Source organism: Humitalea rosea (genome assembly GCF_003253705.1).
Classification (GTDB): Bacteria; Pseudomonadota; Alphaproteobacteria; order Acetobacterales; family Acetobacteraceae; genus Humitalea; species Humitalea rosea.
In genome coordinates, this window is the sequence record NZ_QKYU01000010.1 from 1 (window position 1) to 54,082 (window position 54,082).

Annotated in this window: 57 protein-coding genes and 1 tRNA gene (1 of these 58 cut by a window edge); 22 read left to right on the forward strand and 36 right to left on the reverse strand. The window is 69.8% G+C overall.

What is annotated here, in order from left to right:
- The first annotated feature begins 75 nt into the window (after positions 1-75).
- Positions 76-1,020 (forward strand): polysaccharide deacetylase family protein, encoded by a 945-nt coding sequence (locus tag C8P66_RS09820; RefSeq protein ID WP_111398083.1) that lies wholly within the window; start codon positions 76-78, stop codon positions 1,018-1,020.
- A 6-nt stretch (positions 1,021-1,026) separates the two neighbouring features.
- On the opposite strand, the gene C8P66_RS09825 is transcribed toward C8P66_RS09820, so the two are convergent.
- From C8P66_RS09825 to ccmC, 10 genes are all read right to left on the reverse strand, one after another.
- Positions 1,027-2,313, reverse strand: coding sequence for an amidase (locus C8P66_RS09825; RefSeq protein WP_111398084.1), 1,287 nt, complete (start codon positions 2,311-2,313; stop codon positions 1,027-1,029).
- 12 nt (positions 2,314-2,325) lie between these two features.
- Complete coding sequence (locus C8P66_RS09830) at positions 2,326-3,876, reverse strand: amidase (RefSeq protein ID WP_111398085.1); 1,551 nt, start codon at positions 3,874-3,876, stop codon at positions 2,326-2,328.
- A 4-nt stretch (positions 3,877-3,880) separates the two neighbouring features.
- Positions 3,881-4,936 carry an AbrB family transcriptional regulator gene (locus C8P66_RS09835; RefSeq protein ID WP_111398086.1) on the reverse strand — a complete coding sequence of 352 codons (1,056 nt, stop codon included), beginning with the start codon at positions 4,934-4,936 and terminating at the stop codon, positions 3,881-3,883.
- Between the two features lie 156 nt (positions 4,937-5,092).
- Positions 5,093-5,887 carry a c-type cytochrome biogenesis protein CcmI gene (gene ccmI / locus C8P66_RS09840; protein ID WP_111398087.1) on the reverse strand — a complete coding sequence of 265 codons (795 nt, stop codon included), beginning with the start codon at positions 5,885-5,887 and terminating at the stop codon, positions 5,093-5,095.
- Positions 5,887-6,345: a cytochrome c-type biogenesis protein gene (locus tag C8P66_RS09845; RefSeq protein ID WP_111398088.1), complete on the reverse strand. Its 459-nt coding sequence runs from the start codon at positions 6,343-6,345 to the stop codon at positions 5,887-5,889. Before C8P66_RS09845 ends, ccmI begins: the two co-directional genes overlap by 1 nt.
- Positions 6,342-6,926: a DsbE family thiol:disulfide interchange protein gene (locus C8P66_RS09850; protein WP_111398089.1), complete on the reverse strand. Its 585-nt coding sequence runs from the start codon at positions 6,924-6,926 to the stop codon at positions 6,342-6,344. The genes C8P66_RS09845 and C8P66_RS09850 overlap by 4 nt, the downstream gene beginning before the upstream one ends.
- Entirely contained in the window at positions 6,923-8,890 is a 1,968-nt protein-coding gene (locus C8P66_RS09855; RefSeq protein ID WP_111398090.1) for a heme lyase CcmF/NrfE family subunit, read from the reverse strand. The genes C8P66_RS09850 and C8P66_RS09855 overlap by 4 nt, the downstream gene beginning before the upstream one ends.
- Entirely contained in the window at positions 8,887-9,450 is a 564-nt protein-coding gene (gene ccmE, locus C8P66_RS09860; RefSeq protein WP_111398091.1) for a cytochrome c maturation protein CcmE, read from the reverse strand. The genes C8P66_RS09855 and ccmE overlap by 4 nt, the downstream gene beginning before the upstream one ends.
- Positions 9,447-9,590: a hypothetical protein gene (locus C8P66_RS23830; protein ID WP_158537186.1), complete on the reverse strand. Its 144-nt coding sequence runs from the start codon at positions 9,588-9,590 to the stop codon at positions 9,447-9,449. The genes ccmE and C8P66_RS23830 overlap by 4 nt, the downstream gene beginning before the upstream one ends.
- Complete coding sequence (ccmC, locus tag C8P66_RS09865) at positions 9,587-10,381, reverse strand: heme ABC transporter permease CcmC (RefSeq protein WP_111398092.1); 795 nt, start codon at positions 10,379-10,381, stop codon at positions 9,587-9,589. Before ccmC ends, C8P66_RS23830 begins: the two co-directional genes overlap by 4 nt.
- 90 nt (positions 10,382-10,471) lie before the next feature.
- Between ccmC and C8P66_RS09870 the strand changes: the two genes are divergently transcribed.
- From C8P66_RS09870 to C8P66_RS09895, 6 genes are all read left to right on the forward strand, one after another.
- Positions 10,472-10,762, forward strand: coding sequence for a YciI family protein (locus tag C8P66_RS09870; RefSeq protein WP_111398093.1), 291 nt, complete (start codon positions 10,472-10,474; stop codon positions 10,760-10,762).
- 2 nt (positions 10,763-10,764) lie between these two features.
- A complete protein-coding gene (locus C8P66_RS09875; protein WP_111398094.1) occupies positions 10,765-11,172 on the forward strand; it encodes an EVE domain-containing protein in 408 nt (135 codons plus the stop codon).
- A complete protein-coding gene (locus tag C8P66_RS09880) occupies positions 11,169-11,519 on the forward strand; it encodes a Rieske (2Fe-2S) protein (RefSeq protein ID WP_111398095.1) in 351 nt (116 codons plus the stop codon). The genes C8P66_RS09875 and C8P66_RS09880 overlap by 4 nt, the downstream gene beginning before the upstream one ends.
- 172 nt (positions 11,520-11,691) lie before the next feature.
- Positions 11,692-11,904, forward strand: coding sequence for a ParD-like family protein (locus tag C8P66_RS09885; protein ID WP_111398096.1), 213 nt, complete (start codon positions 11,692-11,694; stop codon positions 11,902-11,904).
- Positions 11,901-12,674, forward strand: a complete 774-nt coding sequence (map, locus tag C8P66_RS09890; protein WP_111398097.1) for a type I methionyl aminopeptidase — start codon at positions 11,901-11,903, stop codon at positions 12,672-12,674. Before C8P66_RS09885 ends, map begins: the two co-directional genes overlap by 4 nt.
- 97 nt (positions 12,675-12,771) lie before the next feature.
- On the forward strand, positions 12,772-13,620 hold the full coding sequence (locus tag C8P66_RS09895; RefSeq protein ID WP_111398098.1) for an SDR family NAD(P)-dependent oxidoreductase: 849 nt from the start codon (positions 12,772-12,774) through the stop codon (positions 13,618-13,620).
- Between the two features lie 150 nt (positions 13,621-13,770).
- Here C8P66_RS09895 and C8P66_RS09900 read toward each other — a convergent pair whose 3' ends face one another.
- The 5 genes from C8P66_RS09900 to C8P66_RS09915 all read right to left on the reverse strand — a co-directional run bounded on the left by C8P66_RS09900 (position 13,771) and on the right by C8P66_RS09915 (position 16,968).
- The gene (locus C8P66_RS09900; RefSeq protein WP_111398099.1) at positions 13,771-14,259 is read right to left on the reverse strand and encodes a CinA family protein; all 489 of its coding nucleotides are present in this window, start codon (positions 14,257-14,259) and stop codon (positions 13,771-13,773) included.
- Positions 14,259-15,464: a M20 aminoacylase family protein gene (locus C8P66_RS09905; protein ID WP_111398100.1), complete on the reverse strand. Its 1,206-nt coding sequence runs from the start codon at positions 15,462-15,464 to the stop codon at positions 14,259-14,261. The genes C8P66_RS09900 and C8P66_RS09905 overlap by 1 nt, the downstream gene beginning before the upstream one ends.
- A gap of 87 nt (positions 15,465-15,551) precedes the next feature.
- The gene (locus tag C8P66_RS23835; protein WP_158537187.1) at positions 15,552-15,701 is read right to left on the reverse strand and encodes a hypothetical protein; all 150 of its coding nucleotides are present in this window, start codon (positions 15,699-15,701) and stop codon (positions 15,552-15,554) included.
- Between the two features lie 31 nt (positions 15,702-15,732).
- On the reverse strand, positions 15,733-16,848 hold the full coding sequence (locus C8P66_RS09910; protein WP_111398101.1) for a BLUF domain-containing protein: 1,116 nt from the start codon (positions 16,846-16,848) through the stop codon (positions 15,733-15,735).
- Positions 16,849-16,892: 44 nt separating this feature from the next.
- Positions 16,893-16,968: transfer RNA gene (locus C8P66_RS09915), tRNA-Glu, on the reverse strand.
- Positions 16,969-17,255: 287 nt separating this feature from the next.
- On the opposite strand from C8P66_RS09915, the gene C8P66_RS09920 reads away from it, so the two are divergent.
- The 3 genes from C8P66_RS09920 to C8P66_RS09930 all read left to right on the forward strand — a co-directional run bounded on the left by C8P66_RS09920 (position 17,256) and on the right by C8P66_RS09930 (position 19,689).
- Positions 17,256-17,660 (forward strand): hypothetical protein, encoded by a 405-nt coding sequence (locus C8P66_RS09920; protein ID WP_111398102.1) that lies wholly within the window; start codon positions 17,256-17,258, stop codon positions 17,658-17,660.
- A 188-nt stretch (positions 17,661-17,848) separates the two neighbouring features.
- Positions 17,849-18,523, forward strand: coding sequence for an ABC transporter ATP-binding protein (locus C8P66_RS09925; protein WP_111398103.1), 675 nt, complete (start codon positions 17,849-17,851; stop codon positions 18,521-18,523).
- Complete coding sequence (locus C8P66_RS09930; protein WP_158537189.1) at positions 18,517-19,689, forward strand: ABC transporter permease; 1,173 nt, start codon at positions 18,517-18,519, stop codon at positions 19,687-19,689. Before C8P66_RS09925 ends, C8P66_RS09930 begins: the two co-directional genes overlap by 7 nt.
- Here the strand turns inward: C8P66_RS09930 and C8P66_RS23520 are convergent.
- Both C8P66_RS23520 and C8P66_RS09935 read right to left on the reverse strand, forming a co-directional pair.
- On the reverse strand, positions 19,643-19,948 hold the full coding sequence (locus C8P66_RS23520) for a YgdI/YgdR family lipoprotein (protein WP_146422794.1): 306 nt from the start codon (positions 19,946-19,948) through the stop codon (positions 19,643-19,645). The genes C8P66_RS09930 and C8P66_RS23520 overlap by 47 nt on opposite strands.
- 37 nt (positions 19,949-19,985) lie before the next feature.
- Entirely contained in the window at positions 19,986-20,393 is a 408-nt protein-coding gene (locus C8P66_RS09935; RefSeq protein ID WP_111398105.1) for a hypothetical protein, read from the reverse strand.
- Between the two features lie 195 nt (positions 20,394-20,588).
- On the opposite strand from C8P66_RS09935, the gene C8P66_RS09940 reads away from it, so the two are divergent.
- From C8P66_RS09940 to C8P66_RS09950, 3 genes are read left to right on the forward strand one after another with little or no spacing between them, the layout of a single operon-like run.
- Positions 20,589-22,052, forward strand: coding sequence for a TolC family protein (locus C8P66_RS09940; protein ID WP_111398106.1), 1,464 nt, complete (start codon positions 20,589-20,591; stop codon positions 22,050-22,052).
- Positions 22,049-24,346, forward strand: a complete 2,298-nt coding sequence (locus tag C8P66_RS09945) for an HlyD family efflux transporter periplasmic adaptor subunit (protein WP_111398107.1) — start codon at positions 22,049-22,051, stop codon at positions 24,344-24,346. Before C8P66_RS09940 ends, C8P66_RS09945 begins: the two co-directional genes overlap by 4 nt.
- Positions 24,347-24,362: 16 nt before the next feature.
- Complete coding sequence (locus C8P66_RS09950) at positions 24,363-25,325, forward strand: LysR substrate-binding domain-containing protein (protein ID WP_111398108.1); 963 nt, start codon at positions 24,363-24,365, stop codon at positions 25,323-25,325.
- A gap of 68 nt (positions 25,326-25,393) precedes the next feature.
- Here C8P66_RS09950 and recJ read toward each other — a convergent pair whose 3' ends face one another.
- The 5 genes from recJ to C8P66_RS09975 all read right to left on the reverse strand — a co-directional run bounded on the left by recJ (position 25,394) and on the right by C8P66_RS09975 (position 31,393).
- Positions 25,394-27,190, reverse strand: a complete 1,797-nt coding sequence (recJ, locus tag C8P66_RS09955) for a single-stranded-DNA-specific exonuclease RecJ (protein WP_111398109.1) — start codon at positions 27,188-27,190, stop codon at positions 25,394-25,396.
- Entirely contained in the window at positions 27,183-28,178 is a 996-nt protein-coding gene (glpX, locus tag C8P66_RS09960; protein ID WP_111398110.1) for a class II fructose-bisphosphatase, read from the reverse strand. Before glpX ends, recJ begins: the two co-directional genes overlap by 8 nt.
- A gap of 13 nt (positions 28,179-28,191) precedes the next feature.
- Positions 28,192-29,484, reverse strand: coding sequence for a homoserine dehydrogenase (locus C8P66_RS09965; protein ID WP_111398111.1), 1,293 nt, complete (start codon positions 29,482-29,484; stop codon positions 28,192-28,194).
- Complete coding sequence (locus tag C8P66_RS09970) at positions 29,481-30,716, reverse strand: LL-diaminopimelate aminotransferase (RefSeq protein WP_111398112.1); 1,236 nt, start codon at positions 30,714-30,716, stop codon at positions 29,481-29,483. Before C8P66_RS09970 ends, C8P66_RS09965 begins: the two co-directional genes overlap by 4 nt.
- Positions 30,717-30,895: 179 nt before the next feature.
- On the reverse strand, positions 30,896-31,393 hold the full coding sequence (locus C8P66_RS09975) for a hypothetical protein (protein WP_146422796.1): 498 nt from the start codon (positions 31,391-31,393) through the stop codon (positions 30,896-30,898).
- Positions 31,394-31,561: 168 nt separating this feature from the next.
- Between C8P66_RS09975 and C8P66_RS09980 the strand changes: the two genes are divergently transcribed.
- The 3 genes from C8P66_RS09980 (at position 31,562) to C8P66_RS09990 (ending at position 36,392) form a co-directional block, all read left to right on the forward strand.
- Positions 31,562-33,382, forward strand: coding sequence for a PHA/PHB synthase family protein (locus C8P66_RS09980; protein ID WP_111398114.1), 1,821 nt, complete (start codon positions 31,562-31,564; stop codon positions 33,380-33,382).
- A gap of 96 nt (positions 33,383-33,478) precedes the next feature.
- Positions 33,479-35,284, forward strand: a complete 1,806-nt coding sequence (gene lepA, locus C8P66_RS09985) for a translation elongation factor 4 (RefSeq protein ID WP_111398115.1) — start codon at positions 33,479-33,481, stop codon at positions 35,282-35,284.
- Positions 35,285-35,423: 139 nt separating this feature from the next.
- Positions 35,424-36,392: a tripartite tricarboxylate transporter substrate-binding protein gene (locus C8P66_RS09990; protein ID WP_111398116.1), complete on the forward strand. Its 969-nt coding sequence runs from the start codon at positions 35,424-35,426 to the stop codon at positions 36,390-36,392.
- Between the two features lie 30 nt (positions 36,393-36,422).
- On the opposite strand, the gene xdhB is transcribed toward C8P66_RS09990, so the two are convergent.
- The 4 genes from xdhB to C8P66_RS10010 are packed head-to-tail and all read right to left on the reverse strand — an operon-like array spanning position 36,423 to position 40,819.
- A complete protein-coding gene (xdhB, locus tag C8P66_RS09995; protein ID WP_111398117.1) occupies positions 36,423-38,693 on the reverse strand; it encodes a xanthine dehydrogenase molybdopterin binding subunit in 2,271 nt (756 codons plus the stop codon).
- Positions 38,693-40,093, reverse strand: a complete 1,401-nt coding sequence (locus C8P66_RS10000; RefSeq protein WP_111398118.1) for an FAD binding domain-containing protein — start codon at positions 40,091-40,093, stop codon at positions 38,693-38,695. The genes xdhB and C8P66_RS10000 overlap by 1 nt, the downstream gene beginning before the upstream one ends.
- Positions 40,094-40,146: 53 nt before the next feature.
- Positions 40,147-40,548, reverse strand: a complete 402-nt coding sequence (locus C8P66_RS10005; RefSeq protein ID WP_146422798.1) for a hypothetical protein — start codon at positions 40,546-40,548, stop codon at positions 40,147-40,149.
- A gap of 4 nt (positions 40,549-40,552) precedes the next feature.
- Positions 40,553-40,819, reverse strand: a complete 267-nt coding sequence (locus tag C8P66_RS10010) for a hypothetical protein (RefSeq protein WP_111398120.1) — start codon at positions 40,817-40,819, stop codon at positions 40,553-40,555.
- Positions 40,820-40,967: 148 nt separating this feature from the next.
- Here C8P66_RS10010 and C8P66_RS10015 point away from each other — a divergent pair, with 148 nt between their 5' ends.
- Positions 40,968-41,366, forward strand: a complete 399-nt coding sequence (locus C8P66_RS10015; RefSeq protein WP_158537190.1) for a PRC-barrel domain-containing protein — start codon at positions 40,968-40,970, stop codon at positions 41,364-41,366.
- Positions 41,367-41,421: 55 nt separating this feature from the next.
- On the opposite strand, the gene C8P66_RS10020 is transcribed toward C8P66_RS10015, so the two are convergent.
- The 5 genes from C8P66_RS10020 to C8P66_RS10035 all read right to left on the reverse strand — a co-directional run bounded on the left by C8P66_RS10020 (position 41,422) and on the right by C8P66_RS10035 (position 44,902).
- Entirely contained in the window at positions 41,422-41,616 is a 195-nt protein-coding gene (locus tag C8P66_RS10020; protein WP_111398122.1) for a hypothetical protein, read from the reverse strand.
- 29 nt (positions 41,617-41,645) lie between these two features.
- On the reverse strand, positions 41,646-43,301 hold the full coding sequence (locus C8P66_RS10025) for a sensor histidine kinase (RefSeq protein WP_245903422.1): 1,656 nt from the start codon (positions 43,299-43,301) through the stop codon (positions 41,646-41,648).
- A gap of 85 nt (positions 43,302-43,386) precedes the next feature.
- The gene (locus C8P66_RS23990; RefSeq protein WP_170141569.1) at positions 43,387-43,533 is read right to left on the reverse strand and encodes a hypothetical protein; all 147 of its coding nucleotides are present in this window, start codon (positions 43,531-43,533) and stop codon (positions 43,387-43,389) included.
- Between the two features lie 56 nt (positions 43,534-43,589).
- Entirely contained in the window at positions 43,590-44,273 is a 684-nt protein-coding gene (locus tag C8P66_RS10030) for a sigma-70 family RNA polymerase sigma factor (protein WP_342768011.1), read from the reverse strand.
- Positions 44,274-44,431: 158 nt separating this feature from the next.
- Positions 44,432-44,902, reverse strand: a complete 471-nt coding sequence (locus C8P66_RS10035; protein ID WP_245903402.1) for a sigma-70 family RNA polymerase sigma factor — start codon at positions 44,900-44,902, stop codon at positions 44,432-44,434.
- Between the two features lie 185 nt (positions 44,903-45,087).
- On the opposite strand from C8P66_RS10035, the gene C8P66_RS10040 reads away from it, so the two are divergent.
- From C8P66_RS10040 to C8P66_RS10055, 4 genes are all read left to right on the forward strand, one after another.
- Entirely contained in the window at positions 45,088-45,816 is a 729-nt protein-coding gene (locus tag C8P66_RS10040) for a response regulator (RefSeq protein WP_111398125.1), read from the forward strand.
- Positions 45,817-45,904: 88 nt separating this feature from the next.
- The gene (locus tag C8P66_RS10045; RefSeq protein WP_111398126.1) at positions 45,905-46,069 is read left to right on the forward strand and encodes a DUF1328 domain-containing protein; all 165 of its coding nucleotides are present in this window, start codon (positions 45,905-45,907) and stop codon (positions 46,067-46,069) included.
- A 55-nt stretch (positions 46,070-46,124) separates the two neighbouring features.
- Positions 46,125-46,733 (forward strand): hypothetical protein, encoded by a 609-nt coding sequence (locus tag C8P66_RS10050; protein WP_158537192.1) that lies wholly within the window; start codon positions 46,125-46,127, stop codon positions 46,731-46,733.
- Positions 46,730-48,577, forward strand: coding sequence for an ABC transporter ATP-binding protein/permease (locus tag C8P66_RS10055; RefSeq protein WP_111398128.1), 1,848 nt, complete (start codon positions 46,730-46,732; stop codon positions 48,575-48,577). The genes C8P66_RS10050 and C8P66_RS10055 overlap by 4 nt, the downstream gene beginning before the upstream one ends.
- Before the next feature lie 139 nt (positions 48,578-48,716).
- On the opposite strand, the gene C8P66_RS10060 is transcribed toward C8P66_RS10055, so the two are convergent.
- Together C8P66_RS10060 and C8P66_RS10065 are read right to left on the reverse strand one after the other, a co-directional pair.
- Positions 48,717-49,469: a metallophosphoesterase family protein gene (locus C8P66_RS10060; RefSeq protein WP_111398129.1), complete on the reverse strand. Its 753-nt coding sequence runs from the start codon at positions 49,467-49,469 to the stop codon at positions 48,717-48,719.
- On the reverse strand, positions 49,466-50,284 hold the full coding sequence (locus C8P66_RS10065; protein ID WP_158537193.1) for a diacylglycerol/lipid kinase family protein: 819 nt from the start codon (positions 50,282-50,284) through the stop codon (positions 49,466-49,468). Before C8P66_RS10065 ends, C8P66_RS10060 begins: the two co-directional genes overlap by 4 nt.
- Before the next feature lie 155 nt (positions 50,285-50,439).
- Between C8P66_RS10065 and C8P66_RS10070 the strand changes: the two genes are divergently transcribed.
- A complete protein-coding gene (locus C8P66_RS10070; protein ID WP_158537194.1) occupies positions 50,440-51,021 on the forward strand; it encodes a fasciclin domain-containing protein in 582 nt (193 codons plus the stop codon).
- A gap of 45 nt (positions 51,022-51,066) precedes the next feature.
- On the opposite strand, the gene C8P66_RS10075 is transcribed toward C8P66_RS10070, so the two are convergent.
- The 3 genes in view from C8P66_RS10075 to C8P66_RS10085 are tightly spaced (at most 4 nt apart) and all read right to left on the reverse strand, a layout consistent with a single transcriptional unit that may run on beyond the window.
- Positions 51,067-52,236, reverse strand: coding sequence for an acyl-CoA dehydrogenase family protein (locus C8P66_RS10075; RefSeq protein ID WP_111398131.1), 1,170 nt, complete (start codon positions 52,234-52,236; stop codon positions 51,067-51,069).
- A gap of 4 nt (positions 52,237-52,240) precedes the next feature.
- Positions 52,241-53,047 (reverse strand): enoyl-CoA hydratase/isomerase family protein, encoded by an 807-nt coding sequence (locus C8P66_RS10080; RefSeq protein ID WP_245903405.1) that lies wholly within the window; start codon positions 53,045-53,047, stop codon positions 52,241-52,243.
- On the reverse strand, positions 53,040-54,082 hold the 3' portion of the coding sequence (locus C8P66_RS10085) for an acyl-CoA dehydrogenase family protein (RefSeq protein WP_111398132.1). It continues 58 nt past the right edge of the window; only the last 1,043 of its 1,101 coding nucleotides appear in the window; the start codon falls outside the window, past its right edge — the gene reads right to left on this strand; the stop codon is at positions 53,040-53,042. The genes C8P66_RS10080 and C8P66_RS10085 overlap by 8 nt, the downstream gene beginning before the upstream one ends.

Here is a 54,082-nt window from a genome sequence, read left to right on the forward strand (position 1 = left end):
GGGAATGACCCCCAAGCGTCTCGCGGCGACCCTCTCCCAGCTACCGACGCGCAACCTTAGCCAGGAGGCGCGGCGATGAGTGGAGGAGTTACAAGCGGGCTGCCCGACGACTACCTGCACTATCCGCTGCGCCGGCAGGGGATGGACCACGACCGCTACCCCTATCGCATTCTGCCGCGCACCGCCCCGGTGACCTGGCCGGGCGGGGCGCGCGTCGCACTCTGGGTCGCGGTGCCGATGGGGCATTTCCCGATGGACATGGCGATGCAGCCCATCCCGGTCCCCGGCGGGATGGAACGCCCCTACCCGAGCTACTGGGACTACACGCAACGCGACTACGGCAACCGCATCGGCATCTACCGCCTGCTGAAGACGCTCGGCGCGCGCGGCCTGAAGGCGACGGCGCTGATGAGCGCCGTGCTCGCGCAGCGCTACCCGGTGCTGATGGATGACATCGCGCAGGCGGAATGGGAGGTCGCGGCGGCCGGGCTCGACATGGGCCACCTGCATCATGAGGGCGTGCCCGAGGCCGCCGAGCGCGCCACGGTGCAGGAGGCGGTCGCGATCCTGCGCGGACGCTTCGGCGCGGCGGTGCGGGGCTGGCATTCGCCGGCCTATTCGGAATCCTCCCGCACCCTGGATCTCGTGGCCGAGGCCGGGCTCGACTACACCACGGGCTGGATCAACGACGACATGCCCTATGCGATGGCGACGGCGGCGGGCGGGATCACCGCGATGCCGCTGCCGCATGACCTGTCCGACCTGCGGATGCTGTTCCAGCAGAACCTCGCGACCGAGGATTTTTGCGCGGCCGTGCTCGCCGCCCACACGGTGCTGGACGCCGAGGCCGAGGCGACCGGCGGGGGCCGCGTCCTGACCCTGGTGCTGACGCCCTGGCTGATGGGCCAGCCGCACCGGATCCGCGCGCTCGGGGTGATGCTGGATGCGCTGCTGGCGCGCGGCTCGCTGTGGCCGGCGACGGGGGCGGAGATCCTGGACGCCTGGCGCGCCCAGGGGTGACGCCGCTCAGCCCGCGTCGATCACCGGCGCCACCGCCGCCGCCACATCCAGCAGCGCCGCGTCGCCGAACCGCGGCCCGACGATCTGCACGCCCACCGGCATCCCATTCGGCCCCTTGATGCAGGGGATGCCGATGCAGGGCACATGCAGCAGCGTCCACATCGAATTGAAGACCGGGTTGCCGGTGTCCTGGCGCCCCACCGGCGCCTCGCCCACCGCCGCCGGGGTCAGCACGGCATCGAGGCCCGGGAACAGCGCGTCGAACAGCTTCCGGCACTCGGCGGCGAGGTCATAGGCCCAGAGCATCTGCTGCGGCGTGATGCCCTTGGCATTCTCCACCCGCTCGTGGAAATCCCGGTGCAGCAGGCCGGGTGCTGCCAGATATTCCTGCAGGAAGCCACCACGCCCCTCGCCATGCAGCACCACGAGCTGCGCCGCGGTGATCTCATCGAAGGGCGCGGGCAGGGTCACCTCCTCCATCGTGACGCCCGCCGCCTCCAGCCGCTTCGCGGCGGTGCCCAGCGCCTCGCAGCACTCCAGCGACGCGACCTGCCAGTTGGGGCCGCGACAGACGCCGATGCGGAGCTGCTTCAGCCCCTTGGTCACCGGGGTCTCCACGCCGAACAGGCGGAACGCTTCGGCCACCAGCCGCAGATCGCCCGGCGCCCGGCCATACCAGCCGATGGTGTCGAGGGTATGCGAATAGCGCTTCGCCCCCTCGCTGTTCACCACCCCATGCGTCGGCTTCATCCCATAGACGCCGCAGAAGGAGGCCGGGCGGATGGTGCTGCCCCCGGTCTGGGTGCCGAAGGCCAGCGGCACCATCCCATCGGCCACCGCCGCCGCCGAGCCCGATGACGAACCGCCCGGCGTGCGGGAGGGATCATGCGGGTTGCGGGTCAGCGCGCGGCGCCCGGCGGCGGCGAATTCCACGGTATCGGTCTTGCCGAAGACCACCGCCCCCTCGCCCCGCGCGATGCCGACGCAGGCCGCGTCCCGGCCCTGCTGCAGCCCGTCATAGATCGGGGAGTTGTGGCTGGTCGGCATGTCGGCGGTGTCGATCATGTCCTTCACGCCGAGCGGCAGCCCGTGCAGCACGCCCTTGGCATAGGCCTTGTCCACCCGTCGCGCGTTGCGGACCGCGAGCAGGGGATCGAGGTAGCTGAACGCCTTGGTCACCGCCTCCCGCTCGGCGCAGCGTTCGAGGCAGGAGTGGGTCAGCGCCTCGGCCGTCAGGCTGCCATCCGCGAGCATCGTGCGGGCCGCGGTTGCGGTGAGTTCCCAGGGTTCCATGGCGGCTCTCTCTCAGGCTTGGATACGGAAGACGCCGGCGGGTTCGGCGTCCTTGGCGGGCATTCGGGGCAAGGCGGCGCCATTGGCGGCGACGACGGCGGCAAGCTCGGCATCCCGCGCGGCGCGGTCCACCGGCACTGGCGCGGGGTCCGGGCCAGTGCCGCCGCGCAGCTCCGGGCGGCGGGCGCGGTCGCCGCGCGCCGCCTCGACCACTCGCGCCGCGCGCAGCAGCCGCGCCTCGGCGAAGTATGGCCCGATGAGTTGCAGGCTCAGCGGCATCCCCGCCGGATCGAAGCCGCAGGGCACCGCCATCGCCGGATGGCCGGAGAGGCTGGCGATGTTCATCGAGGTTTCCCGCGTAAAGGCGATGGTCCCGGCCGGATCGTCGAAGCGCGGCGCCACGCGGAAATTGCCCGGCAGCAGCAGCAGGTCGCAGCGCCTGAACAGCGCATCGATCCGCGCCGCGGCATCCCGGCGCAGGCGCTGGGCGGCGAGGTAATCGGCGGCGCGGACCATACTGCCGCTCGTCATCTTGTCGCGCAGCGCCTGGCCCATCAGCCCGGCACGTTCGCGGAAATCATCCTCGTGGATGCTGTGGGATTCGGCGGTGTTGATGGTGCTGGCGGCGCGGCGGATATCGGCCAGCGGCATCGGCAGCGCCACCTCCACCAGCCGCGCGCCGCGCGATTCCAGCAGCAGCGCCGCGGCCTCCAGCCCGGCGGCGATGTCGGGGTGGACCTCGGCCGCGGGCAGGCCCTGCACCAGGCCGATGGTCAGCCCCGCCACCCCGGCCCCGAGCCCGGCCACATAATCGGGCACGGGCCAATCGGCGCTGCCCGGATCGCCAGGGTCATGGCCCGCGATGGCATTCAGCACGATGGCACTGTCCTCCACCGTCCAGCACAGCGCCCCGGTCACATCCAGCGACCAGCAGTTCGGCAGCGCGCCGGCACGGCTGGTGCGGCCATAGCTCGGCTTCAGCCCCGCCAGCCCGCAGGCTGCGGCCGGCAGGCGGATCGAGCCCCCGGTGTCGGAGCCGAGCGCGAAAGGCGCGATCCCCGCCGCCACCGCCGCCGCGCTGCCGGTCGAGGAGCCGCCGGTGAAGCGGTCCAGATCCCATGGGTTGCGCGCGACGGGATAGGGCAGGTCAAAATGCACAGCCCCGGTGCCGGTGCCGTATTCCCAGGCGTTGAGCTTGCCGAGCAGGATCGCCCCCGCCGCCTCCAGCCGATGGATCACATGGGCGGTGGCCGCCGCCACATGCCCCTGCATCAGCCGCGAGGCGCCGGTGGTGGGCACTCCGGCGACGTGGAAATTATCCTTCACGGCGAAGGCGACGCCATGCAGCGGCCCCCGCACGCGCCCGGCGGCGATCTCCGCCTCCGCCCGCTTCGCCGCCGCCAGCGCGGCCTCCGGCAGGGTGGTGATATAGGCCCGCACCTGCCCGTCGATCGCCGCGATCCGGCCGAGCAGCGCCCGCACATGCGCGACCGGCGACAGGCGGCGCGCGGCGAAACGCCGGCCGGCCTCGGCCGCGGAAAGCAGGCAGATGTCTTCGGTCATTCGGTCATGTCCCGGAGTCGGAGCGGCGGTGGAGCACCCGGAAGAACAGTGGCGTGATCAGCGAGACGAGGAAGATCCGGGTGACATGCAGGATCACCACCAGCGCCACGTCGAAGCCGAGGGTCTTCGCCGTCAGGCTCATCTCCGCCACCCCGCCGGGCGCGGTGCCGAGCAGCATGGTCCCGAGCGACTCGCCCCAGATCAGCCCGAGCAGCATGCCCACCAGGGCGCAGCAGGTCATCAGCGCCACCACATGCAGGATCGCCGCCGGCAGGAAGCGGCGCAGCGACCGCAACGCCTCCCGCCCGAAGCCGGTGCCGAGGCTCGCCCCAAGTGCGACCTGCGCGATCGCGGTCAGCCAGGGCGGCACGCCGGAGAGCGGCACCCCGCTCGCGGTCAGGGTCGCGGTAACCACCAGGGGGCCGAGCAGCCAGCCGACCCTGACCCCCACCCGGACCAGCAGCAGCGCCGCCGCGAGCCCGCCGCAATAGAGCAGCAGCAGGCGCAGCGGCAGGAAGGGCAGCGGCGAGGCGGCCCAGGGGTGCTCGGCATGGAAGCCGAACAGGGCAAAGGCATTGGGCACCAGGATCACGACGAAGCAGATGCGCAGCAACTGCGTCACCGCGACCGGCGCGGCCCGCCCGCCATAGGAATCGGCCAGCAACGCCATATCGGCAACGCCGCCGGGGATGGAGGAGAACCAGGCCGTCGCCATATCCACCCGCCCGACCCGCGCCAGCAGCGGCGCCAGCGCCGCGCCGACGCCGAGCGAGGCGAGGGCGGCGACCAGGACCAGCGGCAGCTTTTCGGTCAGGAGCGCGGCCGTGGCCGGGGTGAAATAGGCGCCGAGCGCGATGCCGATGATGCCGAAAAGGGCATTCCGGGCCTGGCGGGAGCCTTCGGCAGGCAGGCCTGCGAACCGCGCCGCCGCGACCGCGAGCAAGGAGCCGGTCAGCCATGCCAGCGGCATATGCAGCCAGGCGAAGACCGCGCCCCCCGCACCCCCGATCAGCGCGCCGAGGATGAATTGCGCGGCCTGCGACCGCATCAGCGCCGCCACGCCGATGCTCCCCAGATCGGGCCGGGGGTAGCGCGGTATGGGCTGGTGCGGCTGGTCACATGCTCGTCCCCGAAGTGTCGCGGCGAACCTCGCCCAGCCCAGGCCATCCTGCAAACCCGGCTAAAAGGTCAGCAAGTTCCAGGCCAGGACCGAAGCTCAGGGCAGCTCGGCCAGGGCGCGTTCGACCAGGGGCCTCCACGGCGCATCCGCCGGCGCCTCGGCCAGCAGATCGGTCCAGATGCGGCGCGCGCCCTCGGCATGGCCGGCACGGGCGGCGGCCAGCCCGGCCAGGAAGCGCAGCCGGGGCTGGGTCGGCGCCGCCACCAGCGCGCGGGCCAGCAGCCCCATCGCCGCCTGGGTCTCGCCGCGTTCGATCTGCAATTCGATGAGGTCGGCGGCCAGCGCCGGGTCGTAGCGGATCGCCAGCGCCGCCCCCCAGGCCTCGGCCGCCGCGGCCGTATTGCCGCGGCCCTGCTCGGCGCTGCCCAGCAGCACCAGCCCCTGGCGGCGGGCGTCGGAGGTGGGCTCCATCTGCTCCAGCCGTTGCCGCAGGGAGGCGATGACCGCCTCATCCTGCCGCGCCTGGGCCTGGCGCTCGACCAGCGGCGCATCCGGCAGCCCGGGCTTGCCGTGCCAGAGGTAGAGGCCGAAGGCCGCCGCCGGCAGCAGCGGGATCAGCGCCGGCAGGAGCGCGGCGGAGCGGCGCGGGCGGGTCGCGGGCGCCACGGCGGGGGCGGCGAGCAGCCGGCGCTGCACCTCCACCAGCGCCGCCGCATGGGCGGCCTCATCCAGCCGGCCGGCGTCGCGCTCGCGATCCAGCTCGGCGATCTGGGCGTGGAACAGGGCGAGGTCGGCCTCCCGCCGCGCCCGGGCGGGGCGGGGCCGCCACAGCGCCCATGCCAAAGGGGCGAGCGCAACCAGCGCCAGCCCAAGCTGCAACAGCCACGACATCAGGCCTGGCGATCCCCCGTGATATCGGCGAGGCGCTGGCGTTCGGCCTCGGTCAGCGGCGCCGTCGCGGCGCGCGGGGTGCGGCTGCGCAAGGCCACGACGATACCGCCGCCGAGCAGCACCAGCAGCGGCGCGCCCCAAAGCAGCAAGGTCGCGGTGTTGAAGGGCGGCCGCAGCAGGATGAAATCGCCATAGCGGGCGTGGATGTATGCGGTGACCTGATGGTTGCTCGCCCCGCGCGCGACCTGTTCGCGCACCAGCAGCCGCAGGTCGCGGGCCATATCGGCCTCGCTCTCCTCGATCGACTGGTTCTGGCAGACCATGCAGCGCAATTCGCGCCCGATCTCGCGCGCGCGGGCCTCGGCGGCGGGATCGGCCAGCATGTCCTCGGGCTTGCCGATCGCCTGGGCCTGGAGGGCCGGGAACAGCAGCAGAGCGGCAAACAGCAGCGCCCTCATGCGTAGCGCCTCAGCAGCGGCTGGATGTCGTCGCGCAGGAGTTCCGGCGTGACGGCGCCGGGGAAGCGCCAACGGATGATGCCGCCGCGATCGACGAAATAGGTCTCGGGCACGCCATAGACGCCCCAGTCGATCGCGACCCGCCCCGGCTGGTCCCGCCCGAGGCGGGCGAAGGGATTGCCGCGCTGGGCCAGGAAGCCGGCGGCATCGGCCGGCTTGTCCTTGTAGTTGATGCCGTAGACCGGCACCCCGTCCCGCGAAAGGCGCATGAGCTGCGGATGCTCGATAACGCAGGGCACGCACCAGCTCGCCCAGAAATTCACCAGCACCGGGCGCGGCATGTCGATCAGATCGGCCTGCGCCAGCCCCGGCAGCCCGGCCGCCTCCAGCGGCGGCAGAGTGAAGGCCGGCGCCTGATGCCCGACCAGCGCCGAGGGCACCCCGCGCGGATCATAGGACCCGCTGCTGAGCCCGCGCAGCATGGCGTAGAAGCCGACGCCGCCGGCCGCCGCGACCCCGAGCGGCGCCCAGAGCAGCCAGCGCCGCCGGCGGGGAATCGGGGGGGGAACAGCCTCGCTCATGCCGGCTGCGTCCCATCCGCGCGGCGGCGGGCGGGGGCGGCGACGCGCACCCGCCGGTCGCTCAGCGAGACGCCGGCGCCGAGCGCCATCACCGCGGCCCCGAGCCAGATCCAGGGCGCCAACGGGTTGTTGTGCAGGCGGATCACCGCGCGGCCATCGGTCTCCTCGCCCATCACGGCATAAAGGTCGCCGAAGACGGTGGTGTGGATCGCGGCCTCGGTGGTGTTCTGGCGGGCGACGGGGAAGAAGCGGCGCTCAGGCCGCAGCACCGTCACCGGCGCGCCATCGCGCGTCACGGTCAGGGTCGCGCGGCGGCTGGTCCAATTCGGACCGGTCGCATCCTCGACCGCATCCAGCCGCCAGTCATAGCCCGCCAGCGCCACATGATCCCCGACCCGCATCCCGGCCAGCCGGTCGGTCGCAAGCCCCATCCCGGCCATGCCGAGCACGGTGATCCCCATGCCGGCATGGGCGATGGCGCCACCCCAGGCCGAGCGCGGCAGACCGCCGGCGCGCGCGATCGCGGTGCGCCAGCCGGAGCGGAACAGCGCGAGGCGATCCGCGACATCGGCCAGCGCGCCCCCGATCAACCAGGCCGCGGCACCGAAGCCCAGCGCCGGCAGCGGGTTCCAGCCGGAAACGGCCAAGGTCGCGAGAAACGCCCCAAGCCCCGCCAGCGCCACCCACCACAGCCGCTGCACCACCGGCCAGGGCCGCGCGCGCTTCCAGGACAGCAGCGGCCCGGCCGCCATCGCGGCGAACAGCAGTGCCGCCAAGGGCGCCACCGCCGCATTGAAGAAGGGCGCCCCGACCGAGATCTTCTCGCCGGTCAGGATGTCCAGGAACATCGGGTAGAGTGTGCCGGTGAAGACCACCGCCAGGATCGAGCAGAGCAGCAGGTTGTTCAGCACCAGCCCACCCTCCCGCGAGACCGGCGCGAACACGCCTGTCGGCGCCATGGCGGGCGCCCGCAGGGCGAAGAGGATGAAGGCACCCCCGACGTAGAAGGCCAGCAGCGCGAGGATGAAGACGCCCCGCTCCGGATCATTGGCGAAGGCATGCACGCTGTTCAGCACGCCCGAGCGCACCATGAAGGTGCCGAGCAGGCTCATGGCGAAGGCCAGCAGCGCCAGCAGCACCGACCAGAGCTTCAGCGCCTCGCGCTTCTCCACCACGATCGCCGAATGCAGCAGCGCGGCACCGGCGAGCCAGGGCAGCAGCGAGGCATTCTCGACCGGGTCCCAGAACCAGTAGCCGCCCCAGCCCAGCTCGTAATAGGCCCACCACGACCCCAGCGCGATGCCGAGCGTCAGGAACCCCCAGGAGGCCAGCGCCCAGGGCCGCACCCAGCGGCCCCAGGCGGCATCGACGCGGCCCTCGATCAGGGCGGCGATGGCGAAGGCGAAGGTGACGGCGGTGCCGACATAGCCGAGGTACAGAAGCGGCGGGTGGAAGGCGAGCCCCGGGTCCTGCAACAGCGGGTTCAGCCCCTGCCCATCCGCCGGCGGCGGCCAGATGCGGCCGAAGGGGTTGGAGGTCGCCAGGATGAAGGCGAGGAAACCCAGGCTGATCAGCCCCAGCACCCCGATCACCCGCGCCTGCAACGCCGAAGGCAAATTGGTCCCGAACCCCGCCACCGCGGCACCGCAGAGCGACAGGATGAAGACCCAGAGCACCATGGAGCCCTCATGGTTCCCCCAGGCGCCGGCGACCTTGTAGAGCATCGGCTTTTGCGAATGGCTGTTCTGGACCACGGCCAGCACGCTGGTGTCGTTGACGACGAAGCACCAGATCAGCGCGGCGAAGGCCGCGCCCACCGCGAGCAGCCCGCCGAGCGCCAGCGCCGGCCCCGCCGCCATCGCCGCCGCATCCTGCCGCTGCGCCCCCCAGATCGGCACGACTGCCTGCGCCAATGCCAGGATGCAGGCGAGCGCCAGCGCGTAATGGCCCAGTTCGGCGATCATGACCCACCTCGCGCGGGGGCTTCGGGATGCAGCGTGTTCCAACTCGCGGCCGGCGGCGGCGCGCCTTGGGCGGGCTGCCATTGCCCGGCGCGCTTCAGCGCATCGGCGACCTCGGGCGGCATATAGGCCTCGTCATGCCGGGCCAGCACCTCGGTCGCGGCGAAGACGCCATCGGGGCGCATCCGGCCCAGCGTCACCACCCCCTGCCCTTCCCGGAACAGATCCGGCAGCACGCCGGAGAAGGTGACGGGGACCGTCGCCACAGTGTCGGTGACGCGGAAGCTGATGTCGGGGCGGCCATCGGGGCCTTCGCCACGCACCACGCTGCCGGCCTCGACCAGCCCGCCGAGGCGGAAGGCGCGGCCGGGCGGCGGCGCCTGGCGGGTGATGTCCGACGGGCTTTGGAAGAAGACCAGATTGTCCTGGAAGGCGGTCAGCGACAGCGCCGCCGCCGCCCCCACGCCCAAGGCGCAGAGCAGCAGGATATGCAGCCGCCGCCGGCTGCGGGCGCGGCCGAGGCTCGGCCCCGCCGATTTGCGCGCAGGCGCCGCGGCGCTCATGCCTCATTCCCCCGCGGGTCGAGCACCGCGAGCCGTCGCTTGGCGCTCCGGTGACGCAGCGCCGCCTGCCCCGCCATGCCGGCGAAGCCCAGGGCAACCAGCGCCCAGGCGGCGGTCACATGCATCCAATGCAGGGTCATGACGCGGTATCCAATCGGCGCGCAGCCGCCATTTCGAGCGAGCGGACCCGGCGCTCCATCACCGCCGCCCGCACCCGCGCCAGCACCACGGCGGCGAAGAGCAGGCTGAACGCCACCGTGCAAGCCAGCAGCGGGTAGAGGATGTCCACATGCAGCCCCGGCGCCGCAAGCCGGGTGACGCTGGCCGGCTGGTGCAGCGTGTTCCACCAATCGACCGAGAATTTCACGATGGGCAGGTTCACGAGCCCCGCCAGCGCCAGGATCGCCGCGGCCCGGCCGCCGCGCTCCGGGTCCTCGAAGGCGCGGGACAGCGCGGCATGCCCGGCCCAGAAGAAGAACAGCACCAATACCGACGTCAGCCGCGCATCCCAGACCCACCAGGTGCCCCACATCGGCCGGCCCCAGATGCTGCCACTGGCCAGGCACAGGGCACCGACCAGGGCGCCGACCGGGGAGAGTTCGCGCGCCGCGATATCGGCCAGCGGATGCCGCCAGACCAATGAGATCACCGAAAGCGCGCCGAGCGCGACGTAGCCGCCCATCGCGAGCCAGGCCATCGGGACATGGACATAGAGGATGCGGACGGTCTCGCCCTGCTGCCAGTCCGGCGGCGACCAGACCAGGCCCCAGAGCCCGCCCCCCACCAGCGCCACCAGCGCCAGCCCCCAAAGCCATGGCAGCAGACGATCCGTCAGCCGCAGGAAGCGGCCGGGATTGGCAAAGCGGTGCCAGCCCTTGGAGGGGCGTCCTGGGGGGCCGGCGAGGGTCGTGCTGGTCGGGGCTGCGTCCACGTAGCGGACATAGACGCTTCATGGCCGGGATTGAAGCACCGCCCGCCAGCGGTTACTCGGTGAGTCCGTCCAATTGGGGAAACAACCGCCATGCTCTTCGCCATCCAGAACGTCGATCGCCCCGGCACCAATGAGCTCCGCGTCACCACCCGCCCCCCGCATGTGGCCTGGCTGGAAGCGAATATCGCCCGGCTGGTCTTCGTCGGCCCCGTGCTGGCCGAGGATGGTGCCTCCTGCGGCAGCATACTGGTGGTCGAGGCCGAGAGCCTGGACGACGCCCGCGCCTTCGCCGCCGCCGACCCCTATGCCGAGGCCGGGCTGTTCGAATCGACCGTGGTGCGCGGCTTCCGCCCGGTGTTCCGCGACGGCGCCAAGGTCTGACCATGGCCTTCTGGCTGGTCAAAAGCGAGCCGGATGCCTTCGGCTGGCCGGAGCAGGTCAAGAACAAGGTCGAGCCCTGGACCGGGGTTCGCAACGCCCTGGCGGCCAAGAACATGTCCGCCATGGCCAAGGGTGACCGCGCCTTCTTCTACCATTCCAACATCGGCAAGGAGATCGTCGGCATCGTGGAGGTGGTGCGCACCGCCTATCCCGATCCGAGCGACGAGACCGGCCGCTGGGTCTGCGTGGACATGAAGGCGGTCAAGCCGCTGAAGCAGCCGGTCACCCTCGCCGCGATCAAAGCCGACCCCCGCTTTGCCGACATGGCACTGGTGCGCCAGTCGCGGCTGTCGGTCGGGCCGGTCTCGGACGAACACTGGAAGATGATCTGCGACATGGGCGGGGTATGAGCGAGGAGCGCTGTCTGGGTCCGCTTTCCGCGATTCCCGATGGCGGCGCCAAGGGGTTTGCGGCCGTGCCAGGCGGCTTCACCGGGCTGTTCGCGGTGCGGCGCGGGAAGGATCTGCGGGTCTATGTGAACGCCTGCCCGCATATCGGCCTGCCGCTCGAAATGCTGCCGGACAAGTTCCTGGACGCGAAAGGCGAGAAGATCGTCTGCACCGCGCATGGCGCGTGCTTCCGCATCGAGGATGGGCTCTGCGTCGCCGGCCCCTGCGTGGATGAGGAATTGGAGGCGGTGCCGGCGCGGGTGGATGCGGCGGGTGAGATCTGGGTGCCGGCCAGCGCCGGGCGATAGGCCGCGGGACCTATTGAGCGGCTTGCGGTGGCGGCGGTCAGGATACGCCGCCCGGTCGCTATGGCCAACGTTCGGCAGGGCGCGCTCGAACCGAGGTGCTTCCGACGCTGCCCTTGGCTTTTTCATATACGGTATATATACGTTCCATGTACGGATAGTATGTGGAAATCCCATGGGCATTGTGAACATAGATGATGATCTGCACGATCAGCTGCGCCGGGCGAGCAAGGTATCGTTTCGTTCGATAAATGCGCAGGCCGCCTATTGGATCAGGCTCGGCATGCTCTGCGAGACCAATCCGACGCTTGGCTTCACTGAGATCATGGCGCGCGAGCTTAGGTCCGCAGGCGTTTCGGCTCAATCGATGGCGGCGGGCGAAGCATGACGAAGCAGCCCGAGGAACTGGCGTTGCTGGCCGAATCTGGCCGGCTACTGGCGTCCGTATTCGGGATGCTGGATCGAACCGCACTCGTCGGTATATCAACACTTCACATCAATGAAATGGTCGAGCGTTTCATCGTTCACGACCTCCAGGCCCGACCCGCGAGCAAGGGTCAATATGGTTATGGTTTTGTGTTGAATTCTTCGGTGAACAATGTGGTCTGCCACGGCGTTCCATCGCAATCGCTCGTGCTTCGGGACGGCGACATCGTCAATTTCGACATCACGCTTGAGAAGAACGGCTATATTGCTGATTCCAGCAAAACCTACCTCGTTGGAGAGGTAAATCCAGCCGCCAAGAGGCTGGTCCAGACCACCTACGAAGCCATGTGGATGGGGATCCGGGCGGTTCGCCCGGGCGCGCGGCTCGGAGACATCGGCTGGGCGATCGAACGACATGCCAAGCGAAATGGCTATTCCGTGGTGCATGAGTATTGCGGTCACGGCATCGGCCGGGAGATGCATGAGGCACCGCAGGTTCTGCACTTCGGAAAGCCGGGAACCGGCCTCGCCCTCCGTGAGGGCATGGTTTTCACGATCGAGCCGATGATCAATCGGGGCCGTCGAAGTGTGAGAACCGAGGCTGACAGTTGGACTGTTGTGACGAGAGACGGATCGCTTTCCGCACAGTTCGAGCACACCGTTGCCGTTACCGCTTCCGGCGTGTCGGTGCTGACGCTACGACCAGACGAACCAGGCTCAGGACCAATTTAGCGGCTTGAGGTGGCGGTGGTTGGTGAGTCCTGAGCCCAGGTGGAAACCCCGCCCCGGCACGCCATGTTTGCGCGCCAGCGCAAGACAAGGATCGACCATGACCCATCCCGTCCTCATCCCCGGCGCCGTTGCCGTCATCACCGGCGGGGCCGCCGGCATCGGCCTCGCCGTGGCGCGGCGCTGCGTCGCCCTCGGCCTGCGCGTCTGCATCGCCGATCTGGACCAGGCGCGGCTGGATGCGGCGGCGGCCGAGCTTGCCGACCTCTCGCCCGAGGGCGCCGATGCGGTGATGGCAATGACCATCGACGTCAGCCACCTGGACGACGTGCAACGCCTGGAAGCCGCGGTGCGGCAGCGCTGGGGCGGCACCGACGTGCTGATGAACAATGCCGGCACCCAGCCCGGCAGCGGCATGTTCGGGCCGGCCGAGAACTGGGCGCGGGTGCTCGGGGTCAATCTTTGGGGCGTGATCCATGGCACGCAGGTCTTCGTGCCGGGCATGATCGCGCGGGGGCGGCCGGGGCTCGTGATCAACACCGGCTCCAAGCAGGGGATCACCTCGCCGCCGGGGGACCCCGCCTACAACATCTCCAAGGCGGGGGTGAAGGCGCTGACCGAGGCGTTGCAGCACGAGTTGCGCAACACCAAGGGCTGCCGGATCAGCGCGCATCTGCTGATCCCGGGCTTCGTCTTCACCGGCCTGACCGCCAAGGGGCGGGTGGAGAAGCCCGACGCCGCCTGGACGCCGGACCAGGTCGCGGAGTTCCTGCTGGAACGGCTTGAGGCCGGGGATTTCTACATCCTCTGCCCCGACAATGATGTGCCGCGGGCCTTGGATGAGAAGCGTATCCTCTGGGCTGCGGGGGACATCGTCCAGAACCGGCCGCCGCTGTCCCGCTGGGACCCGGCCTATGCCGGGGCTTTTGCCGAGTTCCTGAAGGCATAGCCTCGCGGCCCGCCTCAATGCGAAGTGACGCCGAGGCGCACGGGCGGCAGCCTCGGGCCCGACATGGCCAAGCGTTCGTCCTTCGCCGTGCGTGCCGAGATGGGCGCGCGTCTTCGCGGCGGGCGCTGAACATCCCCAGCGGCGCCGCCCTCAGGGGCTGGCCGCGATCGCCTCGGCCAGCAGATCCAGCAGCCCCGCCGCGAAGACGCGCATATTGGCGACGCGATCGGCGCTGCCGGTCTCGATCGTCCGCACCAGGCTCGTGGGGCCGGCGATGGCGATGCAGCTATGCCCGGCGCTGTCGCCGTAGCGATTGCCGCTGGGCCCGGCCGCGCCGGTCTCGGCGATCCCCCAAGCGGCGTCGAAGCGCTGCCGGACGGTGCGGGCCAGCAACTGGGCATAGGGCTCGGAGGAGGAGCGCAGCCCCGCCATATCCGCATCGGTAATGGCGAGCAGCGCCCCGCGCGCCTGATGCGTATAGACCACCGCCCCGCCCCGGAAATACGCGCTGGCCCCCGGCACCGCCAGCAGTGCTGCCGAAACCAGCCCGCCGGAGGAGGATTCCGAGACGGCGATGCTCTCGCCACGGGCCTTGAGCAGGGCGCCGAGCCGTTCGGCCCGGGGCAACAGATCCTGCATCACGCGGCCTCCCGCACGGTCGCCAGTTCCTGGCGGACCAGATTGACCCAGAAGGCCACGCCATGCGGCAGCGCCGCATCGTTGAAGTCATAGAGCGGCGAATGCAGGGCATGCACCGTGCCGTCCGGCGCCGCACCGGTGCCGAGGAAGACGAAGGCGCCGGGCTTGGCCTTCAGCATGAAGGCGAAATCCTCGCCGCCGGTGACGGGGCGCATCTTCACATCCACCGCGCCCTCACCCGCCACGGCCTGGGCCGCCGTGGTCATCGCCTCGGTCTCCCGCTCGTGGTTGACGAGGGGGATGGCGTTCCACCAGAGCTTCATCTCCACGGTGGCGCCCTGGGTCGCCGCGGCCAGCTCCGCCAGCTCGCGGATGCGGCGCTCGACCAGGGCCTGCATCTCCGGGTTGAAGGCACGCATGGTCCCGCCGACCACAAGCTCCGACGGCATGACGTTCAGCGAATCCATGGTGCCGCCCGAGATGTGGCCGACGCTGACCACCACGCTCTCCAGCGCCGGCACGTTGCGGCTGACGATCCCTTGCAGCGCCTGGATGAAGAAGGCCTGGACCACCGTGAGGTCATTGGCCAGATGCGGCGAGTTGCCGCCATGCCCGCCGGTGCCGCGGAAGGTCGCGATCCAGCGGCCGGAACCGGCCATCATCGGCCCCTTGCACAGCGCGAATGCGCCGAGCGGGATGCCCGGCATGTTGTGCATTCCATAGACGGCATCGCAGGGGAATCGCTCGAACAGCCCATCCTCCAGCATCGCCTGGGCGCCGCCGCGGCCTTCCTCGGCGGGCTGGAAGATGAACTGGACGGTGCCGGCGAAATCGGGGTTCTCGGCCAGGACCTGCGCGGCCCCAAGCAGCATCGACGTGTGGCCGTCATGGCCGCAGGCATGCATGCGGCCCGGCGCGGTGGAGCCATAGGGCAGCCCGGTCCGCTCGGTCAGCGCCAGCGCATCCATATCCGCGCGCAGGCCGATCGCGCCCTGCCCGGGGCGCTTCCCCTTCAGCGTGGCCACGACGCCGAGGCGGCCGACGCCCTCGGTCGTCTCCAGCCCCATCGCGCGCAGGCGCGCGGCCACCAGGGACGCGGTGCGCGTCTCCTCGAAGCCGAGTTCGGGATGGGCGTGGAGGTCGCGACGCAACGCGACCAGTTCGGGAAGGTGGCGGGCGATTGCCTGCGTGTCGTCGCGGTCCATGTCGGCGCTCCTGTTCGATCCCCGGGGCATCGGGCCGAGGCCATCAGGCCAGGGCAGGCATCGCGCGGGAGTTGTTCGAGGAGGGTTTCACCATGGACGGCGCCGGGCGCCAAGGCGGCCGACGCCGATCTCGATGCGGAAGGACTGGCCATGCAGGGCTTTGCCTGCGGGCAACACCGCCATCGCCGGCATCACCCCTGCCCGCCTCGGGGTCGGCAGGTTCCGAACCTGGAGCATGTCGGGTAACTCCGCCCGGTTTGAAAATTCTCTAAACGGGACGGCTGCCCGTAGGCCCGAGGCCGCGCAGCGTGCCGAGGAAGCCGGCCACGATCGCGGACCGGACCTCCGGCGTGGCCAAAAGTTCGGGGGCCCGCAGCAGCACGGTCTTGGCCGCTGCCCCGACCCCGGACATCGCCATGGCCAATTGCGCGTCGCTGATATGATCGCAGGGGATCGCACAGCGGATCATCGCGCCGCGAAGCGCCTCCGCGAAGATCCACATGCCGTCGTGCAGGATCTCGTGGTAGTTCCGGAAAATAAAACGGTAGGTCGGCGCATGGACCCCGCCCGTCCGCAGCAGCCGCGACAGCAGCATATCAACCGCCCAATGGGCGAGTTCCACCTCATCCCGGAAGGTGACGGTCCGCAGATCCTCGACCGCCGCATTCAGCGCGAGGACCTGGCGACGCCGCACCACCGCGCGCAGCAGGCTCTCGGTTCCATCGAAGTAGCGATAGGCCGCCTGAAGGGTGATGTTCGCCTCATGCGCCACGCCCTCCAGCGAAAGCTTGCCGGCGCCATCGCGCAGGATGATCGCTTCCGCCGCCATGAAGACCTGGTCCACGGTCTGCACCGCGCGCCGCTGGCGCGGCGGCACCCGCAAGGCGTTCATCAGAACCTTGCCGGCGCGCGTGTCCATCAGGGAGAACAGCCCCGTCTTCTCCACCTGCTGGGCCAGCAGGGGGCCGGTCGGCCGCAGGAGGCTGGCGGCGAAGCTTTCCTGGTTCGCCTCGGTGGCGCCTGGCGTCACCTGGCCCCAATCGGCGTAGCTGCGCTCCCCGACCAGGCGGTCGAACAGCAGCACGACGTGCTTGTGGCGGGTATCCGCCTCGATTGTCCTGAACAGGCGGCCGGTGATCTCGGGGTCGCCCTCAAGCACCTGGGCGAAGGAGCCGACCTCGCAGACGATTCGGCCGGTGATCCCAAGCTGCCGGTTCTTCGTCTCGGCGTGGCTGACGAGGTCAAGCAAGCGCTCGCTGGGCAAGGGCTCGCTCACGGTGCTGCAATAGACCAGACAGCGGATCATCATTGGACCTTCAACGACCACGCCGCCAGGGGGCAGGAGACGGCGGGCCGAAGCCAGACCATAGGATATCTGGAGCATGGCCGCGCCATCCCCGATCCGGGATGGCGGCGCAGTGGTGGGAATGGTGCCCCGTACGGGATTCGAACCCGTGTACCCAACGTGAAAGGCTGGTGTCCTAGGCCTCTAGACGAACGGGACAGGCCATGTCTCGGCGATATCACGGAACCTTCCCAAAGGCCACCGCCGCCGCCCCTGGGGGAAGCTTCGACCGCCGCATGGCTCGGTCCAGCGCGCTACCCCGCGAGAACGAGGCGCTGCATAGCCGCTGGGGCGGGGGAAGCCTAGCCCCTTCCGCCGCTGATTTCGTGCCGCAGCTATGCCGGCGATAGGTCCTGCCGCATGGAGCCCGCCGAACGCCTGCCTTAGGGTCCTGGATATCGGAGGCGCAGGCCCGCTCCTCCTTACAGTCAAGGACGCGCCTTCACATGATCCCCCTGCCCCGCCTCTCGGCCATCGTCGCCGCCCTCGGCGTCGCCGCCCCGCTGCTGCTCGCGGCCCCCGCCGAGGCGCAGAGCAACGCCTGCCGTGGCCGCGGCTTCATCGATTCGGTCTATCAGACGGGCCTGGGTGGCACGAACTTCGAGTATTTCGTGATCATCCGGAACCAGACCTCGGCGCCGATGAGCTGGCAGCTCAATTTCGGCGGCTTCCCCGGCAATGTGACCCTGTTCAGCCCGCAGCTCGCCGGCAGCGCGCTCGGACCCAATGCCAGCGAGACCATCCGCTTCGGCCGTGGCACCAACGGCAACATCAACCAGGGCACCGTGGGCCGTGTCTATGACACCGCCGGCACCGGCTCGGCGACCGTCGCCATGACCAACTGCCGCTGAAGCACCCCGCCGGCCCGGATGCGTGATCGCATCCGGGCCGATGCTGTAGGCACGAACAGGCGGCAGCACCCGTCCGGACAGCCGAGGATGGCCCATGATCCCTTCGCCATGCCCGGCCCTGCCGATAACCCCATGCCACTGAACGGTGGCGCATTCCCGCCGTGATGAAACGGCCCTAGCCTCCCGTCATGCTCGAATTGGTTGATATTGGCCGTTCCTATCGCGTCGGCCCCGGGCAGATGCATATCCTGCGCGACCTGTCGCTGACCGTGGCGGCGGGGGAGCTCGTCTCCATCATGGGCGGCTCCGGCTCGGGCAAGACCACGCTGATGAACATCATCGGCCTGCTCGACAAACCGACCAGCGGGCAATACCGGATCGATGGCCAGGATGTGCTGGGCGCCAAGGCGAGGGAGCTGTCCCGCCTGCGCAACCGGCTGATCGGCTTCGTCTTCCAATCCTTCTTCCTGCTGCCCAGGCTCAACGCCTGGCGCAATGTCGCGCTGCCGCTGATGTACCGCGGCACGCCGGAGGCCGAGGCCCGCCGCCGCGCCATCGCCATGCTGGAGCGTGTCGGCCTTGGCGAGCGCACCGAACACATGCCGGCGATGCTCTCAGGCGGCCAGAAACAGCGGGTCGCCATCGCCCGTGCCCTGGTCGGCGAGCCCCGGGTGATCCTGGCCGACGAGCCGACCGGGGCGCTCGACCCCAAGGTCAGCCAGGAGATCATGGAGCTGTTCCTGGCGCTGAAGCGCGAATACGGCGTGCTGATCCTGATCATCACCCATGATCCTGGGGTCGCCGCGCAATGCGAGCGCCAGGTGGTGCTCGCCAATGGCGTGCTGACGGAAACCCGATGCTGACACGCGTGATCGCCGAGGCCGCGGCCAACCTCCTCGCCTCCCGCCAGCGTTCGGCGCTGGCCTTGCTCGGCATCGTGATCGGCGCGGGCGCGGTGATCGCCATGCTGAACGTCGGGGCCATCGCGCGGGAGGAGACCATCCGCCAGTTCCGCCAGCTCGGCACCGACATACTGACGCTGCGCGCGGATGGCCTGACCGGGCTCGGCAATTTCCAGCTCGGCGATATCGAGGCGGTGCCGGAGATGGTGCCCGGCGTCGCCGAGATCGCGCCCTTCGTGATCGGCGGCGGCAGCATGTCCTTCGAGGGCACGACCGCCGGCGGCTCCCAGCTCGGCGTCACCGCCGCCTTCGCGCATGTCTCGCGGCTGCGGCTGGAATCGGGGCGCTTCATTTCGGACCATGATCGGTACGAGCTGTACACGGTGATCGGCGCCGGCCTCGCGCGGCAATTGTCCAACCCCTATGCGATGGTGCGCGTCGGCTCGGGGCTGCGCCTCGGCCGCTACGTCTTCACCGTCATCGGCATCCTGGAGCCGGTGCTGCAAAGCCCGATGATGCCGGTGGACATCGACAGCACGATGTTCGTCTCCCTGCCCAATGTCCGCCGCATCCTGTCCAACCCGAGCCTGTCCATGGCCATCGCCCGGATGCGGCCGGAGGCGGAGCCGGAAGCCGTCACCGAACAGTTGCAGCGCTACCTCGGGCCGCGGCTGCGGGATGCGACGCTGAGCGTGCAGAGCGCGAAGCAGCTGATCGCGGGGATGCAGAGCCAGATGCAGCTCTTCACCCTGCTGCTGGGCGCGGTCGGCGCCATCGCGCTGGCGCTGGGGGGCGTCGGGGTGATGAACATCATGCTGGTCTCGATCGCGGAGCGGCGACGGGAGATCGGCGTGCGCCTCGCGATCGGCGCCGAACCGGGCGACATCCGCACCCTGTTCCTGGCCGAGGCGGTGATCCTCTCGGTCACCGGCGGGCTGATCGGGATCGGGCTTGGCCTGGCCGGGGCCTATGGCTTCGCCAAGCTCTCGGGCTGGGCCTTCGTGCTGTCACCCACCGCCGCCCCGCTGGGCGCCGGGGTCTCGGTCATGGTCGGCATCTTCTTCGGCTTCTACCCCGCCGTCATGGCGTCGCGGCTGGACCCGATCGAGGCCTTGCGGGCGGAATAGGCTCCGGCCCAGTTTGCTCCGGCCCAGTTTGCTCCGGCAGGATGATCGGCGGATCGCCGGTCGGCAAGGTGATCGGCGGATCGCCGGTCGGCTCGGCGATGGCGGTGACGGGCAGGCTCGTGGTGTCGCGCGGCATGCTGGCCTCGATCGCCGGCGCCGTGATGACCGCGGGCGTCGCGCAGCCTGCCAGCAGCAGGCTCGCGCCGATGGCGCAGATGCTCCAAAGCTCGCCGGGGTTGCTCCCGACGGGCCTGGGCATGGTGCAGGATGCGGTCCGGATCAGCGGCCGCGCCCCGTCAGTTGCGCTGGGAGCAGGAGGTGACGCGCAGGGTCACGGTGCTGCCCTGGAGCGAGCCCGGAAAGGCCTGGATGCTCGGGCGCTCGGACCGCTCGCCGGGATTGGCGTTGTCCACGAAGATGCTGCCGGAGGTGGTGTCGTTGCCTTTGGTCAGCGTGATCTGGACCTGGTATTGCAGGCGGATGTTGCTGATGTTGCTGATCACCAGATGGATCGGCTGGCCCGGGTTGGGCTGGAAGATGCGGTCGAGCCGCAGACGGCAGAAGCTCTGCGTCGGCGCATGATATTGGCGGTTCTGGCCCTGCCATTCGTAGCCGCTGCTCTGCGCAATCGCGGCGCCGCCGCCAACGGCGGTCATCGCGGCGAGGGTCACCGCCGCCAAGGCGGTCTTGAATCCGGTCTTCATGTCCAAATTTCCTTCATTCAACGTCTGGCCCGGTTTGGCCTTTCGCTAAGTGAAACTGTTGCGCTGAATCACGCATCACGGCAATTCGCTGAAAACGATGGCATCGATAGGCGGAAGGCGGCATGCCTTCCTTGCCGCGCGCCCCTGGCGGTGAGAGATTTTTCGTGACGTTGTACGAATTTGAATCAGCGTGGAGTGGACCGGGTGGCGGTGCGGGGCGGTGCGGGGCTGGCTTTTGCGGTGCTGCTGTCCTCGGTGACGGCATCGGCCCAGCCGCGTCCGGCGGCCCAGCCACCTGCCGATGCCCTGGCGCTGACCCTGCCGGAGGCAGTCTACCTCGGCCTGCGCGGCAATCGCGCCATCCGGGGCGATTACCTGCAACGTATCGCCGACCGCTTCGCCCTGCGCGTCGTGGAAAACGGCTTCATGCCGCGGCTGACCATCGCGGGCGACGTCTCGCGGGCCCGCACGGCCGGGGTCAATACCAGCCAGGGTTCGGTGGGGCCCGTGGTGACCGTCGATACGCCGACCGGCGCGCGCTTCACCTTCGCCTGGCTCGCGACCCAGACCAATGTGCGCGGGCAGGACCCGCAAGCGCCGTCACAGCTGAGCTTCCAGGTCATCCAGCCGCTGCTGTCCGGCGGCGGCGTCGATTACGCCCTGGCCCCGCGGCGGATTGGGCGCATCTCCGAACAAAGCGCGCGGCTGCGGCTGAAGGCGCAGGTGATCGACCAGATCTCGCTGATCATCATCGGCTACCGCAGCCTGCTGCAGGCCCAGGAACAGGTCAGGATCTCCACCGAGGCGCTGCGCCGCGCCCGCGAACTCGTCGAGGTGAACCGCGCCTTGATCGCCGCCGGCCGCCTCGCGGAGGTCGAGCTGATCCAGTCCGAGGCCAGCATCGCGCAGCAGGAATTGCAGCTGATCGGCGCCCGCAACGGCAATGAGGCCGCGCGCCTCGCGCTGCTGGTGCTGATGGGCGTGGACCCCTCCACCAGCATCCGGGCCAGCGAACGGCCCTCGGCCCCTTCGGTGCGCGTCGATCTCGGCCGCGCCTTGCAGATCGCGTATCAGACCCAGCCCGCCTATCTCTCCCAGCTGCTCGCCATCGAGATCAACAAGATCAACCTCGACGTCGCCCGCAACCAGCGCCTGTGGGAGGTCAACCTCGTCGCCGGCAGCGGGCAGCAGGCGCTGCGCTCCCAGGTGCTGGACACCATCGGCGCGCTCAGCACCGTGCGGTCGGACTTCAACATCGGCTTGCAGATCAACATCCCGATCGGCTTCCTGTCGCGCGAGCAGCAGGAGGTGAACGCCACCGTCGCCCTGCGCCAGTCCGAGGTGCAGGCCGAACAGGCCCGCGACCGCGTCCGCCAGCAGGCCGAGGACGCGGTCCGCAGCATCGAGGCGCAGCGCCGCCAGGCCGAGCTGGCCCGCCGCGCCCGCGAGCTGACGGCGTTGCAGCTGGAGGCCGAGCTGATCAAGCTCCAGGCCGGGCGCTCCAGCAACTTCCAGGTCGTCTCCTTCCAGACCGCGTTGCAGCAGGCCGAAAGCACGGAGCTGAACGCCGTCGTCGCCTATCTCAACACGCTGACGACGATGGATCAGGTCCTCGGGACCACGCTCGATACCTGGCGCATCTCGCTGAACGATCAATGATGGATACTGCCGTCCCCTCGGCGGAGGCCGCGCGTCTCGCGGCCCTTGAGCGCTACGCCATCCTGGACACCCCGCCCGAGGCCGGCTTCGACGACATCGCCCGCCTTGCCGCGATCCTGACCGGCTGCGGCATGGCCTATATCGCCTTGCTCGATGCCGGGCGGCAGTGGCTGAAATCCGCGCATGGCTTCGATGCCGCGCTGCTGACCTGCCCGCGCGACGCTGCCTTCTGCAACGACACCATCCAGTCGGCCGGCCTGCTGGTGGTGCCGGACCTGGCCGAGCATCCGCGCTACGCCCGCTACGCCACGGTGATCGGCCCACCCTTCCTGCGCTTCTACGCCGGGGCGCCGCTGGTGACGGCGGATGGCTTCGCGCTCGGCACGCTCTGCGTCGTCGATACCGCGCCGCGGCTGCTGACCGAGGCCCAGCGCCAGGGGCTGGCTTTGCTCGCCGCGCGCGTGGTGACGGAGCTGGAGCTGCGCCGGCGGATGCTGGAGCTGGACACCACCCAATCCCGCCTCGCCCTCTCCGAGGCCGAGCTGCGCGAAATGCACGACCAGCTGGAGCTGGACTACCAGGGCGCCATGGACAGCATGGCCGATGGCCTGCTGACGATCGGCACCGATGGCGCCGTCGCCGCGATCAACGAGGCCGCGGCGGCGATGCTGGGCCTCGACCATGCCGCGGCCCATGGCGCCACCTTGCAATCCCTGTTGCCGGAGGATGGCAGCGGCGACGATCTGCTCGACGCGCTGCTGGCACCGATCGGCGACGGCGGCCCGCCGGTGCGCCGCAAGGTGGGCTTCGGCGCGCGGCGGCTCTCGGTGCTCAGCAGCGCCTACCGGATGCGGGTCGGCGCCCGGCGCGGGCGGCTCGCGCTCACCGCCTCGCTCACCGACATCACCGAGACCGAGCGCCTCGCGGAGGCCGAGGCCATCCTGGTCCGCGACCTCGCCGAGCAGCATCGCAAGTTGCAGACCGCCTATCTCCAGATGGAAGACTCCGCGACCCGCATCCGCGAGACGGCGCGGCGGGTGCGGGTCGCGCGGATCGCGGGGGGCATCGGGGTCGCGGGGCTGTTCCTGGCGGCCGGGCTCTACGCCTGGGTGCCCTCGCCGGCCGATTGGGGCGGGCCGGCGGAGACCAGCACCGGCGGCACGGCCATCACCATGGCCCCCGAGCATGTCTCCGCCCGCATCGCCGTGGTGGGGATGCTGGATGCGGGATCGGTGGTCAGCGTGATCGGGCCGTTCGACGGTCTCGTGCAGGACCGCCTGTTCCGCTACGGCGGCCAGGTCGAGCGCGGGCAGCCGCTGCTGCGGCTGAACCTGAACGAGGTCGAGGTGCGGCTGCGCGATGCCCGCAGCGCGCAGATTCGCGCGCGCCAGCGGGTCGCCGAATTGCGCGGCTGGGCCACGGGGTTCGAGGTCGCCCGCGCCCGCCGCAGCGTGGCCGGGGCGGAGCTCGAAGCCTCCGACATCGCCGCCCGCGCGGCGCAGACGCGGATGCTGCTCTCGCGCGGGATCATCGCCGCCGACGAACATCGCGCGCTGGTGCAGCAGCAACGCAACCAGGCGCTCCAGCTCCAGGCGGCGCAGAACGACCTGGAGGCCACCCTGGCGCGCGGCGATCCGCAGACCTTGCGCATCGCCGAGCTTGAGCTCGCCAATGCCGAGGCCAAGGTGCAGGAGCTGGAGGCCGATGTCGCCAATGCGACCGTGCTGGCCCCGGTCGAGGGCGTGGTGCTGATGCCGCCCGAGCCGCAGGGCGGCCGCCGCGCCGAGACCATCGAGCCCGGCTCCCGCGTTCAGCGCGGCCAGACCATGTTCACCATCGGCGCGCTGGAAAGCTTCCAGGTGCGTGCCACGGTGGATGAGATCGACGTGAACAAGGTCCGCGTCGGGCAGGCGGTGACGGTGACGGGCGATGCCTTCGGGGATCTGGTGCTGGAGGGGCGGGTGACCAGCGTCGCCGCCCAGGCGGGGGGCGAGTCCTCCGGCCGCAGCGGCATGCCGACCTTCCCGGTGACGGTCGCCGTCGATGGGCTGACGGTCGCGCAGCGGCGCCAATTGGCGGTCGGCATGTCGGCCAGCCTGTCGATCGTCACCTACGACCAGCCCGAGGCGCTGGTGCTGCCGCCCTATGCGATCCGCGACCAGGACGGGCAGCGCGTGGTGCGGGTGCGGGCCGATGGGCAGGACCGGATGGTGCCGGTCACGCTCGGGATCAGCACGCCGGGCGGGGTCGAGGTCCGCAGCGGCCTGCATGCGGGCGATGTGGTGTTGCCGTGACCAGGAGGGATGGGCGATGAATCTGGCCGGGCTGAGCTTTCGCGACCTCGAATACGTCACCGCCGTGGGCGAGCATCTGCATTTCGGCAAGGCAGCCCAATCCTGCGCCGTCAGCCAGCCCACGCTCAGCGCCCAGATCCGCAAGCTGGAGGAGTTCCTGGGCGTCGTGATCTTCGAACGCGGCGGGCGCGGCGTGCTGGTCACCGAACGCGGCGAGCCGGTCATCGCCCAGGCGCGGGTGATCCTGGCCGAGGGCCGGCGCCTCGGCGAGATCGCGCAGGCCGGCGCGGAGCCGCTGGTCGGCACCTTCCGCCTCGGCGTGATCGCGACGCTCTGCCCCTACCTCGTACCGCTGCTGTTGCAGCCGCTGCGGGAGCGCTACCCGCGGCTTCGGCTGCTCTTCACCGAGGGGCTGACCGCGAGCCTGGTGCAGGCGCTGGAGGCAGGGGAGCTGGATGCCATCGTCGCCTCCGCGCCGATCAAGGAGGCCGAGTTCACCACTTTGCCGCTGTTCCGCGAGCCCTTCATCCTGGCGGTCCCGCGCGACCATCCGCTGGCCACCATCGACCGCGTGGATCAGGAGGATCTGCCGGCCGATGAGCTGATCCTGCTGAACGAGGGGCATTGCCTGCGCGACCAGGCCCTGTTGCTCTGCCCGAGCCGGGCACGCGGGAGCGGGCGCGGCACCGATGGCTTGCAGGCGGCGAGCCTGGAGACGCTGCGCCAGATGATCGGCGCGGGCATCGGCTGCTCGCTGCTGCCGCAGTTGGCGGTGCAGATCGGCGCTTTGCTGGACGACATGGTGGCCTACCGGAAAATCCATGGCGGGGTCACGCCGGGCCGGGATGTGGCGCTGTTCCACCGCACCAGCTTCGGCCGCATCCGGGAGGTCCGGATGCTGCGGGAGTTGATGCTGGACGCGGTGGCGGCGGCGGGGACCATCGAGGTGCATGCAAGGCCGTCGACGCGGCGGCGTTGACCGCCCGCTGACCTCGTAGGGCTGGGAGGTGGGATCGAAGCGGGCCGGCACGGGTCAATGCAAGATCGTCACATCCCATCCATGACGGGCGCCGCATCCACGATCTGGAAACAGGCGCTGGCCTCGCCGGCCCAGCGCTCGGCGCGCAGATGCCCCGCGAGCGTCAGCGGCAGCCCGCCGCTGGCCAGCAGCGCCTGCGCCAGCGGCCCATCCTTGGCGCGGAAGCACACGGCCTTGAGCCGCCCGCCGCCCTCCCCGGTCAGATAGGCGCGGATCGTCGCCCCCTCCTTGCCGACACGATCGGCCTTGGCGATGCGCACGCGCGGCAGCACCAGGATGGGTTCCTCATTGCCGGCGCCAAAGGGCGCGAGCCGCCCGATCGCCTCGGCCAGCGCAATGGTGCAGCCGGGCAGCGAGACGGTGGCCTCGATCGCCAGCCCCGCGACGCCGGGCAGGCTCGCGGCATGGGCGAGGCGCTCGGAGAGGAAGGCCTGCACCTCCTCCCGCCGCGACACCTCGAAGGAAAACCCCGCCGCCATGGCATGGCCGCCGCCGGTGCGGAACAGCCCGGACTGGCGCGCGGCGATGACCGCCGCGCCCAGATCGGCGCCCGCGACCGAACGGCCCGAACCCTTGGCCAGCCCATCCGCGACGCCGCCGACCATGGCCGGGCGGTTGAAGCGTTCCTTGACCCGGCCCGCGACGATGCCGACCACGCCGGGGTGCCAGCCCTCGCCGAGGATCAGCAGCACCGGCAGCCCGGCCTCGGCCTGGATCTCCGCCTGGCGCATGGCGGTGGCCATGACATCGGCCTCCACCTCCTGCCGGTGGCGATTCACGCGGTCGAGTTCCTCGGCCATGCCGCGCGCCTCGATCGGATCGGCAGAGGCCAGCAGCCGCAGCCCCAGATCGGCCTGCCCGACCCTGCCGCCGGCATTGATGCGCGGCCCGAGCATGAAGCCGAGGGTATGGGCGGAGGGCGCCTCCTTGGCCTGGGCGCAGACCAGCAGCGCCTCGATCCCCGGCCGCCCGCCGCTCGCCATCACCTTCAGCCCTTGCGTCACGAAGGCGCGGTTGAGCCCGACCAGCGGCATCACGTCGCAGACCGTGGCCAGCGCGACCAGATCCAGCAGATCCATCAGCGGGGGCTCGCTGCGCCCGTTGAACCAGCCCGCCCGGCGCAGCACGCGCAGCGTCGCGACGGCGGTCATGAAGGCGACCCCGGTGGCGCAGAGCGAGCCGAGGCCGGAGGTGTCATCCAGCCGGTTCGGATTGACCACGGCGGCGACCGGCGGCGGCGGGCCCTCGGCCTTGTGGTGGTCCAGCACCACCACATCGGCGCGCCCGGCGGCGGCGGCCAGCGCATCGGCGGCGGCGGTGCCACAATCGACGCAGATGATCAGCCCCGCGCCCTCGTCGCAGAGGCGCGTGATGGCGGCGGCATTGGGGCCGTAGCCTTCCAGGATGCGGTCCGGGACATAGGGCCGCGCGGCGACGCCGAGGCTGGCCAGGACATGCAGCATCAGCGCCCCGGAACAGGCGCCGTCCACGTCGTAGTCGCCGAAGACCGCGACCTGCTCGCCTGACCGCACCGCCGCGGCGATGCGGTCGGCGGCCAGGTCCATGTCGGTCAGGCGCGCGGGGTCAGGCATCAACGCGCGGAGCGTCGGCGCCAGGAAATCCCCGGCGGTCTCGATCCCGATGCCGCGCGCGGCCAGGATGCCGGCCACCAGCCCGGGCAGCGCATGGCGCTCCGCCAAGGCGGCGGCGATCCGCGCCTCCCCCTGCCGCCAGACCCATCGCCGCCCGCTCAGGCTGGCGGCGACGCCAAAGGCCGGGTCCTGCGGCAGGAGGCCGTCAGGCAATGAAGGCCCGCGGCTTCAGCGCGAAGTTGTGGCGGCCTTCGATGTAGCGGACGGTGCCGGTGGCGCTGCGCATCACGATGGAATGCGTCACCGCCATCGCAGCACCTCGGCGCACGCCGCGCAGCATCGCGCCATTGGTGACGCCGGTCGCGGAGAACATGACGTCGCCACGGGCCATATCCTCGACCGTGTAGATCATGTTGGTGTCGGTGATGCCCATGGAGGCGGCGCGGGCGATCTGCTCATCATCCTCGAACAGCAGCCGGCCCTGCATCTGGCCACCGATGCAACGCAGCGCGGCCGCGGCCAGCACCCCCTCCGGCGCGCCACCCGAACCGATGTAGAGGTCGATGCCGGCTTCCAGCTGGCTCACCGCGACCACGCCGGCGACGTCGCCATCGCCGATCAGGGTGATGCGGGCGCCGGCCTCGCGGCAGGCCTTGATCATCGCCTTGTGGCGATCGCGATCCAGCATGCAGACCATCAGGTCGCCGATCTCGCATTTCTTCGCCCTGGCGAGCTCGCGCAGGTTCTCGGCGGGCGAGGCGTCGATATGCACGATACCGGCCGGCAGGCCGGGGCCGACCGCGATCTTGTCCATGTAGATGTCGGGGGCGTGCAGGAAGCTGCCGGGCTGGCCGACCGCGAGCGTGGCGATCGCATTCTCCGCCCCCTTGGCGGTGATCGAGGTGCCTTCCAGCGGATCGACGGCGATATCGACCTCGGGGCCGCCATGCTGCCAGCCGGAGCCGACCTTCTCGCCGATGAAGAGCATCGGGGCCTCATCCATCTCGCCCTCGCCGATCACCACGGTGCCGGAGATGGCCACGGTGTCGAAGGCGCGGCGCATGGCATCCACGGCCGCGCCATCGGCGGCGTTCTTGTCGCCACGGCCGATCCAGCGGCTGGCGGCCAAAGCTGCGGCCTCGGTCACACGGACCAGTTCGAGGGCAAGGTTCCGGTCGACCGGCGTGCTGTCGCGAATCATAGGCGAGACTCCCCTAAAGGCTTTCGATGCGGATGACGGCGGGCGGTTCCAGCACGGCGTCGAGGGCGGCGATACGCTCCAGGGCGGCGGACATCGCCGCCTCCCCGCATTCATGGGTGACGAGGACAACGGCGACCGCCTCGGCCGGGCTGCGGCCGCGCTGGATCATGGATTCGAGGCTGATGCCATGGTCGCGCAGCACGCCGGTGACGTCGGCGATCACGCCCGGGCGGTCCACCACCATCAGCCGCAGGTAGTAGGGCCCGGAATGGGCCGACATCGGCACCGTCGCGACGGGCTGCAACGCGGCCTCGGCCGCCCCCCAGACCGGGGTGTGGCGGCCACGCGCGATATCGATCAGATCGGCGACGACGGCGCTGCCGGTCGGCCCGGCGCCGGCGCCACGGCCCTCCAGCACCACGCGGCCGACGAAATCGCCCTCCGCCACCACGGCGTTGAAGACGCCATCGACATGGGCGATCGGGTGTGCTGCCGGCACCATGCAGGGATGCACCCGGGTGCTGATCCCATTCTCCCCGCAACGGGCGATGCCCAGCAGCTTGATGCGGTAGCCGAGGTCGTCCGCGAGGCGGATATCCAGCGCCGAGACGCCGCGAATGCCCTCGACATGCACATCGCCGAAGGCGACCGGGCGGCCGAAGGCCAGCGCCGCCAGGATCGCGAGCTTATGGGCGGCATCGGTGCCATCCACATCCATCGCCGGATCGGCCTCGGCGTAGCCCAGGCGCTGGGCTTCGGCGAGGGCTTCGGCGAATTCGCGCCCCTTCTCCCGCATCGAGGTCAGGATGTAGTTGCAGGTGCCGTTGAGGATGCCGGTCACGCGGGAGAGGCGGTTGGCCGCCAGCCCCTCGCGGATCGCCTTGATCGCGGGGATGCCGCCGGCGACGGCGGCCTCGAAGGCGAGCGGCACGCCGCGCTGTTCGGCCAGCGCCGCGAGGGCCGCGCCATGGGTCGCCATCAGCGCCTTGTTGGCGGTGACCACCGGGCGGCCTGCGGCCAGCGCCGCCTCGACCAGCGCGCGAGCCGGGCCCTCGCTGCCACCGATGCATTCGACGATGACATCGACGCCGGGATCGGCCGCCAGGGCCACCGGGTCGTCATACCAGCGCAGCCCCGCGACCGAGACGCCACGATCCCGCGTGCGGTCCCGTGCCGAGACGGCGGTGACGGCGATGGCGCGGCCGGCGCGGGCGGAGATCAGATCCGCATTGTCCCGCAGCACCGTCATGACGCCGGCGCCCACGGTGCCGAGGCCCGCGATGCCGATGGCGAGGGGGCGGGTCATGCGCCGCTCAACTCCTTGCCACTCAGCTCCTTGATCGGCTCGGGGGGGCCGGCATTGTCGCCCTGCAGGAAGCCCTTGATGCCGCGCATCGCCTGGCGGATGCGGTGGTTGTTCTCGACCAGCGCGATGCGGACATGGCCATCGCCATGCTCGCCGAAGCCGAGGCCCGGGGCGACCGCGACCTTGGCCTTGTCCAGCAGCAGCTTGGAGAAGCCGACCGAGCCGAGGTGGCGGAACCGCTCCGGGATCGGCGCCCAGAGGAACATCGAGCCCTCAGGGCTCGGCACGTCCCAGCCGGCGTTGTGCAGCCCCTTCACCATCACGTCGCGGCGTTCCTTGTAGAGCACGCGCATATCCGCGACGCAGTCCTGCGGCCCGTTCAGCGCGGTGGCGGCGGCGATCTGGATCGGCGCGAAGGCGCCGTAGTCCAGATACGACTTCACCCGCGCGAGCGCCGAGATCAGCCGCTGGTTGCCCGCGGCAAAGCCCATGCGCCAGCCCGGCATGTTGTAGGTCTTGGACAGCGAGGTGAATTCCACCGTGCAGTCCATCGCACCCGGGATTTCCAGCACCGAGGGCGGCGGCTCATTGCCGAAATACAGCTCGGCATAGGCGAGGTCAGACAGGATGAAGAGCTCGTGCTTCAGCGCGAGCGCGACCAGATCCTTGTAGAATTCGCGGCTGGCCAGCAGCGCGGTCGGATTTGACGGAAAGTTCACGATCAGCGCCGTGGGCTTGGGCACCGAATGCCGCACCGCGCGGTCGATCGCCGCCAGCATCGCATCATCCGGCGTATAGGGGATGAAGCGGGCCGAGGCGCCGGCGATGATGAAGCCGAACTGGTGGATCGGATAGGACGGGTTCGGCACCAGGATGGTGTCGCCAGGGCTGCTGATCGCCTGGGCGAGGTTGGCCAGCCCCTCCTTGCTGCCGAGCGTCGCGACGACCTCGGTCTCCGGGTCCAGCTTCACGCCGAAGCGGCGGTCGTAATAGCCGGCCAGCGCGCGGCGCAGCCCCGGGATGCCCTTGGACATCGAATAGCGATGGGTGCGGGGGTCCTGCACCGCCTCGATCAGCTTGGCGACGATATGCGGCGGCGTCGGGCTGTCGGGATTGCCCATCCCGAGGTCCACGATGTCCTCGGCGGCGGCCCGGGCCTTGGCCTTGGCCGTGTTGACCTCCGCGAAGACATAGGGCGGCAGGCGGCGGATACGGTGGAATTCCTCGGTCATTGTCCTGGTCTTTTTCCTGGTCTTTTTGGGGAAACGGAACGGGCGGAAGAGGGCGGTGCCGCAGGATACAGGCGCACAGGCGCCAGGGCGAGGGAGGCAGGGCGAGGGAGGCAGGGCGAGGGAGGCTGGGCGAGGGAGGCTGGGCGAGGGGGGAGCTGGGCGAGGGAGCGCGGCCGGCCTCAGCGGACCGAGGGCGGCGGCGGCGGCAATCCGGGGTCGGCCGGCAGCGGCCGCGGCGGCGGGGGCGGGGCGCCCGGATCGGCCGGCAGCGGGCGGGCGGGTTCCGGCCCGGCCGGCGCCATGCGCGCGACGGCGGGCGCCGCGCGCAGCGCCGCGGGGCGCGGCGGCGTCAGCGGCACCTGCGCCGAGGCGCCGGTCGGCGGCGGCGGCAGGATGCCAACGGTGGTGAGCGGCGTCGCGCCCGCGGCGCGCTCCTGCTCCAATTTGCGGGTCAAGGCGCTGCGGGTCGCATCATCCGGGCGGTCCGGGCGCGGCGGCACTTCGGAAAGGGTGCGGAACGGCTGATCGGTGCCAGGCGGCACGCCGCGGCGTTCCATCGCCGCCCCGGTGATATTGTCGAAGAACTGCGCGGGCCCCTCGCCCGGGCTGCCGACGCAGGCACCCAACAGCAGCATGGGCAGCAACGGCAGGGCGAGCCTGCCCGCTTGCCGCGGCACCGCGCCGCCCCTAGGTTCCAGGCGTGAACCTGTCGCACGCAAAAAGCCCATGCCGCGTCGTGTGCTCATGCGGTCAGCATGTGCCCCATAACGCGAAGCGGCGAAAGCGCCGTGCTTGCGGTCGCGAGGCATGACGCAGACGACGAAGCAAGAAGGCGAGGATTCGGCATGGCCCAGGATGACACCCCTTCCGCATTCCGGCTGCCCGACCCCGCCGTCGTGTCCCGCACGATGGCCGATGTCGCCGAGCGCGGGCAGCGGATCGTCCAGGATTTCCTGAAGCGGCAATCCGATAACGCGAGCAACGGCGGCGGCACCGGGGGTGCTGGCTCCGATCCGCTGAACCTGGCCGGCGCCTTCATGGAGATGACGACGCGGCTGATGTCCAACCCCGCCCGGCTGATGCAGGCGCAGATCGGCTTCTGGCAGGATTACATGACGCTGTGGCAGCACACCGCCCGGCGGATGATGGGCAAGGAAACCGGAGCGGTGATCTCCGAGGATCCCAAGGACAAGCGGTTCAAGGACGACGCCTGGCGCGACAACGAGATCTTCGATTTCATCAAGCAGTCGTATTTGCTGTCGGCCCGCTATTTCCAGACCGCGGCCGCTTCCGCCGAGGGGCTGGACGAGAAATCGGCCCAGAAGGTCGATTTCTACACCCGCCAATTCGTCGATGCGCTGTCCCCGACCAATTTCGCCCTGACCAACCCCGAAGTGCTGCGCCGCACCGCCGAGACCGGCGGCGAGAACCTGTTGAAGGGGCTCTCCAACCTGCTGGGCGATCTGGAGCGCGGCAAGGGCAGTCTGCAGATCAGCATGGTCGATCGCAGCAAGTTCTCGGTGGGCGAGAACATCGCCGTCACCCCCGGCAGCGTGGTCTATCAGAACGAGCTGATGCAGCTCGTCCAGTACAATCCCAGCACGGAGAAGGTGCTGAAGCGGCCGTTGCTGATCCTGCCGCCCTGGATCAACAAGTTCTATATCCTCGACCTGCGCCCGAAGAATTCCTTCATTCGCTGGGCCGTCGAACAGGGCCATACCGTCTTCGTCTGTTCCTGGGTGAACCCGGACGAGAGCCTGGCCGAAAAAGGCTTCGACGATTACATGCAGCTCGGCCCCTATGCCGCGCTGGAGGCGATCGAGAAGGCGACCGGCGAGAAGAACATCAACGCCATCGGCTATTGCCTGGGCGGCACGCTGCTGGCCGCGACGCTGGCGCATATGGCGGCCAAGCGCGACACCCGCATCAAATCCGCGACCTTCTTCACCACCATGGTCGATTTCGAGGAAGCCGGCGAACTCAGCGTCTTCATCGACGAGGAGCAGTTGCAGGCGCTCGAGGACAAGATGAACAAGCGTGGCTTCCTCGAAGGCTCCGAGATGGCCGGCACCTTCAACATGCTGCGGGCGAACGACCTGATCTGGTCCTTCGTGGTGAATAATTACTTGCTGGGGCAGGAACCCTTCCCCTTCGACCTGCTGTACTGGAACAGCGACAGCACGCGCATGCCGGCGAAGATGCATTCCTTCTACCTGCGCCGGATGTACCAGCAGAATGACCTGATCAAGCCGGGGGCGGTGGATCTTCTGGGGGTCAAGCTCGATCTGCGGAAGATCAAGCTGCCGACCTACATCCTCTCGACGCGGGAGGACCACATCGCGCCCTGGCAAAGCACCTATCGCGCGACACAGATCTATGGCGGGCCGATCCGCTTCGTCCTGGCGGCCTCGGGCCATATCGCCGGGGTGGCGAATCCGCCGGCCTCGGGCAAGTACAGCCATTGGGTCAGCGACACTGCGCCCCCCACCGCCGAGGCCTGGCTGGAGGGCGCGACCGAGCTTGCCGGCTCCTGGTGGCCGGATTGGCATCGCTGGGTTTCGGCGCTGGACAAGGCCCAGGTGCCGGCCCGCACCCCGGGCGATGGCGCGCTGGCGGTCATCGAACCCGCACCCGGCAGCTATGTGAAGGTGATGGCGAGCGACTGAGCGCTCGCCGCCGCTTTGCTTTCGACCCAGGGGGCCCTATGTGCCACCTCGGCGCGGGCCGGGACTTTTCCCCCGCGGCCCGATATACGGACTTCGATGACCGACACCTCGCTCGCCCGCATCCGCAACTTCGCCATCATCGCGCATATCGATCATGGGAAATCCACCCTGGCCGATCGGCTGATCCAGTTCTGTGGCGGTCTCGCCGATCGCGAGATGAAGGAGCAGGTGCTCGACAGCATGGATATCGAGCGCGAGCGCGGTATCACCATCAAGGCGCAGACCGTCCGGCTGGAATACCCGGCCAAGGACGGCGTGACCTATGTCCTGAACCTGATGGACACGCCGGGCCACGTCGATTTCGCCTATGAGGTCTCCCGCAGCCTCGCGGCCTGCGAAGGCTCGCTGCTGGTGGTCGATGCCTCCCAGGGGGTCGAGGCGCAGACGCTCGCCAATGTCTATCAGGCGCTGGATGCCGGCCACGAGATCGTGCCGATCCTGAACAAGGTCGATCTGCCCGCCGCCGAGCCCGAGCGCGTGAAGCAGCAGATCGAGGATGTGATCGGCCTGCCCGCCGATGATGCGGTGATGATCAGCGCCAAGACCGGGCTGAACATCGAGGGCGTGCTGGAGGCCATCGTCACCCGCCTGCCCGCGCCCACCGGCGACGAGACCAAGCCCTTGCAGGCGCTGCTGGTCGATAGCTGGTACGACCCCTACCTCGGCGTCGTCATCCTGGTGCGGGTGAAGCAGGGCCGCCTGCGCCGCAACATGCGCATCCGGCTGATGGCCAAGGGCACCGCGCATCCGGTCAACGACATCGGCGTGTTCACGCCGAAGATGCAGCCGGTGGACGACCTGGGCCCCGGCGAGATGGGCTACATCACCGCCGCGATGAAGACGGTCGCCGATTGCAATGTCGGCGACACCATCACCGATGACCGCGCGCCCGCGACCGAACAGCTCCCCGGCTTCCGGCCCTCCATCCCCGTGGTCTGGTGCGGGCTGTTCCCGACCGATGCGGATGAGTTCGAGAAGCTGCGGGAATCCCTCGGCAAGCTCAGGCTGAATGATTCCTCCTTCCACTTCGACCCGGAGAGCAGCGCCGCCCTCGGCTTCGGCTTCCGCTGCGGCTTCCTGGGGCTGCTGCATCTGGAGATCGTGCAGGAGCGGCTGTCGCGGGAATTCGATCTCGACCTGATCGCGACCGCGCCCTCGGTCGTCTACAAGCTGACCAAGAACAACGGCGATGAGATCGAGCTGCACAACCCGGCCGATATGCCGGACCCCAGCCTCGTCAAGTCGATCCAGGAACCCTGGATCAAGGCCACCATCTTCGTGCCCGACGAATACCTCGGCTCGATCCTCGCCTTGTGCAGCGAGCGGCGTGGCGTGCAGGTGGACCTCACCTATGTCGGCAACCGGGCGATGGCGGTCTACCGGCTGCCGCTGAACGAGGTGGTGTTCGACTTCTACGATCGCCTCAAATCCATCAGCCGCGGCTATGCCAGCTTCGATTACGCGGTCGATGGCTATGAGGAGGGCGATCTGGTGAAGATCAGCATTCTCGTGAACAACGAGCCGGTGGATGCGCTCTCCTTCATGGCGCATCGCTCGGCGGCCGACCGGCGCGCGCGCTCGATCTGCGAGAAGCTGAAGGATCTGATCCCCCGCCAGCTCTTCAAGATCCCCATCCAGGCCGCCATTGGCGGCAAGGTCATCGCGCGCGAAACCATCGGCGCGATGTCCAAGGATGTGACCGCCAAGTGCTACGGCGGCGACATCAGCCGCAAGCGCAAGCTCCTGGACAAGCAGAAGGAAGGCAAGAAGCGGATGCGGCAGTTCGGCAAGGTCGAAATCCCGCAGTCCGCCTTCATCGCTGCATTGAAGATGGACGCCTGAGCCAACGTAAACGGGCTATTGTCCCAGGCTTGCATTTCCGCAGAAAGTCCCGGAATCGTACCGGATGAGCCCCCCGGCACGCCCATCCCTCTGGGGACGGCGGGCCGGGGGCCATGCGTCGTCCCTGGAGGAAGCGTTCATGTTCCGTCGTGCCTTGACCGTCGCCGCTATGGCGCTGATCGCGCTGCCGGCCGCAGCCCAGACCTACCCCAACCGCCCCATCACCATCGTCGTGCCCTTCGCCGCCGGCGGGCCGACCGATACGGTGACCCGCCTGGTCGCCGAAGCCATGTCGCGCGACATGGGCCAGTCGGTCGTGGTCGAGAATGTCGGCGGCGCCGGTGGCACGCTGGGTGCTGCGCGCGTCGCGATGGCGCGGCCGGATGGCTATACCCTGCTGCTGCACCACATCGGCATGGCGACCACGCCGACCCTGTACCGTCGCCTGCCTTACGATGCGGTGAACGGCTTCGAGACCATCGGCATGGTCACCGAAGTGCCGATGACCATCATCGCCTCCCCCCGCTTCCCGGCCGCCACCCTGGCCGAGGCGATCGCCGTGATCCGGCGCGATGGCGACAAGATCAATCTGGCCAATGCCGGGATCGGCGCCGCCAGCCACCTCTGCGGGCTGCTGTTCCAGACCGCGCTCGGCGTGCAGATGACGACCGTCCCCTATCGCGGCACCGCGCCGGCGATCAGCGACCTGATCGGTGGCACCGTGGACCTGCTCTGCGACCAGACCACCAACACGACCGAGCAGATCCGCGGCAATACCGTGAAGGCCTTTGCCGTCACCACGCCGCAGCGCCTGCCCTCGCTGCCCGATATCCCGACCGCGAGCGAGGCCGGGCTGCCGGGCTTCGAGGTCACCGTCTGGCACGGCCTGTATGCGCCGCGCGGCACGCCGCGGCCGGTCATCGACCGGCTGTCGCAGTCCTTGCAGACGGCGCTGCGCGACGAGCGGCTGATTGCCCGCTTCGCCGACCTCGGCACCGCCCCGGTGACGCAGGCCCAGGCGACGCCGGATGCGCATCGCGCCTTCTGGCAGGCCGATATCGCCAAGTGGCGCCCGATCATCCAGGCCGCCGGCGCCTACGCGGACTAATGCGATCGCGGCAGGTGGCCCCGTTCGGGGCTACCTGCCGCCCGCGCGGATCGCCGCCAGCAGCCGCTCGGGGCTCGCCGGCAGATCGAGGCTGACCGCCCCGGTCGCATCGCACAGCGCATTCCACACCGCCGTCGCCAGCATCAACGGCGGCTCGCCCACCGCCTTGCTGCGGAAGATGGTCTCGGCGCGCGCCGGGCTGCCCTCCAGAATCCTGGTCACGAACACCGGCGGCACATCGCGGGAGCCGGGGATCTTGTAGGTGCTGGGCCCGAGGCTCCGCAGCCGCCCCGTCCGGTCCCAATACAGCTCCTCGCTGGTCATCCAGCCCATGCCCTGGATGAAGGCGCCCTCGATCTGGCCGCGATCCACCGCCGGGTTCAGGCTTCGCCCGCAATCCTGCACCAGCCAGGCGCCGAGGCAGCGGTGCTCCCCGGTCAGCCGATCCACCACCACCTCCGCGACCGAGGCGCCGTAGGAGAAGTAGAAGAACGGCTTTCCCCGCATCGCCACCGGGTCCCAATGGATATCCGGCGTCTTGTAGAATCCCGTCGCCGAGAGCGAGACTCGCCGCCGGATGCAGGCATGGGCCAATTCGCCAAAACTCATCTGGCGGTTGCCGCCGGCGCGGACCATGCCGTCCTCGAAGCCGATCTCGCCCGCCTCAACCGCCCAGATTTCGGCCGCGACCCCGGCCATGCGCTCGCGGATCGCGCTGGCCGCCAGATGCGCCGCCCAGCCGTTGAGATCGCTGCCGGTGCTGGCGGCCGTGGGCGAGGTGTTCGGCACCTCCCCCGTGCTGGTCGCGGTGATGCGGATCCGCTCGACCGGCACGCCGAAGGCGCTGGCGACCACCTGGGCGACCTTGATGAACAGCCCCTGCCCCATCTCGGTGCCGCCATGGTTCAGCCGGATCGAGCCATCCTCATAGACATGCACCAGCGCCCCCGCCTGGTTCATATGCATCACCCCAAACGAGATGCCGAAGGCCAGAGCGAAGCTGCCGAGCCCTTTTCGGAGGGTCGGATGTTCGGCGTTGAAGGCGGCGATCGCCGCCCGCCGCTCCACCCAGCCGCTTGCCGCCAGCGCCTCGGCGTGGACGCGGCGGATCAGCTTGCCATCCAGCGCCTGGCCATAGGGGGTTTCGTCGCCATTCTCCCCGCCGGCCATGTTTTTTGCGCGCACGGTCTCGACATCCAGGCCGGTCGCGGCGGCGATACTGCGAAAAATCTCCTCCATCAGCAGCACGCCCTGCGGCCCACCAAAACCGCGAAAGGCGGTGTTGCTGACGGTATTGGTCTTGCAGCCCAGCGCCTCGATCCGCAGCGCCGGCACGTCATAGGCATTCAGCGCATGGGTGATGGCGCGGAACACCACCCCCGGCGTCATATCCAGCGAATGCCCGCCATCGGCGGCCAGCAGCGCCTCCAGCGCCGCGATCCGCCCCGTGGCGTCAAAGCCCGCGGTCCAGCGGAACAGGAAGGGGTGGCGCTTGCCGGTGGCCGCCATGTCCGCCTTCCGGGTCAGACGCAGCTTCACCGGCCGCCCGGTGGCATGGGCGGCCAGTGCTGCGGCGGCGGCGACCCAGGAGGCATTGCTCTCCTTGCCGCCAAAGGCCCCGCCCATGCGCCGGCATTGCACGGTGATGCGGTTCTGCGCGCAGCCGAGCACGCGGGCGATGATGTGCTGCACCTCGGTCGGGTGCTGGGTGCTGGAGAGCACCAGGAGGTCGCCATCCTCGCCGGGGGTGGCGATGGCGATCTGCCCCTCCAGATAGAAATGCTCCTGGCCGCCGCAGCGGAAGCTGCCGCTGGCGGTCAGGGGCGCCTGCGCCATCCCCGCCACGACATCGCCCCGCGCCAGCACCTGGGGCGGCATCAGCAGGCTGCGGGCCGCGACCGCCTCGGCCAGCTCCAGCACCGGCGGCAGGGCGTGGATGACGGGCGTAATGGCCGCGGCCCCGGCCAAAGCGGCATCGCGATCCGTCGCCACCACCAGCGCCATCGCCTGGCCCCAATGCTCGACGAGGTGCTCGGCAAAGAGCGGCTCCTGCGCGGCGCCGCTGGCCGAGATGTCGTTGCGCCCCGGCGCATCGCCCGGCCCGAATACCGCGACCACGCCGGGCAGCGCCAAGGCGGGGGCCGGGTCCAGCGCCTCGATCCGTCCATGCGCGACCGGGCTCAGCACCAGCGCGCCATGCAGCAGCCCCGGCACCTCGGGCAGATCGTCGATGAAACCGGCCTCGCCGGTCGCGTGCCGCAATGCGCTGTCCTGTCGCAGCGCCGCCCCCATCCCGTCCATCACAGCGCCTCCATCGGCTCGACATCGGGGCGCGTGGCGCGCCACCAGACCCGTTCCAGCAGCCCCGCCGCGGCGGCCCGGCGCCAGGCGCCGCTGCCGCGCAGATCGTCCAGCGGCGCGATGTCGCGGTCCAGCATCCGCGCGGCGGCGCGCACCGTCTCCAGCGACCAGGGCGCGCCCATCAGCACGTGCTCGGCGGCGGTGGCGCGCAGCACCCGCGGGCCCACGCCGCCCAACGCCACCCGCGCCGCGCGGATGCGGCCCTCCACCACCCGCAGCCAGGCCGAAAGCCCAACAGCGGTGATGTCCTGGTCATGGCGCCGGGACAGCTTCTCCATCGCCACCACATCGCCGGGCCCGGCGCGGGGAATGATGACCTCGGTGACCACCTCGTCGGGCGCCAGGGCGTTGGTGCGATAGCCGGTCAGGAAGGCCTCCACCGCCATCCGCCGCGTGGCGCAGAGCGAGGCGATGGTGACCTCCGCCCCCAGCGCCACCAGCGGCGGCAGCATGTCGCCGATTGGCGAGGCCGTACCGAGATTGCCCCCGAGCGTGCCCAGGCCCCGGATCTGCGCGCTGCCAAGCCGCGCCAGCAGCCGCGCGAAGGGGGCCGCGATCGGATCATCCAGCCCCCGCAAGGCGGCGAGCAGGCGGTGATACGGCACGGCGGCGCCGATGCGGATGCCATGCGCGTCGATGTGCAGCGCCTGAAGCTCCGGCACCGCGAGCAGGCAGATGACCTCGGGCGGGCGTTCGCGATGCTCCGACACGCGCAGCCCGAGGTCGGTACCGCCGGCGAGCAGCCAGGCGTCGGGATGCGCCGCGCGCAGCGACAGCAGCGCATGCAGCCCGCGCGGCAGATGGAAGGCCTGGCCCGGCGCGTGGAAGCAGGCAGCCGTGCTGGCTGGCACCGGGGCGGGGGTCGCGACCTCCCGTGGCATCGCCGCCATCGCCGCGACGATGGGCCGGTAGCCGGTGCAGCGGCAGAGATTCCCCGCCAGCGCCTCATGCGGATCGCCATCCCCGGTCACGGCAGCCCAGGCCGACATGACGATGCCGGGCGTGCAGAAGCCGCATTGGGTGCCGTCATGTTCAGCCAGGATACGGGCGACGGGATGCGGGCCGCCCGCCGCGTCGCGCAGCCCCTCGACGGTGCGGATCGCGCGACCATGCATCTGGCCGAGGAGGGTGAGGCAGGCGTTGATCGGCACGCGGGCGCCGTCCGGCTCCTCCAGCGCCACGGTGCAGGCGCCGCAATCGCCCTCGGCGCAGCCCTCCTTGGTGCCACGCAGCCCGGCGGGGCCGCGCAGCCAGTCGAGCAGGCTACTCGCGGCGGAGGTCGTGGGCGGGAGCACCACCACCTGGCCGTTCAGGCAAAAGCTGATCTGTTCTGAAGCCATCCCCGATCATCGGCAAAGCCCGTGCCGCGAACAAGCGGCATGGGCCATGTCGGTCAACGGGGGCGACGGCCGATGATGCCGGCGATGACGCGGCCGATCGCAAAGGCCTGAATCAGGGCCGGCGGCACCAGCGAGGTCGCGGCCCCGGACAAGGCCAGATCCCGCACGGCCCGGGCCTCCTGCTCCATCTGCGTTTCGCTCCCGCGGCTTGCCACCAGCCCGCAAACCAGCGCGAGCACGGCGTCGAACCCGGCCAGAACCGCCGCACGGGGCACCGGCATCAGCGAAGGGGCCAGCGCATGCCATGCCAAAAGATGCAGGACCGCGAAACAGGCAATGCCCGCCACCGCGGCCACAGCGCCGAAAACGGCTCTGCGACCCCAGCGACGGGCACCAAGGCTGATCCGCGCGCCTTCCGCCTCCAGCGCAATCGCCGCAAGCCTCACAGCGCGCATCGGCTCAGCGTCCGATGATGCGGGCGGCGACGAAACCCGCCACGGCCGCAAGGGCGACCGAGGTCAGCGGACGGTTGCGGACATGGGCGGCGAGGGTATCGGCCTCGGCCTTGGCGCGGCCATAGACGTCCTCGGCCTTGGCCTGGACCGCATCGGCCGCGCCGGCCAGCGCCGGTGTCACCTGCTCATCCATCACGGTCTCGACCTTGCGGCGCAGCCCGGCGACGGTCTGTTCGGCGGCATCGATGGCACGTCCGGTGGTGGTTCCCATGGGTTTGGTCCTTCAAGCGTTGCGATGACGGGAAAACGTGGAGGCGGTGGTCAGGTTGCATCGCTTCTAACCGAAACCCCGATCCGATGCACCGCGTTGCAGCGGCATGCCGCATCAAGTGGCAGCTCAACGGATAAGGATTGCTTCCATGCGCGCGCGCATCACGACACTCATCCTCCTCGGCACCCTGGCCACGGTCCCGGCGATGGCCCAGACCGCCACGACGCCGCAGAGAAACACGCCCGCGGGCCTGGTCACGGTGGATGCCATCCGGCTGACCGGTGGCCTGCGTGCCAGCCGCATCATCGGCGCGGCGGTCAGCAACCCCTCGGATGAACGGATCGGCTCGGTCGAGGATCTGGTGGTGACCCAGCAGGACCGGGTGCTGGTGGCGATCATCCAGGTCGGCGGGTTCCTCGGCCTCGGCGGCAAGCTGGTCGCGATCCCGTTCAGCGATCTGCGCATCGCCCCCGACAACAAGGTGACCCTGGCGGGCGCCACCAAGGAGTCCCTGCGCGCGCTGCCGGCCTTCACCTTCGGCAATTGAGGCCAAACGAAAGGGGGGCCGAAGCCCCCCTTTTTTTGTGCATGTTCCGCTGGGATCAGTTCGTGGCGCGGTCGATGGCCCGGCCCGCGCGTTCCACCGGCCCGCTCGGCGGATCGACCGCGTCGCGCAGGTTCTCGCCGGCGCGGTCCAGGCTGCGGCCGGCACGTTCGGCGGGCCCTTCCTCCTTGCAGGCCATCAGGGGAAGGGTGAGCGTCAGGACGCAAAGGGCGGCACGCAGGCTGGGGGTCATGAGGCGGGACTCCTGTTGATGTCCTGGCCTTAACGCTCCAGCGGCCGAGCCGTTGCCTCCCGTAAAGGAAACCTTACCGTAAGGCTTGTACCCGGCGGACCGCCCCATTCCGGCCGGCCGCCCAAGGCCGCCGCGAAGCCTTCGATCAAGGTCAGTCCGATCCCCGACGTCGGATCTCCCTCCCGGCCCACCCCATCATCGGTGACCGCCAGGGTCACGATGCCTTCGACCAGATGCACCGACACCCGGACGACGCCGCCACGCCCGTGGGGGAAGGCATGGCGCAGGGCATTCATCAGGCATTCGGTCACCAGCAGGGCCAGGGACACGGCCTGGTCCGCCAGCACCTCCATGTCCTGCACGTCCAGCTCAAGGTGGATGCGACCGGGGCGCAGCTCTCCCGCCGCGGCGAAGAGCTGCGGGCCAAGCTCCGCAAGAAAGGCGCTGATCCCCACCGCCTCGATCTGCGGCCGGGCGTAGAGATGGCGATGCAGCGTCGCCAGGGCCCGCACCCGGTCGCGCGCCATGGCCAGAGCGGCCTCCGATGCCACATCCGGCGCCCGCGCCGCCTGCAGGGTCAGCAAGGAGGCGATGACCTGGATGTTGTTTTTCACACGGTGGTGCATTTCCGCGATGACGAGGTCGTTCTGCGCCAAGGCGGCCTGAAGCTCGTTCGAGCGCTTCGTCAGCGATTCCACCACCTGGCCGAAGGCGGCTCCGACCGCCTCGACTTCCAGCGGTGCCGACCAGCCGCGCGCCGGACGGAACGGCTCACCCGGACGCCAGCTCCGCACCCGTTGCGAAAGCGCCCGCAAGGGGCGCGAAATGGCAAGCTCGGAGCCGAGGATGATGGCCGCCAGACAGACGGCGAGGAAGACCGCGAGTTCCCCAAGCCGCTGCATCAAGGCGATCCAGGCGCCTTCGGCGATCGGGGCGTTCGACATGCCGACCAGCAGTCGCAGATCGGGGTCGAGCGCCAGGGTCGCGAAGGCGTGCGGCACACCGTTACGCGATGGCAGATCGGCGGCCGCGGTCCCGGCCGCGATCAGCCGCTCCAGCGCCGCCGGGGCCGGCAGGTTGTCCGGCGGCGCCTGCGTCACCGCAAGCAGCCCGCCCTGGCCGTCCAGCAGCCAGATGTCATGCGGCTGGGTGCCCTCGGGCGTGCGGCGCAGAAACGCATCGAGCCGAAGGCCCGCCGCGATAATGCCCTTGATCTCGCCATCCTCAATGATCGGTGCGGCGCCGACGATCACCGGCTGGCCGGAGACCTCGCCAATCTTGAAGGCGCCGAGGGCAAAGCTCTGCGCCCGGCGGGCGGCCGTGACGTAATCCAACTCCGCATAGGTGCCGGCCCCGGCCACGGGAAGGGCGGAGCAGGTGATGCGCCCCGTTGCGTTCAGCGCCCAGATATTCGTGTAGCGATCCGGAAAATTCGCCTGGAGGCGGCGCAGCTCGCCATCGCATCGCACGTCGCCAAGGGCGTCCGCGCCGGCGATCCCCAGGACCATGCCGCGCAACCCCGCGAGCGCGGTCGCATGGCGCCCGGCTGCCGCCTCACGCAGCAACTCAACCATCCGCAGGCTGGAGGACAGGTCGCGGTCATAGGCGAGCAGCGCATTCGCTCCGGCAATGCCGATCACCGGCGTCCCGGCGACAAGAACGAGAGCCAGAAGCCGTCCGCGCACCCCAGACAAGAACCGCGGCAGGTGGGCCTGCCGCGCGCTGGTCATCTGGCGCTGCCCATCGGGCACCTCAGCCAGTCCGGTCGGATCACTTCCGGCGATCCTCCTCGATCAGGCGCAGCAGTTCAGGTGGGATGGGCTCCTGGGCGACGTCGTCGAACATGGCGTGCAGTCCGCGCTCCAGCCAAAGATCGAAGGCCGCATCGGGCAGGGCCTTGCGGCCTCGTCCGGTCATGTTGCCTCCGGCCTTTGTCTGGCCCCAGTCAGGCGGCTTGTCATTAGATCGATCCATCAGACCCCGATGCCGACATGACCCGCATGCCCGATTTGCTCGCGCACCTTACTCGAAACTGAGCGGCGGACACCAGACTGAGACGCCTGGGCCGAGGCGGCAACACCGCGGGTGGTGGAGGGCGCCGGCTTCGCATCGCCGACCAGCCAGGCCTGAAGCTGCTTGCGGGCGCGGAACACGCGGCATTTGGCGGTCCCGACCGCGACGCCGGTCAATTCGGCGACCTGGTCGTAGGACATGCCCTGCACCGTCACCATCACCAGAGCGGTGCGTTGGTCTTCCGGGAGGCGGGCCATCTGCACGCGCAATTCACGCAGAGCGACATTGTCCTCCTGCGACGGCGCGGTGGTGAAGGCTTCCTGCGGCGCGTCATCCATGTCGACGGTCGGGCGGCGGCGGCGCATATCGGAGAGGAAGCGGTTCCGCATGATACGATAAAGCCATGCACCGAGATTGGTGCCGGGCTCGAAGGAGGTCCGGGCGGACAGCGCGTTGACCAACGAGGCCTGCACCAGATCATCGGCGTCCGACCGGTTGCGCGTCATGGACAGCGCCTGGACCCGCAGCTTGGGGAGGACCTGGACGAGTTCACGATGGAATTCGGCGGGGGGAAGGCCGCGCTCGGCGCTGGAGGCCACTTCGGATACGGCTTCGTCCATCAGAATGGCGTCGTCCTGCGTCATATTGCTCACGAGACTCTCTCCACGGATGGTGTTCATGCTGGACAGACGCGTGAGGCGACGAATGGGTTGCATTTTAATCAGAAGAAAATCGCATGTCTGCTATGCTAATTACGCATGAAACCCTGTGCGCATGAGGGGGCTTTCCTGCCCTGATGGAGTCACTTCCCCTGCCACGCCGGCGCTGCCGGCTCGCGCGCAAGCCGCAGCCGGGCTCGGGAAATCCGCGCCTTGATGGTTCCGGCCGGCACGCCGGCGATGGACGCCGCCTCCTCCACCGAGAACCCGAGGGCGGCGACCAGGGTCAGCGCCTCGCGCTGCACCGTCGGCAGCCGCGACAAGGCCGTGTCGAGATCATTCAACGCGGCACTGGCCTCCTGGTTGCCGGCCCGCCCTTGTTCCGTCGGCATCTGTCGCTCCAGCGCGACGCGTTCGACCGCGGCACGGCGGCGCTGGTCGCGAAACCGGTTGCGAAGGATGGCAAAGGTCCAGAGCCGCAGGTCGGTCGTGAGATCGTCGGGCCGGCCGGAACGCAGCGCCCGCAGCACCGTGTCCTGCACCAGATCATCGGCAAGCACGGCATCGCGGGCGAGAAATCGGGCGAAGGCGCGAAGCTTGGGCAGAAGGGCCACCAACTCTGCCCGGAATTCATCACAATGCTGCGGCATGCTATATCCAAGGAAGCCCGTGCGGGAGCGCGGTTCAGGTCAAACGCACGGGAACGCGCATCGCCGGGCGGCGCCGCGCGGTTTTTGGCCTGCGCGCTTGCCGCCGATTTGAAGTCACGAAGCGAAGTCAGGTTCGGAGAGATTAGGTGATGACGGTGCCAACGCAAGCCGAGGTTGTTCGGGCCCTGCCCTATGCCCGCCGCTTCGCCCGCGCCCTGACCGGGAGCCAGGCTGCCGGCGACGCGCTGGTCGCCGATGCGTTGCGCGCCGGGCTGCCGGAGATGCCGGCCCGCCAGGCCTTCTATTCCGCGGTCGCCGCCGCCTCCGCGATACAGCCGGGGCTTGCCGGCGAAAGCGGCCTCGGGCTGCGGCAGCGGCAGGTGCTGCTGTTGCTGGCGCTGGAAGGCCTGCCGGAGACGGAAGTTGCCCGCGTGCTGGGGATGACGACCGAGGCCACACGCGACGAGGCCACCGCCTCGCGCGCCGCGCTGCGCGCCGCCGCCGCCGCCGATGTGCTGGTGATCGAGGATGAGCCGATCATCGCGATGGATGTGCGGATGCTGGTCGAATCCTGCGGCCATCGCGTCATCGGCATGGCACGGACCGAGGATGAGGCGGTCCGCATGGCCCGCGCCCATCCGCCGACCCTGATCCTGGCCGATGTGAACCTCGGGCCGGGCGGCGACGGGATCAGCGCCACGGCGCGTATCCAGCAACTGATGCGGGCCCCGGTGATCTTCGTCACCGCCTATCCCGAACGCCTGCTGACCGCCGAGCGGGTCGAGCCGGCCTTCGTCATCAGCAAGCCCTTCGAGCCGCTGGCCCTGGCGATCGCGACCTATCAGGCCGTGACCCACGGAACCGTGCCGATCGGCTGAACCCCGGCCGCGAGAGGGCGCGAAACCGCCGAGGCGCCGCCGACGTTAGGAAACCGTCGTCGGCTCTCGCCATGAAAGGGGCACGCACATGCTCTACTGGACTCTCGTCTTCCTTGTGGTCGCCTTGGTTGCGGGCGTGCTCGGCTTTGGTGGCGTCGCCTCGGCTGCCAGCGGGATCGCCAAATTCCTCTTCGTAATCTTCCTGATCCTGTTTGTCGTCTCCCTGGTCGCGGGTCGCGGCTGGGCTGCCTGACGTGATTCCCAGGCGGCAGGTCTGTCTCGGCCTGGGCCTGCTGCTTGCGGCCCCCATGCTGCCCGCGGCGGCGCAGCCGAGTGCGCCACCGCCGCGCGGTAGCTGGTTCGACCCCACCCAGCTCCCCTCCTTCACCGGCACGGTCGAGCGCTGGCTGATCAACCCGGCAGGCGCCTATGACCGGATGCTGTTTCGCGAAGGCGCGCAGGTCGTCTTCCCGCCGCATGTGTCCGAGCCGATGCGGGAAGCCGCCCCCGCGGGCCAGGCCATCACCATCTGGGGCGTTCGCGCCCGCGGCGCCCCGGTCGTGACCATGCTCGCCTGGAGCACCAGCCCCGATCGCGAGCCGAGTTTCGTCGATCGCCCGGCCTGGTTCACCCCAACCGATGCCCGCGGCACCGAACAGCTCCAGGTTTCGGGCACGGTCAGGGTGCCGCTGTTCTCGCCGCAGGGCGACGTCATCGGCGCCATATTGACCGACGGCAGCGTGCTGCGCATGTCGGCCGAGGCGGCCGACGGCCGCATCACGGCCGGGCGGAAGATCGCGGCGAGCGGCATCGGCTCCCGCCGCGATGACATGGTGGCCCTGGATGTCGAGCGGATCGGCCCCGATCCAGACAAGCTTGAACCCCTTCCCGCCCCCCGCATCGAGCGCCGGCCTTGAGCGAACCCACAACCACGACACCTGAGCCGGTCCCGCCAGGCACCCTCACCGCCTTCGCCGGTATCGCCCGCGACTGGCTGACCGCCCCCGATCGCGGCAATGCCCGCATGCTGATCGCCGGCGTCATCGGGCTGACCTTCCTCCAGGTCGGCATCCAGATCCGGTTCAACATCTGGAACCGGGACTTCTTCAACGCGCTTGAGAGCCGGGACAGCCCGGCCTTCACGATGCAGATGCTGGTCTTCCTGGGGCTTGCCGCGATCTCGATGGCGGCCTCTGTGTACCAGCTCTACCTCAAACAACTCGTCCAGCTGCGCTGGCGGGAATGGCTGTCGCAGCGGCTGATCGGCGCCTGGCTGCGCGACGGGCGGCACTACCAGCTTGAGATGACCGGCGGCGCGCAGCAGAACCCGGACCAGCGGGTGGCCGAGGATGCCCGCATCTCGACCGAGCTCGCGGTGGATTTCACCCTCGGTCTGCTGATCTCGGTGACGACGCTGATGGCCTTCGTCGGCATCCTGTGGACGCTGTCGGGCGCGCTTCGCTTCACGATGTTCGGCCACCCTCTGGTGATCCCCGGCTACATGGTCTGGGCGGCGCTGATCTATGCGATCCTCGGCTCGGGGCTGACCTGGCTGGTCGGGCGGCCGATGGTGGACATCAACATCCGCCGCGCGGGATCGGAGGCGGAGTTCCGCTTCGGCCTGGTCCGCGCCCGCGAGAATGGCGAGGCCATCGCGCTGATCCAGGGCGAGACCGACGAACGCCGCGCCCTCGCCTCGCTCTTCATCCGGGTGCGGGAGACGGCGGCCGAGCTCATGCGCAGCCAGCGCCATCTGATGTGGCTCACCTCGGCCTATGGCAGCCTCGCGATGGTGTTCCCGACGCTGGTCGCCTCGCCGGCCTATTTTGCCGGCGCGATCACCCTCGGCGGGCTGATGCAGATCGGCGCCGCTTTCGGCCAGGTGCAGGGCAGCCTCAACTGGCTGATCGACAACTTCCCCCGCATCGCCGAATGGCGCAGCGCTGTCGCCCGGCTGCTCGCCTTCCGCTTGGCGCTGGACGATCTGGATGCGCTGCAGGCCAACCCCGCCCAGCCGACCATCCAGGTGATCGAGGCGACCGGGGAGGAGGAGCGCGAGGTCTTGCTGTTCCGCGACGTGCAGGTCGCCTTCTACGATGGCACCACGGTGATCGCGGGTGCCTCGGCCGAGATCCTGCCGGGCGAGCGCGTGCTCATCAAGGGCGAGAGCGGCACCGGCAAGTCCACACTGTTCCGCGCCATCGCCGGGCTCTGGCCCTGGGGCGCGGGGGAGATCCATGTGCCGCCGCGCAGCGCGCTGATGTTCATGCCGCAGCGGCCCTATATCCCGAATGGCTCCTTGCTCGCCGCGCTCTCCTATCCTGCCGGCCCCGAGGCCTATTCGTTGGAGATGGCGGAGGCGGTGCTGACCGAGGTCGGGCTGGACCAGCTTGTCGCGCGGCTCGGCGATGATGAGCGGTGGGACCGCATCCTCAGCCTGGGCGAGCAGCAGCGTTTCGCCTTCGCGCGGCTGTTGATGCAGAAGCCGCGCTGGATCTTCATGGACGAGGCGACGGCGGCCCTCGACGAGGACAACCAGGACATGATGATGCGCCTGGTGCAATCGGCGCTGCCGAACAGCGCGGTGATCTCGATCGGCCATCGTCCGGGGCTGGAGGCATTCCACGACCGATCGCTGACGCTGCTAAAGGGCAGTGCGGGCGCCCGGCTGGCCCCCCCGCCCGAGCGCAAGCGCCGGCCGCGTCCCGGCTGGGCGATCAAGCGCTGGCGGAATACGAACGACCAGGGCGGTATCGCGTAGTGTCCCGAATCTGAAGTTCGCCGCTATGCGGCTGCCTTCAGATTCGGGGCACTAACCTTTGTTTTGAATGGCCTGCTTATCCCGGAAGCTCGCCGCGAAGAGCGGCGAACTTCGGGGGCAGGTCCTAGGTTCGGCGCCGCTACACCAAAGGCGCGAAGCCCGCCGGCCCATGCGCGCGATGGCTGACGATGACGCCCCGCTCGGCGGTTTCGATCAGGCTCCAGGCATTTTGCGCGCCGGGCGGCCGCCGCCAGGACACGGCGGTGCCGGTGATCACCAGCAGCGGCGCGCCGGGGTTGGCGATGACCGTTGGGCGATGCAAATGCCCGGTGAGGACGGCGGTGATGCCAAGCCGCGCGAAGGCCGCGAGCGCCAGCGGCGCCCGGCCGAGCTTGCCCCGCGTCTCATTGCCCGGCGGGTGCAGGAAGGGGTGATGCGCCACCACGAACAGCAGGCGGCCCGGCAAAGCGGCGGCACGCACCGCCAAGCGCTGCAACTGCGGCGGTGACACCCGGCCCGCCGACCAATCCTTGCGCAATGCGGCGCGGCGCACCGTGTTGAGCCCCAGCAGGCCGACCTCGGCATTGGACCAGGCGGGTTCCATCTCCGGCCCCATCGCCAGGCGCCAGTCGCGAAACGGGTCGAGGAACCGGTCGAAGAGGGAGAGGCTCGGGATGTCGTGGTTGCCCGGCACCGCCACCACAGGCAGGCCGAGCCCGCCCAGGAAGCGCGCCGCCGCGGTGAATTCCTCCGGCCGCGCGCGATAGGTCAGGTCGCCGGCGACGGCCACCACATCGGGCGCCATCAGCGCGATATCCTCCTCCAGCGCCGAGACCAGCGCCGGGTCATGCGCGCCGAAATGCAGATCGGCGAGAAGCGCGATCCGCGTCATGGCCGCAACACCGGCACCGCACCGCGCCGCAGGCGAAAACGCAGCGGCGGTGCTGCGATCGTGACCTCGCCATCCAGCGTCAACCGCAACGCCGCGGTCGGGCCGGTCACCACCAGTGACTCGGATTCGACGGCCAGCACATCGACATTGTCGCGCAGCCGCCCGCGAATCCAGTCGCGCATCTGGCACAGTCGGCGCCAGGGTGTCTCGCGCAGCACGGCCTCGGTCAGCAGCGCACCGCCACCGGGCGGCACGGTCACCACGAGGGTGCGGGCGCGGATGCGCCGGCGCGGCGTTCCCAAGCCGGCGGTGAGGCTCCGGCCGGGCGGGCGCAGCAGGGCGCGCAGGGCTGCCACCACCAGCGGCCACCACGCACCGCCATGGCGCTGCATCTCGCGGAACCGCCCGAGGCGGGCGGGGGCGCCGATGATGGATTGGTACAGGAAGAACCGCCCGTTCATTTCCCCCACGTCCAGCCAGGACTCCTTTGCCCGGCCGAGGGCCGCCACCGCCTCGACGGGATCGGGCGGCAGGCCCAGCCGTTCCGTCACGCGGTTCATGGTGCCGCCGGGCAGTGGCGCCAGGAGGATCCTGCCCCCCATCAGCGCGGGCAGGCAGGCGGCGATGGTGCCGTCGCCGCCAGCGACCACCAGCACCTCCGGCCGCGCCGCCAGCGCGCGGGCCAGTTGCGCCTCGAAGGGCAGATCCGGATCGGGATCGGCGACCAGGCGGAACCCGGCCTCGACCATGGCCCCGACAATCTGGGTGCAGGGGTCTTCGAGGCGGGACAGGCGGCCGGCGCGTGGGTTGAGCACCAGCGCGGCGGATCGGTGCGGAGGGGAGTGGGTCGTCACGTCAAAGCGAACGTGCGCGCGAGCGGCGCGGTTGCCGCAACCCTGGCCTGATGCAGCGCGTTCTGTTGCCGAGACGAAGATTTCTCGCAATTGAACCTGTAACGGAGACCAAGCCGATGATGCTCAATCGCCGCATGATGATCGCCGCCGCCGCTGGCGTGCTGGCCAGCCCCGCCATTCTCCGCGCCCAGACCACGCCGCGCGACCTTGCCGCCACCCTCGCCGAAAACCCGGATCTCGCCAAGTTCGGCAACCTCGCGGAGCGCGCGGGCTTCGGCGACCGGCTGAAGGGCACGCAGCCCCTGACCGTCTTCGCCCCCACCTCCGCTGCCTTCGATCTGGTGCCGACCTCGCTGATGCAGGATCTGCTGGGTGGCACGGGCTCCATGGGTGGCTCGCCTGACGTTGTTCGCCTCGCGGCGCTGGTCGGCATCCATATCATCGAAGGCACGTATACGGTCGCGATGTTCAAGGACCGTCTCGAGGATGTGGTCTCGCTGAATGGCGGGGTGGTCCATCTCGATGGCCGCGCCGTGCCGCCGACCATCTCGGTCAAGATCCCCGAGGGCGGCGCCACCAGCAACCGCCAGACCGGCGTGGGCGGCTTCAACGTGCAGCCCCCGGCGAAGATCCTCCGCTCGAACATCATGGCGTCGAACGGCATGATCCATGTGATCGACGGCGTTCTGCTGCCTTGATCGTCTCGCGGGCGGCGCCACCATGGCGCCGCCCGCGGCTTTTCGTCAGCCAGGAAGGTCCAGCACGTTCTTGGCGATGATGTTCCGCTGGATCTCGTTGCTGCCGCCATAGATCGTCGAAGGCCGCGCGGCGATGAAGATGCCCGAGGGATGCAGATCCCGGTTGCCTTCCATCGGCTCCAGCAGCCCCGCATTCTCCGCCGCCACATCGAGCAGCGCGTCGGTGATCTTCTGGTACAGCTCCGACTGGATGACCTTCAGCATCGAGACGCTGGGCGGCAGGCCCTCGCCACGCCGCAGCCGCTCGACATAGGTCTCGTAGAGCGCCTTCAGATCCTCCAGATCCATCCGCAGCCGCGTGAAGCGGTCCTGGAACTGCGGTTCCTCGGACACGCCCATCCGCTCGGCGAGCTGCGCCAGGCGCTGTAGCGCATGCGCGGACTGCTTCGGGGAGCCGAGGTGGATGCGCTCGAACCCCAGCAGCGCCTTGGCCATGGTCCAGCCCTTGTTCGGCTCGCCGACCAGGTTGGACGCAGGCACCCGCACATTGTCGAAGAAGACTTCGCAGAACTCATCATGCAGATCGAGGTTCACGATCGGGCGCACGGTGATCCCGGGGCTGTCCATCGGCACCAGCAGGAAGGAAATGCCCTCCTGCTTCTTCACGGCCTTGTCGGTGCGGACAAGCAGGAAGATCCAGTTGGCGTCCGAGCCGAGCGTGGTCCAGGTCTTCTGGCCGTTCACGACATAGGTGTCGCCCTCCAGCACCGCCTCGGTGCGCAGGGAGGCGAGATCCGAGCCGGCATTGGGTTCGGAATAGCCCTGGCACCACACATGCTCGCCCGCGATGATCGCTGGCAGGAACGTCGCCTTCTGCTCCGGCGTGCCGTATTTCAGCAGCAGCGGGCCGATCATCACGATGCCCATGTCGTTGGTCCGGGCGGCGCCGTAGCGCTCCATCTCCTCGATCATGATGATCTGCTTCAGCGGCGAGAGCGCCATGCCGCCATGCTCGCGCGGCCAGCCGGGCGCGAGCCAGCCCTGGCGGCTGAGGGTCATGTACCAGGGCTTGTTCTCCGACCAATGCAGACGCTTGGGCGGATTGCGGATCTCGGCCGGATAGTTCGCCTCGATGAAGCGGCGCACGACCAGACGGAAATCATGGTCGGAGAGGAGGTTCATATCCTCCGGGGCGGCATCGGTGACTGCGTTCATCGCATTATCCTCCGGTGAACTGGGGCGGACGCTTCGCCAGGAAGGCGTCGCGCCCTTCGGCGTGGTCGTCCGACAGGAACAGCATGGATTGGTAGTGGCGCTCGGTCTCCAGCGCGCGGTCCAGCCCTTCGGCCAATATGGCCTTGGTCAAGGCCAGCGGAAGCGGCGCCTGCTCGGCGAGGAAGCGCGCCTTCTCCAGCGCCGCCGACAGCGCCTGTCCCGGGGGCACCATCTGGTCCACGAGGCCGATGCGCTCGGCCTCCGGTGCCGCGATCTGCGCGCCGTAGAACAGGATCTGCTTGGCCTTCGACACGCCGACGCGGCCCGGCAAGGTGAAGGGCAGCCCGAGGTCGCCCATCAGCCCGATCTTGCCGAAGCCCGCGGCGAATTTCGCATCCTCGGCCGCGACGATGGTGTCGCAGGCGCAGGCGATCGACAGGCCGGCGCCGACGCACCAGCCCTCGACCGCGGCGACGACCGGGGTCTTGCCCGCGACCATCATGCGGATCACGCGATGCACCCGGCGCAGCCGATCCCGCCCGGCGGCGGCGCCGGCGACATTCATGCTGGAGATGTCGCCGCCCGCGCTGAACACGCCCTCGCTGCCGGTCAGCACGATGGCGCGCACCCCGGCATCGCCCTCGACCCGGTCGAGGATCGCGGCCAGCTCCTCACGCAGCGCCAGCGCCAGCGCGTTGCGCCGCGCCGGGTAGTCCATGGTCAGGGTCAGGACGGCGCCGGTGCGCTCCTCGATGATCCGCATGCGCCCCGGACCCGTCATCGCCGGATCACTCATCGCCGGATCACTCATCACCGCTCTCCGGGGCCAGGGTCATGAAGGCGCGGCGATGCAAAGCGGCACCGCCGAACAGGCTGGCCAGCACCATCGCGCGGCGCAGATAAAGGCCGATGTCGTGCTCGTCGGTATAGCCGATGCCGCCATGCAGCTGGATCGCCTGGCGGGTGACCAGCATCGCGGAGTCCGAGGCGCGGGCCTTGGCGCGGGCAATGGCCGCACCGCGATTGGGTGCTGCGGCATCCAGGCTCGCGGCCGCGGCCTCGACGCTGGCACGGGTCAGGGCGACCTCCATGGCCAGATCCGCGGCACGGTGCTGCAGGCTCTGGAAGGCGCCGATCGGCCGGCCGAACTGGGTGCGGGTCTTGAGGTAGTCGAGCGTGATCGCGAAGGCGCGGTCCATCACGCCGAGCAGGGTCGCCGCCGTGCCGAGGGCGGCCTCACCCAGCGCCTGCTCCAGCACCGCCGCGCACTGATCGAGGATCTTCACCCCGCCCGCGGGGCGCAGCGTGCCGAAGCTGCCGCCATCCTGCGTCGCCTCCAAGGTCAGATCGGCGCCGGCCGCGGGCTGGATGTAGAGCGCGAGCCCCGCCGCTTCCCGCACCGGCACGAGGAAATGCGTGGCTCCGCCCGCCATCGGCAGGAACAGCCGCGCGGCCCCCGGCGTGCCCGGCGCCTCCAGCGTATTGGCGCGTTCCTGCCAGGCGGTCAGCACCATCGCCTCGCCCGTCAGCATCGCGGCCAGAGCCTCGCCGGCCTCGCCGCTGCCGATCAAGGTGGTCGGGTGGGTGGCGGCAGCGGAGAGCAGCATGGCCGAGAGCATGCAAGGCACCAGCGGCTCCGGCGCGAGCCCGGCGCCCAGCGCCTCGGCCAAGGCGCAGAACTCGCCCATGCCGAGCCCCGAGCCACCAAGCTCCTCCGGCACCCGCAGCCCGGTCCAGCCGAGCGCGCCCATCTCCGCCCAGACCGCGGGGTCGAAGCCGGGGGTCTTGAAGCGCAGCGCGCGCACGCGCTTGAGATCGCCCCCCGGAGGGGCGATCGCCGCCGCGC

What these genes read in the sequence shown, in the direction of transcription:
- C8P66_RS09820 (WP_111398083.1), top strand. Translation starts at nt 76, where the DNA reads ATGAGTGGAGGAGTTACAAGCGGGCTGCCCGACGACTACCTGCACTAT.
- C8P66_RS09825 (WP_111398084.1), bottom strand. Translation starts at nt 2,313, where the DNA reads ATGGAACCCTGGGAACTCACCGCAACCGCGGCCCGCACGATGCTCGCG.
- C8P66_RS09830 (WP_111398085.1), bottom strand. Translation starts at nt 3,876, where the DNA reads ATGACCGAAGACATCTGCCTGCTTTCCGCGGCCGAGGCCGGCCGGCGT.
- ccmI (WP_111398087.1), bottom strand. Translation starts at nt 5,887, where the DNA reads ATGTCGTGGCTGTTGCAGCTTGGGCTGGCGCTGGTTGCGCTCGCCCCT.
- C8P66_RS09845 (WP_111398088.1), bottom strand. Translation starts at nt 6,345, where the DNA reads ATGAGGGCGCTGCTGTTTGCCGCTCTGCTGCTGTTCCCGGCCCTCCAG.
- C8P66_RS09850 (WP_111398089.1), bottom strand. Translation starts at nt 6,926, where the DNA reads ATGAGCGAGGCTGTTCCCCCCCCGATTCCCCGCCGGCGGCGCTGGCTG.
- C8P66_RS09855 (WP_111398090.1), bottom strand. Translation starts at nt 8,890, where the DNA reads ATGATCGCCGAACTGGGCCATTACGCGCTGGCGCTCGCCTGCATCCTG.
- ccmE (WP_111398091.1), bottom strand. Translation starts at nt 9,450, where the DNA reads ATGAGCGCCGCGGCGCCTGCGCGCAAATCGGCGGGGCCGAGCCTCGGC.
- C8P66_RS23830 (WP_158537186.1), bottom strand. Translation starts at nt 9,590, where the DNA reads ATGACCCTGCATTGGATGCATGTGACCGCCGCCTGGGCGCTGGTTGCC.
- C8P66_RS09870 (WP_111398093.1), top strand. Translation starts at nt 10,472, where the DNA reads ATGCTCTTCGCCATCCAGAACGTCGATCGCCCCGGCACCAATGAGCTC.
- C8P66_RS09875 (WP_111398094.1), top strand. Translation starts at nt 10,765, where the DNA reads ATGGCCTTCTGGCTGGTCAAAAGCGAGCCGGATGCCTTCGGCTGGCCG.
- C8P66_RS09880 (WP_111398095.1), top strand. Translation starts at nt 11,169, where the DNA reads ATGAGCGAGGAGCGCTGTCTGGGTCCGCTTTCCGCGATTCCCGATGGC.
- C8P66_RS09885 (WP_111398096.1), top strand. Translation starts at nt 11,692, where the DNA reads ATGGGCATTGTGAACATAGATGATGATCTGCACGATCAGCTGCGCCGG.
- map (WP_111398097.1), top strand. Translation starts at nt 11,901, where the DNA reads ATGACGAAGCAGCCCGAGGAACTGGCGTTGCTGGCCGAATCTGGCCGG.
- C8P66_RS09895 (WP_111398098.1), top strand. Translation starts at nt 12,772, where the DNA reads ATGACCCATCCCGTCCTCATCCCCGGCGCCGTTGCCGTCATCACCGGC.
- C8P66_RS09900 (WP_111398099.1), bottom strand. Translation starts at nt 14,259, where the DNA reads ATGCAGGATCTGTTGCCCCGGGCCGAACGGCTCGGCGCCCTGCTCAAG.
- C8P66_RS09905 (WP_111398100.1), bottom strand. Translation starts at nt 15,464, where the DNA reads ATGGACCGCGACGACACGCAGGCAATCGCCCGCCACCTTCCCGAACTG.
- C8P66_RS23835 (WP_158537187.1), bottom strand. Translation starts at nt 15,701, where the DNA reads ATGCTCCAGGTTCGGAACCTGCCGACCCCGAGGCGGGCAGGGGTGATG.
- C8P66_RS09910 (WP_111398101.1), bottom strand. Translation starts at nt 16,848, where the DNA reads ATGCTCCAGATATCCTATGGTCTGGCTTCGGCCCGCCGTCTCCTGCCC.
- C8P66_RS09920 (WP_111398102.1), top strand. Translation starts at nt 17,256, where the DNA reads ATGATCCCCCTGCCCCGCCTCTCGGCCATCGTCGCCGCCCTCGGCGTC.
- C8P66_RS09925 (WP_111398103.1), top strand. Translation starts at nt 17,849, where the DNA reads ATGCTCGAATTGGTTGATATTGGCCGTTCCTATCGCGTCGGCCCCGGG.
- C8P66_RS09930 (WP_158537189.1), top strand. Translation starts at nt 18,517, where the DNA reads ATGCTGACACGCGTGATCGCCGAGGCCGCGGCCAACCTCCTCGCCTCC.
- C8P66_RS23520 (WP_146422794.1), bottom strand. Translation starts at nt 19,948, where the DNA reads ATGCCCAGGCCCGTCGGGAGCAACCCCGGCGAGCTTTGGAGCATCTGC.
- C8P66_RS09935 (WP_111398105.1), bottom strand. Translation starts at nt 20,393, where the DNA reads ATGAAGACCGGATTCAAGACCGCCTTGGCGGCGGTGACCCTCGCCGCG.
- C8P66_RS09945 (WP_111398107.1), top strand. Translation starts at nt 22,049, where the DNA reads ATGATGGATACTGCCGTCCCCTCGGCGGAGGCCGCGCGTCTCGCGGCC.
- C8P66_RS09950 (WP_111398108.1), top strand. Translation starts at nt 24,363, where the DNA reads ATGAATCTGGCCGGGCTGAGCTTTCGCGACCTCGAATACGTCACCGCC.
- glpX (WP_111398110.1), bottom strand. Translation starts at nt 28,178, where the DNA reads ATGATTCGCGACAGCACGCCGGTCGACCGGAACCTTGCCCTCGAACTG.
- C8P66_RS09965 (WP_111398111.1), bottom strand. Translation starts at nt 29,484, where the DNA reads ATGACCCGCCCCCTCGCCATCGGCATCGCGGGCCTCGGCACCGTGGGC.
- C8P66_RS09970 (WP_111398112.1), bottom strand. Translation starts at nt 30,716, where the DNA reads ATGACCGAGGAATTCCACCGTATCCGCCGCCTGCCGCCCTATGTCTTC.
- C8P66_RS09980 (WP_111398114.1), top strand. Translation starts at nt 31,562, where the DNA reads ATGGCCCAGGATGACACCCCTTCCGCATTCCGGCTGCCCGACCCCGCC.
- lepA (WP_111398115.1), top strand. Translation starts at nt 33,479, where the DNA reads ATGACCGACACCTCGCTCGCCCGCATCCGCAACTTCGCCATCATCGCG.
- C8P66_RS09990 (WP_111398116.1), top strand. Translation starts at nt 35,424, where the DNA reads ATGTTCCGTCGTGCCTTGACCGTCGCCGCTATGGCGCTGATCGCGCTG.
- xdhB (WP_111398117.1), bottom strand. Translation starts at nt 38,693, where the DNA reads ATGGACGGGATGGGGGCGGCGCTGCGACAGGACAGCGCATTGCGGCAC.
- C8P66_RS10000 (WP_111398118.1), bottom strand. Translation starts at nt 40,093, where the DNA reads ATGGCTTCAGAACAGATCAGCTTTTGCCTGAACGGCCAGGTGGTGGTG.
- C8P66_RS10005 (WP_146422798.1), bottom strand. Translation starts at nt 40,548, where the DNA reads ATGCGCGCTGTGAGGCTTGCGGCGATTGCGCTGGAGGCGGAAGGCGCG.
- C8P66_RS10010 (WP_111398120.1), bottom strand. Translation starts at nt 40,819, where the DNA reads ATGGGAACCACCACCGGACGTGCCATCGATGCCGCCGAACAGACCGTC.
- C8P66_RS10015 (WP_158537190.1), top strand. Translation starts at nt 40,968, where the DNA reads ATGCGCGCGCGCATCACGACACTCATCCTCCTCGGCACCCTGGCCACG.
- C8P66_RS10020 (WP_111398122.1), bottom strand. Translation starts at nt 41,616, where the DNA reads ATGACCCCCAGCCTGCGTGCCGCCCTTTGCGTCCTGACGCTCACCCTT.
- C8P66_RS23990 (WP_170141569.1), bottom strand. Translation starts at nt 43,533, where the DNA reads ATGACCGGACGAGGCCGCAAGGCCCTGCCCGATGCGGCCTTCGATCTT.
- C8P66_RS10030 (WP_342768011.1), bottom strand. Translation starts at nt 44,273, where the DNA reads ATGACGCAGGACGACGCCATTCTGATGGACGAAGCCGTATCCGAAGTG.
- C8P66_RS10040 (WP_111398125.1), top strand. Translation starts at nt 45,088, where the DNA reads ATGACGGTGCCAACGCAAGCCGAGGTTGTTCGGGCCCTGCCCTATGCC.
- C8P66_RS10045 (WP_111398126.1), top strand. Translation starts at nt 45,905, where the DNA reads ATGCTCTACTGGACTCTCGTCTTCCTTGTGGTCGCCTTGGTTGCGGGC.
- C8P66_RS10050 (WP_158537192.1), top strand. Translation starts at nt 46,125, where the DNA reads ATGCTGCCCGCGGCGGCGCAGCCGAGTGCGCCACCGCCGCGCGGTAGC.
- C8P66_RS10060 (WP_111398129.1), bottom strand. Translation starts at nt 49,469, where the DNA reads ATGACGCGGATCGCGCTTCTCGCCGATCTGCATTTCGGCGCGCATGAC.
- C8P66_RS10070 (WP_158537194.1), top strand. Translation starts at nt 50,440, where the DNA reads ATGATGCTCAATCGCCGCATGATGATCGCCGCCGCCGCTGGCGTGCTG.
- C8P66_RS10075 (WP_111398131.1), bottom strand. Translation starts at nt 52,236, where the DNA reads ATGAACGCAGTCACCGATGCCGCCCCGGAGGATATGAACCTCCTCTCC.
- C8P66_RS10080 (WP_245903405.1), bottom strand. Translation starts at nt 53,047, where the DNA reads ATGAGTGATCCGGCGATGAGTGATCCGGCGATGACGGGTCCGGGGCGC.